Source organism: Nonlabens sp. (assembly GCF_965657255.1).
Taxonomy (GTDB): domain Bacteria; phylum Bacteroidota; class Bacteroidia; order Flavobacteriales; family Flavobacteriaceae; genus Nonlabens.
On record NZ_CBFHNM010000003.1, the window covers coordinates 230,685 to 288,355 of the forward strand.

The 57,671-nt window shown below is 35.3% G+C and carries 55 protein-coding genes (2 of these 55 cut by a window edge); 32 read left to right on the forward strand and 23 right to left on the reverse strand.

The genetic code is table 11. The features are described 5' to 3' along the window. Positions 1–171, reverse strand: partial view of a LysM peptidoglycan-binding domain-containing protein gene (locus ACTF54_RS05325; protein ID WP_438968889.1) — the beginning only. It extends 1,206 nt beyond the left edge of the window; the window shows 171 of its 1,377 coding nt (coding positions 1–171); the start codon lies at positions 169–171; its stop codon lies beyond the left edge, outside the window. Then, a complete protein-coding gene (locus ACTF54_RS05330; RefSeq protein ID WP_438968890.1) occupies positions 168–1,781 on the reverse strand; it encodes a hypothetical protein in 1,614 nt (537 codons plus the stop codon). The genes ACTF54_RS05325 and ACTF54_RS05330 overlap by 4 nt, the downstream gene beginning before the upstream one ends. Positions 1,782–2,783: 1,002 nt before the next feature. On the opposite strand from ACTF54_RS05330, the gene ACTF54_RS05335 reads away from it, so the two are divergent. The 16 genes from ACTF54_RS05335 to ACTF54_RS05410 all read left to right on the forward strand — a co-directional run bounded on the left by ACTF54_RS05335 (position 2,784) and on the right by ACTF54_RS05410 (position 22,995). After that, positions 2,784–5,819, forward strand: coding sequence for a SusC/RagA family TonB-linked outer membrane protein (locus tag ACTF54_RS05335; RefSeq protein WP_347203447.1), 3,036 nt, complete (start codon positions 2,784–2,786; stop codon positions 5,817–5,819). Positions 5,820–5,831: 12 nt separating this feature from the next. Continuing rightward, positions 5,832–7,289, forward strand: coding sequence for a RagB/SusD family nutrient uptake outer membrane protein (locus tag ACTF54_RS05340; RefSeq protein ID WP_347196060.1), 1,458 nt, complete (start codon positions 5,832–5,834; stop codon positions 7,287–7,289). A gap of 12 nt (positions 7,290–7,301) precedes the next feature. Next, positions 7,302–8,858: a hypothetical protein gene (locus tag ACTF54_RS05345; RefSeq protein WP_347196061.1), complete on the forward strand. Its 1,557-nt coding sequence runs from the start codon at positions 7,302–7,304 to the stop codon at positions 8,856–8,858. Between the two features lie 10 nt (positions 8,859–8,868). Further along, a complete protein-coding gene (locus ACTF54_RS05350) occupies positions 8,869–9,852 on the forward strand; it encodes a PKD domain-containing protein (RefSeq protein WP_347196062.1) in 984 nt (327 codons plus the stop codon). Between the two features lie 265 nt (positions 9,853–10,117). Then, positions 10,118–10,780 carry a succinate dehydrogenase cytochrome b subunit gene (locus ACTF54_RS05355; RefSeq protein ID WP_347196063.1) on the forward strand — a complete coding sequence of 221 codons (663 nt, stop codon included), beginning with the start codon at positions 10,118–10,120 and terminating at the stop codon, positions 10,778–10,780. Positions 10,781–10,792: 12 nt separating this feature from the next. Continuing rightward, positions 10,793–12,796, forward strand: a complete 2,004-nt coding sequence (locus ACTF54_RS05360; RefSeq protein ID WP_347202252.1) for a fumarate reductase/succinate dehydrogenase flavoprotein subunit — start codon at positions 10,793–10,795, stop codon at positions 12,794–12,796. Between the two features lie 55 nt (positions 12,797–12,851). After that, positions 12,852–13,598, forward strand: a complete 747-nt coding sequence (locus ACTF54_RS05365) for a succinate dehydrogenase/fumarate reductase iron-sulfur subunit (protein WP_438968891.1) — start codon at positions 12,852–12,854, stop codon at positions 13,596–13,598. A 116-nt stretch (positions 13,599–13,714) separates the two neighbouring features. Next, complete coding sequence (locus ACTF54_RS05370) at positions 13,715–14,851, forward strand: methionine aminotransferase (RefSeq protein WP_438968892.1); 1,137 nt, start codon at positions 13,715–13,717, stop codon at positions 14,849–14,851. Positions 14,852–14,903: 52 nt separating this feature from the next. Continuing rightward, positions 14,904–15,392, forward strand: coding sequence for a hypothetical protein (locus tag ACTF54_RS05375; RefSeq protein WP_347196067.1), 489 nt, complete (start codon positions 14,904–14,906; stop codon positions 15,390–15,392). Positions 15,393–15,479: 87 nt separating this feature from the next. Further along, positions 15,480–16,286, forward strand: a complete 807-nt coding sequence (locus ACTF54_RS05380) for a hypothetical protein (protein WP_438968893.1) — start codon at positions 15,480–15,482, stop codon at positions 16,284–16,286. 218 nt (positions 16,287–16,504) lie between these two features. Beyond that, positions 16,505–17,971 (forward strand): lipopolysaccharide biosynthesis protein, encoded by a 1,467-nt coding sequence (locus ACTF54_RS05385; RefSeq protein ID WP_438968894.1) that lies wholly within the window; start codon positions 16,505–16,507, stop codon positions 17,969–17,971. Continuing rightward, the gene (gene dut / locus ACTF54_RS05390; protein ID WP_438968895.1) at positions 17,968–18,402 is read left to right on the forward strand and encodes a dUTP diphosphatase; all 435 of its coding nucleotides are present in this window, start codon (positions 17,968–17,970) and stop codon (positions 18,400–18,402) included. Before ACTF54_RS05385 ends, dut begins: the two co-directional genes overlap by 4 nt. Positions 18,403–18,621: 219 nt before the next feature. Next, positions 18,622–19,638 (forward strand): sugar phosphate nucleotidyltransferase, encoded by a 1,017-nt coding sequence (locus ACTF54_RS05395; RefSeq protein ID WP_438968896.1) that lies wholly within the window; start codon positions 18,622–18,624, stop codon positions 19,636–19,638. A gap of 19 nt (positions 19,639–19,657) precedes the next feature. Continuing rightward, complete coding sequence (locus ACTF54_RS05400; protein ID WP_347197014.1) at positions 19,658–21,031, forward strand: tetratricopeptide repeat protein; 1,374 nt, start codon at positions 19,658–19,660, stop codon at positions 21,029–21,031. Then, on the forward strand, positions 21,031–21,786 hold the full coding sequence (locus ACTF54_RS05405; RefSeq protein ID WP_347197013.1) for a DUF4292 domain-containing protein: 756 nt from the start codon (positions 21,031–21,033) through the stop codon (positions 21,784–21,786). The genes ACTF54_RS05400 and ACTF54_RS05405 overlap by 1 nt, the downstream gene beginning before the upstream one ends. Further along, positions 21,787–22,995, forward strand: a complete 1,209-nt coding sequence (locus ACTF54_RS05410; protein WP_347197012.1) for a murein hydrolase activator EnvC family protein — start codon at positions 21,787–21,789, stop codon at positions 22,993–22,995. A 66-nt stretch (positions 22,996–23,061) separates the two neighbouring features. Here the strand turns inward: ACTF54_RS05410 and ACTF54_RS05415 are convergent, their stop codons facing one another. The 3 genes from ACTF54_RS05415 to ACTF54_RS05425 all read right to left on the reverse strand — a co-directional run bounded on the left by ACTF54_RS05415 (position 23,062) and on the right by ACTF54_RS05425 (position 26,146). Then, complete coding sequence (locus ACTF54_RS05415) at positions 23,062–23,571, reverse strand: acyl-CoA thioesterase (protein ID WP_347197011.1); 510 nt, start codon at positions 23,569–23,571, stop codon at positions 23,062–23,064. A 473-nt stretch (positions 23,572–24,044) separates the two neighbouring features. After that, on the reverse strand, positions 24,045–25,586 hold the full coding sequence (locus ACTF54_RS05420) for a ribonuclease E/G (RefSeq protein ID WP_347197010.1): 1,542 nt from the start codon (positions 25,584–25,586) through the stop codon (positions 24,045–24,047). A 269-nt stretch (positions 25,587–25,855) separates the two neighbouring features. Then, positions 25,856–26,146: an HU family DNA-binding protein gene (locus ACTF54_RS05425; RefSeq protein ID WP_104514313.1), complete on the reverse strand. Its 291-nt coding sequence runs from the start codon at positions 26,144–26,146 to the stop codon at positions 25,856–25,858. A gap of 122 nt (positions 26,147–26,268) precedes the next feature. Here ACTF54_RS05425 and mutY point away from each other — a divergent pair, with 122 nt between their 5' ends. The 6 genes from mutY (at position 26,269) to ACTF54_RS05455 (ending at position 31,464) form a co-directional block, all read left to right on the forward strand. Next, a complete protein-coding gene (gene mutY, locus ACTF54_RS05430) occupies positions 26,269–27,312 on the forward strand; it encodes an A/G-specific adenine glycosylase (protein WP_438968897.1) in 1,044 nt (347 codons plus the stop codon). Between the two features lie 114 nt (positions 27,313–27,426). Further along, complete coding sequence (locus ACTF54_RS05435) at positions 27,427–27,927, forward strand: single-stranded DNA-binding protein (protein WP_347197008.1); 501 nt, start codon at positions 27,427–27,429, stop codon at positions 27,925–27,927. Between the two features lie 25 nt (positions 27,928–27,952). Beyond that, positions 27,953–29,281, forward strand: a complete 1,329-nt coding sequence (locus ACTF54_RS05440; RefSeq protein WP_438968898.1) for a gliding motility-associated protein GldE — start codon at positions 27,953–27,955, stop codon at positions 29,279–29,281. Beyond that, positions 29,266–29,835, forward strand: a complete 570-nt coding sequence (gene gldD, locus ACTF54_RS05445) for a gliding motility lipoprotein GldD (RefSeq protein ID WP_347197006.1) — start codon at positions 29,266–29,268, stop codon at positions 29,833–29,835. Before ACTF54_RS05440 ends, gldD begins: the two co-directional genes overlap by 16 nt. A 74-nt stretch (positions 29,836–29,909) precedes the next feature. Beyond that, positions 29,910–30,449, forward strand: coding sequence for a hypothetical protein (locus ACTF54_RS05450; RefSeq protein ID WP_438968899.1), 540 nt, complete (start codon positions 29,910–29,912; stop codon positions 30,447–30,449). Positions 30,450–30,564: 115 nt separating this feature from the next. After that, complete coding sequence (locus ACTF54_RS05455) at positions 30,565–31,464, forward strand: DMT family transporter (RefSeq protein WP_438968900.1); 900 nt, start codon at positions 30,565–30,567, stop codon at positions 31,462–31,464. Here the strand turns inward: ACTF54_RS05455 and ACTF54_RS05460 are convergent. Further along, the gene (locus tag ACTF54_RS05460; protein WP_347196434.1) at positions 31,461–31,817 is read right to left on the reverse strand and encodes a hypothetical protein; all 357 of its coding nucleotides are present in this window, start codon (positions 31,815–31,817) and stop codon (positions 31,461–31,463) included. The genes ACTF54_RS05455 and ACTF54_RS05460 overlap by 4 nt on opposite strands. A gap of 302 nt (positions 31,818–32,119) precedes the next feature. Between ACTF54_RS05460 and rsmI the strand changes: the two genes are divergently transcribed. After that, the gene (rsmI, locus tag ACTF54_RS05465; protein ID WP_438968901.1) at positions 32,120–32,788 is read left to right on the forward strand and encodes a 16S rRNA (cytidine(1402)-2'-O)-methyltransferase; all 669 of its coding nucleotides are present in this window, start codon (positions 32,120–32,122) and stop codon (positions 32,786–32,788) included. A 118-nt stretch (positions 32,789–32,906) separates the two neighbouring features. On the opposite strand, the gene ACTF54_RS05470 is transcribed toward rsmI, so the two are convergent. From ACTF54_RS05470 to ACTF54_RS05510, 9 genes are all read right to left on the reverse strand, one after another. After that, positions 32,907–33,668 carry an exodeoxyribonuclease III gene (locus ACTF54_RS05470; protein ID WP_347196432.1) on the reverse strand — a complete coding sequence of 254 codons (762 nt, stop codon included), beginning with the start codon at positions 33,666–33,668 and terminating at the stop codon, positions 32,907–32,909. A 220-nt stretch (positions 33,669–33,888) separates the two neighbouring features. Then, positions 33,889–34,974, reverse strand: coding sequence for an isoaspartyl peptidase/L-asparaginase family protein (locus ACTF54_RS05475; protein ID WP_438968902.1), 1,086 nt, complete (start codon positions 34,972–34,974; stop codon positions 33,889–33,891). A 75-nt stretch (positions 34,975–35,049) separates the two neighbouring features. Continuing rightward, positions 35,050–35,448, reverse strand: a complete 399-nt coding sequence (gene arfB / locus ACTF54_RS05480) for an alternative ribosome rescue aminoacyl-tRNA hydrolase ArfB (protein WP_438968903.1) — start codon at positions 35,446–35,448, stop codon at positions 35,050–35,052. After that, positions 35,448–37,001 (reverse strand): DUF4301 family protein, encoded by a 1,554-nt coding sequence (locus ACTF54_RS05485; RefSeq protein ID WP_438968904.1) that lies wholly within the window; start codon positions 36,999–37,001, stop codon positions 35,448–35,450. Before ACTF54_RS05485 ends, arfB begins: the two co-directional genes overlap by 1 nt. Beyond that, a complete protein-coding gene (locus ACTF54_RS05490; protein ID WP_347197337.1) occupies positions 37,002–37,559 on the reverse strand; it encodes an ATP-binding protein in 558 nt (185 codons plus the stop codon). Beyond that, a complete protein-coding gene (gene pnuC, locus ACTF54_RS05495; protein ID WP_438968905.1) occupies positions 37,520–38,149 on the reverse strand; it encodes a nicotinamide riboside transporter PnuC in 630 nt (209 codons plus the stop codon). The genes ACTF54_RS05490 and pnuC overlap by 40 nt, the downstream gene beginning before the upstream one ends. Beyond that, the gene (locus ACTF54_RS05500) at positions 38,149–38,409 is read right to left on the reverse strand and encodes a hypothetical protein (protein WP_347197335.1); all 261 of its coding nucleotides are present in this window, start codon (positions 38,407–38,409) and stop codon (positions 38,149–38,151) included. Before ACTF54_RS05500 ends, pnuC begins: the two co-directional genes overlap by 1 nt. Before the next feature lie 26 nt (positions 38,410–38,435). Further along, complete coding sequence (locus ACTF54_RS05505) at positions 38,436–39,167, reverse strand: geranylgeranylglyceryl/heptaprenylglyceryl phosphate synthase (RefSeq protein WP_438968906.1); 732 nt, start codon at positions 39,165–39,167, stop codon at positions 38,436–38,438. Further along, positions 39,160–39,795, reverse strand: coding sequence for a 4'-phosphopantetheinyl transferase family protein (locus tag ACTF54_RS05510; protein ID WP_347197333.1), 636 nt, complete (start codon positions 39,793–39,795; stop codon positions 39,160–39,162). The genes ACTF54_RS05505 and ACTF54_RS05510 overlap by 8 nt, the downstream gene beginning before the upstream one ends. 112 nt (positions 39,796–39,907) lie before the next feature. On the opposite strand from ACTF54_RS05510, the gene ahcY reads away from it, so the two are divergent. The 5 genes from ahcY (at position 39,908) to ACTF54_RS05535 (ending at position 45,313) form a co-directional block, all read left to right on the forward strand. Beyond that, positions 39,908–41,224 (forward strand): adenosylhomocysteinase, encoded by a 1,317-nt coding sequence (ahcY, locus tag ACTF54_RS05515; RefSeq protein ID WP_347197332.1) that lies wholly within the window; start codon positions 39,908–39,910, stop codon positions 41,222–41,224. 110 nt (positions 41,225–41,334) lie between these two features. Continuing rightward, entirely contained in the window at positions 41,335–41,553 is a 219-nt protein-coding gene (locus ACTF54_RS05520; protein ID WP_347197331.1) for a hypothetical protein, read from the forward strand. A gap of 176 nt (positions 41,554–41,729) precedes the next feature. Continuing rightward, entirely contained in the window at positions 41,730–42,812 is a 1,083-nt protein-coding gene (locus ACTF54_RS05525) for a hypothetical protein (protein ID WP_347197330.1), read from the forward strand. 12 nt (positions 42,813–42,824) lie between these two features. Beyond that, a complete protein-coding gene (locus ACTF54_RS05530) occupies positions 42,825–44,867 on the forward strand; it encodes an FG-GAP-like repeat-containing protein (protein ID WP_347197329.1) in 2,043 nt (680 codons plus the stop codon). A gap of 89 nt (positions 44,868–44,956) precedes the next feature. Further along, positions 44,957–45,313 carry a hypothetical protein gene (locus ACTF54_RS05535; protein WP_347197328.1) on the forward strand — a complete coding sequence of 119 codons (357 nt, stop codon included), beginning with the start codon at positions 44,957–44,959 and terminating at the stop codon, positions 45,311–45,313. A 333-nt stretch (positions 45,314–45,646) separates the two neighbouring features. Here ACTF54_RS05535 and rpmA read toward each other — a convergent pair whose 3' ends face one another. The 3 genes from rpmA to ACTF54_RS05550 form a co-directional block, all read right to left on the reverse strand. Continuing rightward, positions 45,647–45,910 (reverse strand): 50S ribosomal protein L27, encoded by a 264-nt coding sequence (rpmA, locus tag ACTF54_RS05540; protein ID WP_347197327.1) that lies wholly within the window; start codon positions 45,908–45,910, stop codon positions 45,647–45,649. 22 nt (positions 45,911–45,932) lie between these two features. Continuing rightward, on the reverse strand, positions 45,933–46,436 hold the full coding sequence (gene rplU / locus ACTF54_RS05545; RefSeq protein ID WP_347197326.1) for a 50S ribosomal protein L21: 504 nt from the start codon (positions 46,434–46,436) through the stop codon (positions 45,933–45,935). Positions 46,437–46,532: 96 nt separating this feature from the next. Beyond that, positions 46,533–47,003, reverse strand: coding sequence for a DUF4199 domain-containing protein (locus tag ACTF54_RS05550; RefSeq protein ID WP_347197325.1), 471 nt, complete (start codon positions 47,001–47,003; stop codon positions 46,533–46,535). A 174-nt stretch (positions 47,004–47,177) separates the two neighbouring features. Between ACTF54_RS05550 and ACTF54_RS05555 the strand changes: the two genes are divergently transcribed. Together ACTF54_RS05555 and ACTF54_RS05560 are read left to right on the forward strand one after the other, a co-directional pair. Beyond that, positions 47,178–48,899 carry an insulinase family protein gene (locus ACTF54_RS05555; protein ID WP_347197324.1) on the forward strand — a complete coding sequence of 574 codons (1,722 nt, stop codon included), beginning with the start codon at positions 47,178–47,180 and terminating at the stop codon, positions 48,897–48,899. A gap of 8 nt (positions 48,900–48,907) precedes the next feature. Further along, on the forward strand, positions 48,908–50,971 hold the full coding sequence (locus ACTF54_RS05560) for a M16 family metallopeptidase (RefSeq protein ID WP_347197323.1): 2,064 nt from the start codon (positions 48,908–48,910) through the stop codon (positions 50,969–50,971). A 115-nt stretch (positions 50,972–51,086) separates the two neighbouring features. On the opposite strand, the gene ACTF54_RS05565 is transcribed toward ACTF54_RS05560, so the two are convergent. From ACTF54_RS05565 to ACTF54_RS05580, 4 genes are all read right to left on the reverse strand, one after another. Further along, positions 51,087–51,602 carry a DinB family protein gene (locus ACTF54_RS05565; RefSeq protein WP_438968907.1) on the reverse strand — a complete coding sequence of 172 codons (516 nt, stop codon included), beginning with the start codon at positions 51,600–51,602 and terminating at the stop codon, positions 51,087–51,089. A 72-nt stretch (positions 51,603–51,674) separates the two neighbouring features. Next, positions 51,675–52,484, reverse strand: a complete 810-nt coding sequence (locus ACTF54_RS05570; protein ID WP_347197321.1) for an undecaprenyl-diphosphate phosphatase — start codon at positions 52,482–52,484, stop codon at positions 51,675–51,677. Continuing rightward, on the reverse strand, positions 52,484–52,777 hold the full coding sequence (locus tag ACTF54_RS05575; protein WP_347197320.1) for a DUF3098 domain-containing protein: 294 nt from the start codon (positions 52,775–52,777) through the stop codon (positions 52,484–52,486). Before ACTF54_RS05575 ends, ACTF54_RS05570 begins: the two co-directional genes overlap by 1 nt. A 91-nt stretch (positions 52,778–52,868) precedes the next feature. Further along, positions 52,869–53,747 carry a cell division protein FtsX gene (locus ACTF54_RS05580; protein ID WP_438968908.1) on the reverse strand — a complete coding sequence of 293 codons (879 nt, stop codon included), beginning with the start codon at positions 53,745–53,747 and terminating at the stop codon, positions 52,869–52,871. Positions 53,748–53,875: 128 nt separating this feature from the next. Between ACTF54_RS05580 and ACTF54_RS05585 the strand changes: the two genes are divergently transcribed. Further along, a complete protein-coding gene (locus ACTF54_RS05585) occupies positions 53,876–56,917 on the forward strand; it encodes a leucine--tRNA ligase (protein ID WP_438968909.1) in 3,042 nt (1,013 codons plus the stop codon). A 35-nt stretch (positions 56,918–56,952) separates the two neighbouring features. Here the strand turns inward: ACTF54_RS05585 and ACTF54_RS05590 are convergent, their stop codons facing one another. Next, entirely contained in the window at positions 56,953–57,084 is a 132-nt protein-coding gene (locus ACTF54_RS05590) for a hypothetical protein (protein WP_438968910.1), read from the reverse strand. A gap of 20 nt (positions 57,085–57,104) precedes the next feature. On the opposite strand from ACTF54_RS05590, the gene cyoE reads away from it, so the two are divergent. Next, a protein-coding gene (cyoE, locus tag ACTF54_RS05595) for a heme o synthase (protein WP_347196811.1) crosses the window boundary here: on the forward strand, positions 57,105–57,671 show its 5' portion. Its footprint extends 327 nt past the window's final position; the window shows 567 of its 894 coding nt (coding positions 1–567); it begins with the start codon at positions 57,105–57,107; the stop codon falls past the right edge of the window.

Here is a 57,671-nt window from a genome sequence, read left to right on the forward strand (position 1 = left end):
ATGTTCTAATTGTTCTACTTTTTTGAAAAAACCATTCAATACTAGTGGATTTTTAATCTCCTGAAAGCTACGATCAATGAGTAATGGGTTAATTTGTAATTCATCTAATTCTTGAGAAAAAAGAGGTGTCACCATGAACCCTATTAGAACTAAAATAACATATTTGATCATGGCAATAATGGTGTTTTTAAACTATCGTTAGCTATATTTAAGCTGTCTGTAATTTGTTTTTGATCTTTAGTTTTCAATTGTTGTTCTTTTAGTGATCTCGCTTTCGCGAAAGCGGAATACTCATTCATCAACTCGCTATAAAGCATACGTCCTATTTTACGAGAGCCTTTTGGGCTGAAATGAGTAAAATCAGTATTAGCAAGTTTTTGATCTGTCCAAATAGGCATGGTATTAACGCCACCCATAAGGTGAAAAAGGCTTAAAAATGCAGACTCAGTTCTCGCTGCATATTGTTGTTGAGAACGCAATAACTTTACAACACTAGTGTCGGTTTTAATCGTGGCCTCTATTTTTGTACCTTTATCTGCCGTTCCTAGAATCAAGAAATCTGCTTCAGGAAAAGCTAGTTGTAAATGTTGTACGACCTTAGTCATTCTACTTCTGTACCAATTGTAATTTTTAGACTTTCTAGTCAGCACATTTGCTCCATATTGTAAAATAATCAAATCATAACTTAGCGTTTCATCAAACTGTTTCATTTGAGAAATGTTGAGCATACTTAAGGGTAATCCAGAATTGCCACGTTTAGAAAAACCATCTACAGCCATTCCCACTGCATCAGAAAAGTCAATACCGTATACAGCAGTATTGGGTGCTTTTGAAAAGTCTAGTTCTATTTTTTTGAGGTTTTTATTAGAAAGCGCTATATGGTTAACATTGCTTTGTCCATCTAAAAAAAATTCTTTTTGAACGGTATCTTTTTCTTCGATTACTTGAAGAATATCAGATTTATTTCCCTTTCTGTAGTATAATACAGGCGAGTTAAGTCTTGTAGAATTCTTAATGCCACTGGCAAGGTATCTTACACGTGCTGTAGAATCTGCTGGAAAGAAAACAGCACCATTAACACCGTAAGGAATACTGTCTGTTTTACCTTGCATATAATTGTTTTCTTCCCAATTCCCTTTACTGTAATGTTTTACAGAATATCTGGAACGGGCACTTTCTGATTCTATAGAGACAAAACCTACTCCACGACCGCCAAAACGGCTTTGCAGCGCACTTCGGAAGTCTTGTACAATTAAATCGCCATCAATCATAGAATCACCATAATATGCAATGCGTACTTTTCCTTTTTTAGATTGTTCTAGATGGTAAAGTTTCTCAAAAAATCGCTGTAAATGTTCTAGGCCTTTATAAGAGTTGTAGTTTAATGGAGAAGGAACTGCGGTATAACCTATGGAGTCTGAGGGATACTCTTTGTTATAATTAAAATCAGAGATTTTAATCATTTTAGAATTAGACCCTATTGTCTTTTTTATATGTGGTAGGATGTCTTCAATTGAGTTTTCCCTTAAAAGGCTATCTTTTTCTTTAACAATAGCTTGTGCTTCAGGTTCCGAGAGCGGCAAATATTCTTCTTCTTCTTCTTCTTTTTCAAAACTATCCATAGCATTGATCATTAGACTATCAACAACTATTTGTTCATTTGTGGTGTTCTCTGTGAAAATTTTTGCAGGTAAAAAAGGCTGAGTAAAATAGAATAGCAATCCGCCTATTGCGATTATAAAAACTGCAGATACAAATGATTGGTATTCCTTAAATTCCATAATTGATTGTCATCGCCTTCAACAAGACCTTCTAATGACTGCAAGTTAATAGAATACTTAAAACTATAGTAAGAAAAGCTATTACATTCTTTGTGTCTAGCAATAAATATTTTCTGTGATTCATTTATACCGCAATTTTGATGTTTATGGTAAGCTTGTGCAGCTTATTTAGTTATTTGTAGGTCGTTTTCATCATGGATTTGGTCTTTAAATTATAAGCCTAAGGTGGCATAAGGTGTGAAGGTTGTAATAATGGATTTGCTTTAGTTTGCTGTAAATAATTTTTAAAATTGAATTTGTTTTAATGCGCTATAATTACAGCATCCTTTTTTCTTAAGCAGCTTGAAAAGCACATTTAATACTAATTTCCATTAATCCCTATAAACTGAGCAGCCTACTGATTATAAACAATCACCAAATCATAACTGTTTAGTTTTTATGTTGATTTGAAAACTGTTTCTGTTAGCACTTTCTTTTAAAACCAATAGTTTTTCATCACATATACTTACCATTATAGGTGACTGCAAGTAATAAGCATGAAAGTCTTATGTTAGAATAGAACTCTCTAAATTATCAAAGAGGCACTATTTTTCTGTGGTTTTACATAAGTGTAATCATCACTTCTTTAAAATGTTTTTTGTATCAAAAGCTTATTAAAATTTATGTAGCACTGTTTCGCTTTCGCGAAAGCGGGAAATATTAAATTTTCTATTTTTTTTTAATTTACACCTTCATTATCGTTTTATTCAACTACTACAAAAACATTATAAAACTATACATTACCTCAACATTTATCCAAGTAACTACAATTGCTTTAGCTTTTTTATTAGTTAATGTACTGATAAACAACAGGTAGTAAATTAAATTAGGTAGTTGAGCATTTGTAATATATTATATCAAGTTGGGATTCTATTGTTGTCTAAATTTGTAAATAATAAATTTAAGTTAAAGTTAACTACAACGATGTAGGGACTTTTTAAACAGAAAATAATCTAGGTTTTCATGAATAAATTTACTCTATTACTATTTTACTTTATAGCTGCATATAGTTTTGCACAACAAAGTATTGTCTCGGGAAAGGTTCTTGAACAGTCAACTGGAGAGGCCTTATTAGGAGCAACGGTCCAAAATAAGACTAAAAATAAAGCTACAACCACTGATTTTGATGGTCTTTTTTCAATAGAAGCCTCTGTAGGTGATGTATTGCGTTTCACTTATGTCGGTGCATTGACTAAGGAAGTTACAGTAAAAAACTTTGATCCCTTAACTATTAAGTTACTTGAAGATGTAGCAACTCTTGAAGAGGTAGTAGTTATAGGTTATGGTACGCAAGCGGTAAGGGAAGTCACGGGCGCTGTGAGTATTGTTGATAGTGAGGTTATTGAGAATTTGAAACCTTCGAGGGTAGAAGAAGCTCTTCAAGGACAAGTAGCTGGTGTAAATGTTACCTCTTCTTCTGGTTCACCAGGTGCAGGACTCAATATTAGAATACGTGGTATTTCAACAAATGGGGATAATCGTCCATTAATTTTGGTGGATGGTAATATAATTGAAGATTTAAGTGTTATTAATCCAGGTGACATAGAAAGTGTTTCTGTTTTAAAGGATGCAACAGCTGGTATTTATGGAGTTAGAGCTGCAAACGGTGTTATTATTATTACAACTAAAGGCGGTCGTAAAAATCAACCGCTTACTGTTGAGTTTAATTCATGGGGTGGTTTTCAACAAACCTCTAGAAAATTACCGACTTTAAATTCTCAACAATATGCTTTGATAAAAAATGAAGCTTTTGCTAATAATGGTGAAGCAATTCCATTCACAGACATCTCTAATTTGAGTAATACAGATTATCAAGATGAGGTTTTTGAAGATGCATTAGTTTTAAACAACGATGCATCTATACGAGGTGGAACGGAAAAGTCAACTTATGCTTTTGGTGTCGCAGTATTATCACAAGATGGAATTGTAGGAAGCGACAAGTCAGATTTTGATAGGTTCACAATGAGAGGAAATTTTGACCACAATTGGACAAAAAATTTAAAAATGGAAACTGGTTTTCTATATTCTTATACAAGTAATAAAAGCATCAATGATGGTGGTTTAGGATCAGTGCTTTTCAATGCCTTGAATATGGCTCCTACGATTCCTGTTAGAAATGCTGCAGGAGAATTTTCACTTGCAGAAGGTTTAGGAAATGAAGTAATCAATCCTGAAGCACAATTAGCTAATACTTTTAACAAAAATAAAGTAGGTAAAATTAGCGGAAATTTTGGTCTTACTTATTCATTTTTGGATCATTTTAAAGCAACCGCTCGTATTCAAGCAAATTATTCTGAGGCCTACGGTAATAATTTTAATCCAAGAGCTTTTTACGGTTTTGGAAAAGTTTTTAACCTTACTGAAAATGTGTATAGTGAGTATGAAAACTTCTTTAGTGATTATACTTACGATGCCTTTGTAACTTATAATAATACGTTTAACGATAAACATAATGTAGAAGCAACATTGGGTATGAGTGCTTTTAGAACTAGAGGTGATTTCAATGATCAAACTGCGTTTGGAAATGTAAGTAACGATTATAATGAAGTAAGTATTTCTGGTGGTCGTAATATAGTTGACGGAGACGAGTTGGTAGGTAGTGCAAGACGTTTTGATCAAAGATTACTGTCTCATTTTTTAAGAGTTCAATATGATTATGACGGGAAATATTTATTCTCTGGAGTTATAAGACGAGATGGTAGTACGATCTTTGGACCAGAAAATAGATTTGGTGTGTTTCCAACTGCTAGTCTTGGTTGGATCGCTTCAGAGGAAAGCTTCTTAAAGGATAATAAAATTTTCGATTTTCTTAAAGTTCGTGCTTCAGCAGGAATAATTGGTAATGATAGAATTCCAGCATTTGGTTTTGTTTCGTTATTGACCGGAGAAGGTCAATATGTTTTTAATGATCAGATAATTAATGGTACTGCAGGTGGCGCTTTAAGTAATCCAGAGATTAAATGGGAAGAGCAGTTTACTGCTAATGTAGGAGTTGACATGCAGTTTTTATCTAATAAATTAAATGTCACATTAGATGTTTTTAATAGAGAAACAAAGGATCTTTTAATAGCACCTGATGTATCTGGAATTTTAGGAGCAGCAGCTCCTGGATCCGGTGCTCCCTTTATTAATGGCGGAGACATAAGAAATAGAGGTGTTGAATTTTCTATAGGTTACTCTGATAAAATTACAAATGATTTAAGCTTTAATGCCAATTTTAATTTTGCTACTTTAGATAATGAAGTTCTTGCGGTTAATAATGATAATGGTTTCATTGAAGCTGGTGGTTTTGGAGTAGGCCAGCCACCTATTACAAGATTTCAAGAAGGATTTACAATAGGGTATTTTTATGGATACCAAACTGACGGTATTTTTCAAAATGCTGCAGAAGTGGCAGCTCATCCTTCCCAACTTGCTTTGGCAGGAGTTGAAGCACAGCCTGGAGATTTTAGATACAAGGATTTGAATGGTGATGGTGTCGTAAATCTAGACGACCGCACAGAATTAGGAGATCCTTTGCCAGATGTTACTATGGGATTCAATCTAAGTTTAAATTATAAAAATTGGGATTTTCAGAGTTACTTCTTTGCTTCTTTAGGAAATGACATGGTTCGTAATTACGAGCGTAACCAGCCATTAACAAATACAACTACTAATATTCTTAATAGATGGACGGGAGAAGGTTCTACAAATTCTTTTCCAAGAGTAACCACTGGTGCAACAGCAAATCAAGTGTTTTCTGATTTCTTTGTTGAAGATGCTTCATTTCTTAGAGCGCAGAATTTACAATTAGGTTATACGTTAAATGAGAAGGCGTTAGATAATGTAAAACTTAGTAAGCTTAGAATTTATGCAGCTGTAAGAAATGCATTTACACTAACAAAGTATCAGGGTTTTGATCCAAGCGCAAGTTCAGGAGATCCTTTAGCAAGTGGTATCGATAATGGATTTTATCCAGTAGCTAGAACTTTTCTAATCGGAATAAACGCAAAATTTTAAAAAATAATCAAGATGAAGATTTATAAATTATATATAGTATTATTCGTCGTTGCAATAGGTTTCAATGCTTGTAGCGAGGATTATTTAGACGTAACTAGTGAAGATACAAACTCAGAGAATTTCTTCAATTCGCAAGAGGATTATGAAAGTGCCCTAGTTGGTGCATATGATTTGTTGCAGTCTACCTATTTAAATGTGATGCTAGGAGATATTGCCTCTGATAACACTCTTGCAGGCGGAGAAAGTGCTACGGATGTAATAGGAATACAGCAAATAGATGATATGCTGCACACACCTGTTAATGAGCAATTATCCGATATTTGGCAAAGAATGTTTGCAGGTGTTAACAGGACAAATTTCATTATGGAGTTTCAAGATAAAACTGATTTTCCTGATAAACCAAGAGTTTTAGGAGAAACACGTTTTTTAAGAGCTTATTATTACTTTGAATTGGTTAAGTTTTTTGGAGATGTACCATTAGTGGTTGATCAAAGGTTTTTGTTCGGTGATCAATTTGAGGTAGATAGAACACCGAAGGCTGATGTTTATGCACAAATTGAGAGGGACTTAATTTTTGCCATAGATAATCTAGAGTATACTACGCCTGATGTCGGTCGTGCTACTAAAGGTAGTGCTCAAGCTTTGCTAGGTAAAGTATACTTGTTTCAGCAAAAATATGGAGATGCTGCTGACGTATTAGATGATTTAATTTTGTCTAATGCATATAGCTTGGTTACGGACTATTCAACCATTTTTGAAAATGATAATGAAAATAATTCTGAATCTGTATTTGAAATTCAATATTCTGATGCCGAAGGCGCAGGCTTTGGTTGTTTGCAGTGTAGTGAAGGAAATGTTGCCGTGGGATTCAATGGTATAAGAAATTATAATGGTCCATTATTTGATTCTGGTTTTAGTTTTAATGTTCCTACTCAAGAAGTGGTAGATTTATTTGAGCCATCTGACCCTAGAAAGGATGTTGCTATACTAGATATAAATGCCTTTGCAGCTTCAAACGGCGCAACATTTAGTGTAGGGTTTGAACACACAGGTTTTTATAATAGAAAATATATTGCAAGACAAGGCGATTTGAATACAGGTGATGCAAATCTTACCAACCCTAATAATTATCGTGCCATAAGATTAGCAGATGTTTATCTAATGGCTGCAGAAGCATACAATAGCGGTAATTTAGGAGATGGGCAGGCAAGGACTTATTTAAACATAGTTAGAACAAGGCTTAATCTGCCAGATGTACAGCTTTCTGGAACCGCACTTAATGATGCGATCTTTTTAGAACGTAGATTAGAATTAGTAGGTGAAGGTCATCATTTCTTTGATTTAGTAAGGACTGGTAGAGCAGCAAATGAAATAGATGGTTTCGTATCTGGTAAGCATGAAGTGTTCCCAATTCCTTTAGAAGAAATATTATTAGCTGGAAATCGCTGGGAACAAAACCCTAATTATTAAAACGAATTTGTAATGAAAAATATTAAATTTTTATTTGTTGCTTTATTAGTAATGAGTTCATTGCTATCTAGTTGTGATAGTGATGATGATAAAGACTTGAGTTTAAGCTTGGAAGCTCCCACAAATTTAGGATTAGTCTTTAATATAACTCAGGACAATTCTGGTCTTGTAACCATTTCACCATCTGGTGAGAATGTAAGTAGTTTTGAGGTCTTTTTTGGAGATGGAAGTGGTGAGTCGGTAACATTACCTTTGGGGCAAAATACACAACGTAATTATTCAGAAGGTACTTTTCCTGTAAGATTAGTAGCGACAAGTCTGGGAGGTAAAACGACGGATTTCGTTAGAGATTTAGAAGTGTCTTTTAGAGCGCCAGAAAATGTCTCCATTATCGTTACAGAAAGCGCTACTTCTAACTTTGGTGTTTCTGTAAGCGCAACTGCAGATTTTGAAACAGCATTCGAAGTAACATTTGGAGAAGACCCTTCAATGAACCCTATAGTATTTATGGAAGGAGATGTAGTAAACTATGACTATTCCAGTACAGGAACTTATACTATTACAATAACTGCTTTAAGTGGTGGAGCAGCTATTACTTCTGTTACCGATGTTGTTATAATAGAGGATCCAGTTACTTTACCACTTGATTTTGAATCTACAACTCTCAATTACAATCTTATCAATTTTGAATCGGCAGTATCAATAATTGCTAATCCTGATGTTAGTCCTAGTAATAATAGTACTAGAGTTGTAAGTATTGAAAAAACTGGGACTCAAACTTTTGGTGGAGTAGTTGTTCCATTAAGTGGGCCGATTGACTTCTCTGGACCTCAAGGTTTAAGAATGAAAACTTGGTCACCTATGCCTGTCGGTACTAAGGTAACAATGAAATTTGAAAATGCTGATGGATCTATCGCTTCTGCAGATTATGAAGCATTCACTACAAAAGTAAGTGAGTGGGAAACTTTATTCTTTGATACTACAGGGTTAGATACTACACAGGCATTTAGTCGTTTTGTTGTCTTCTTCGATTTAGGTGGAGCACCTACAGGTGATATCAATTATTTTGATGATTTAGAGCTTGCAGACGGACCACCCATTCTTTTGCCGCTTGATTTTGAAGATCCTTTGAGACAATATGATATTGGTACAAATAATGGATCTTTTTCGATAATTACTAATCCTGTACCAGATGCATTAAATAGCTCAAGTACTGTCTTACAATTTGATAGAAATGCCACAGGAACAAATAGTTTTGCTTTGGTAGCTATCGTTGTAGATCAACCGGTTTTATTTACAGCTACTACCTCTTTTACCTTAAAGGTTTATTCGCCTAGAGCAGGTTTGCCTGTATGGTTAAAAATTGAAAGAGTAGGTAATGGAGGTTTATTTCAGGAGGTTACAAGTGTAACAACTACGGTAGCAAATGGCTGGGAAGAACTAACATTCAATTCTTTTACTGGGAACGAAACAAATGACCTAAGAAACGTAGTTATATTTTTTGATCCGCTACAGGCTACTACAGGACCAGAGACCATTTATATCGATGACTTAATTCAAACAAATTAAAATAATAAGAATGAAAATTTATTATAAGCTTTTACTAGTCTTGATAATGGTATGTTTTACCCAATCTTGTCAAGATGATGATACTGAATTTGGAGATGTGATTGCGCCAAGTAATCTAGAATTAAACTTTACTATACAAGGCCAAAGTTCTACAGATCCTAACGGTGATGGTACTGGAATAGTTATTTTTAATGCTACTTCAGAAAACGCACTTAATTATACCTATGACTTTGGTGATGGTCGTCAAGGGTCTACCTTTGATGGCACTATTGAACATCGTTTTGTAGAATTAGGAGTGATAAGTTATAATGTCACCGTTACTGCTACCGGTACAGGTGGTGCTGCAACTACTACAACACAAGTGGTAGATGTATTGAGTACTTTTGATGATCCCGAAGCAAAAGATTTTTTAACAGGCGGCTCTTCCAAAACATGGTATTGGTCAGTAACAGAAAATGGACATTGGGGTGTTGGTCCTACTAATTTGATTCCTGGTCAATCTCCAGATGCATATTTTTCACCTGCATTTTTTCCCGTACCAGCTTTTGGCAGATATTGTAACGATCTAACAGAATGTTTCTACGAAGATGAAATGGTTTTTACAAAAGATGGTAATAATGTGATATATGAACTTAAGAATTTTGGAGGAACCTATTTTCATAATTCGTATTTAACACAGTTTGGTGGCCCATCTGCGATTAATGGAAATAATGATGATGAGTGTCTTCCTTTTACTGCTCCAGGTCCAGGAGTAGTAACTTTTACTCCTACACTAGACACAGACGTGCCAGTAGAAGAGTCAAGAAAAACAACCATATTACTTCCTAATGATAGTTTCATAAGTTGGTATGTGGGCAGTAGTGAATATGAAATTATGGAAATAACGGCAAATCGCATGGTGTTACGCACAGTGCAAGGTAATGATCCAGCACTTGCCTGGTATCATGTGCTCACCACCGACCTTCCAGTTAATCCTAATCCGACTTGTATATAAATCTCTCTATTGATTTTATTAGATAAAGCCACTTTACAAAGTGGCTTTTTTTATTCTTGCTTTCGCGGAAGCGGAACAAAACAACAACAATATCTTAACCATTACATTGAAAGGAAATGGAAGAAATTACCACTAATTCAAGGTAAATACTTATAGAAACTATTAAGATTCAATCCAAATAAGCATGTTAACAAAGCCTTTTGACTATTACGATTGAAATTGATACGACTGAAAGTTATCTTTGCGACAAACTAAAAAATTATACATGAGCGCATTAGTAAAATCATCGCTTGCTAGAAAGTGGGTAATGGCACTTTCAGGATTATTTCTGGTAATATTTTTAACACAGCATTTTGTAATTAACATTACATCAGTCATCGCACCAGACACATTTAATGAGTGGTCTCATTTCATGGGATACAATCCTTTAGTGCAATTTGTTGCACAACCTATTTTAATAGGTGGATTAATTGTTCATTTTGTTATGGGAATCGTTCTTGACCTACAAAATAGAAAAGCACGTCCAGTTAAGTACGCACAATTTTCGGGAAATTCTAACTCTTCTTGGGTGTCAAGAAACATGATTATAACGGGACTTGTCGTTTTAGCATTCCTAGGATTGCATATGTATGATTTTTGGGTGCACGAGATGACTGTAAAGTATATTGATGTGCAACCAGAAGATCCGACTAGATATTTACCAGAATTAAAAGAGAAATTTGTAAGTCCAGTGAGAGTAGGAATTTATGTAGTTTCTTTTATTTTACTAGCATTGCATTTATGGCATGGATTTAATAGTTCATTTCAGTCGATGGGTGCAAAAGCTATCAATAAAGGTGATGGGCTTAGAAAAGCAACATACGCATGGTCAGTATTGATTCCAGCAGGGTTTGTTTTTATCGCTCTTTATCATCATTTTACTCACTAATAATATAAAATTATGTCAGTATTAGATTCGAAAGTACCTCAAGGACCACTTGCTGAAAAGTGGGTAACACATAAAAACACTATTAACTTAGTAAATCCAGCTAACAAACGTAACATCGATGTTATCGTTGTAGGAACTGGGCTTGCTGGTGGAAGTGCAGCTGCTACTCTTGCAGAGCTAGGTTATAACGTTAAGACATTTTGTTATAACGATTCCCCACGTCGTGCGCACTCAATTGCAGCACAAGGTGGAATCAATGCTGCCAAAAATTATCAAGGAGATGGAGATTCAAACTTCCGTTTATTCTATGATACTATTAAAGGTGGTGATTATAGATCACGTGAAGCAAATGTTCACAGACTTGCAGAGGTTTCTTCTAATATTATTGACCAGTGTGTTGCACAAGGAGTTCCTTTTGCACGTGAATATGGTGGGTTATTAGATAATCGTTCTTTTGGTGGTGTTCTTGTATCAAGAACCTTTTATGCAGCAGGACAGACAGGACAACAGCTGTTATTAGGAGCATATTCTGCTTTAAATAGACAGATCAACCGCGGTAAAGTGCAGCCATTTAACCGTCACGAGATGTTAGATCTTGTAAAAGTAGATGGAAAAGCTCGTGGTATTATCGCTCGTAACTTAGTTACCGGTGAAATAGAAAGACATGGAGCGCATGCCGTAGTCATTGCATCAGGTGGTTATGGAAATGTATTTTTTCTATCCACTAACGCGATGGGAAGTAACGTAATGGCAGCATGGAGAACACACCGTCGTGGTGCTTACTTTGCAAATCCATGTTACACACAAATTCACCCTACGTGTATTCCAGTATCTGGAGAGCATCAGTCTAAATTGACATTAATGTCAGAGTCATTACGTAATGATGGACGTATATGGGTTCCTAAAAAGCTAGAAGATGCAAAAGCAATACGTGAAGGAAAATTAAGAGGTGTAGACCTTAAAGAAGAAGACAGAGATTATTATCTAGAAAGAAGGTATCCTGCATTTGGTAATCTTGTACCACGTGACGTAGCATCTCGTGCTGCAAAAGAGCGTTGTGACGCTGGTTATGGTGTAAATAAAACAGGTAATGCTGTTTATCTGGACTTTGAAGAATCTTTTTATCGTTATGGTAAGGTAGAAGCCTTGACCAGTGGTAAGAAAGATGCTAGTAAGCAAGAAATGATAGCTTTAGGTAAAAAGGTTATTGAAAAGAAATACGGAAACTTGTTTGACATGTATCAGAACATATCTGATGAGAATCCTTATGAAGTACCTATGAAAATATTTCCAGCAGTTCACTACACGATGGGTGGATTATGGGTAGATTATAACTTACAGACTACAGTACCAGGTTGTTTTGCCGCTGGTGAAGCAAACTTCTCTGATCACGGTGCAAACCGTTTAGGAGCAAGTGCATTGATGCAAGGTCTTGCAGACGGTTATTTCGTCCTTCCATATACAATTGGTGATTATCTTTCAAACGAAATTAGAACGGGAGAGATTTCTACCGAAACTCCAGAATTTGAGCAAGCAGAGAAAGATACTCGTGCACGCATTGAGAAATTGATGAATGGTTCAGGAACTCATTCTGTTGACTATTACCACAAGAAACTTGGTTTAATCATGTGGAACAAATGTGGTATGTCTCGTAACGCAGAGGATTTGCAGTCTGCAATGGACGAAATTAAAGAGTTGCGTGAAGATTTCTGGAAGAACGTAAAAGTTCCGGGAAGCGCTGATACTAAAAACCAAGAATTAGAAAAAGCAGGTCGTGTAGCAGATTTCCTTGAATTAGGAGAGTTGTTTGCAAAAGATGCTTTAACTAGAAATGAGAGTTGTGGTGGTCACTTCCGTGAAGAATACCAGACTCCAGAAGGTGAAGCGCTACGAGATGATGAAAACTTTGCATTTGTAAGTGCATGGGAGTACAATGAAAATCCGCGTGATGCTAAATTGCACAAGGAAGACCTAGTGTTTGAAAATGTGGAATTGAAAACTCGTAGTTATAAATAATTGAATGTTAAATGTTACGCTTTCGCTAAAGCGTAATTAACTAAATATAAAAAGTATGAAACTTACTTTAAAAATATGGAGACAGGCTGGTCCTGAAGCCAAAGGAAAAATGGTTACTTATCCACTAGATGGTGTAGATGGTGATATGTCTTTTCTTGAAATGATGGATATTCTTAATGAAGAGTTAGTCAATAAAGGTGAGGTGCCAGTAGAATTTGATCACGACTGCCGTGAAGGAATCTGTGGATCTTGTAACATGATGATTAATGGGCAGCCTCATGGACCGCAAAAACTGACTACTACATGTCAATTGCACATGAGAAAGTTCAATGATGGCGATACTATTACGATCGAACCATGGAGAGCAGCTGCTTTTCCTGTGATCAAAGATTTGATTGTAGATCGTTCTTCATTTGATAGAATCCAGCAAGCAGGTGCTTATGTATCTGTAAATACTTCTGGTAATACTCAAGATGCTAACTCTATTCCTGTTGAAAAGGAAAAGGCAGATGAAGCATTTCACAGTGCCACGTGTATAGGTTGTGGAGCATGTGTAGCGGCTTGTAAAAACGCAAGTGCTATGTTATTTACCAGTGCCAAAGTATCTCAATATGCTTTATTACCTCAAGGTGAAGTAGAAGCTACAAAGCGTGTTCAAGATATGGTACGTCAGATGGATATTGAAGGATTTGGTAACTGTACCAATACAGGAGCTTGTATGATCGAGTGTCCTAAAGGAATCAAATTAGAGAATATTGCACGTATGAATCGTGAATACTTAAAGGCGGAGACTGTTTCATAGTTTCAATTCTTATTACAATTAAAAAATCCCATTTCAATTTAATTGAAATGGGATTTTTTGTTAAAACTATATTGATAGATAAGCAGTTTCTGTATCCTATTTCTTAATTTACGAACATGACTAGATCAAAACTTCCTAACGTTACAGACTCCATCTTTACAACCATGAGCGTCTTGTCTCAAAAACATGGTGCGCTCAATCTTTCTCAAGGCTTTCCTAATTTTCCAGTAGATCCAGTTTTGAAAGGGTTGATTACAAAGGCCATTCAAGACGATAAAAATCAATACGCACCTATGGCAGGACTTATGTCCTTGCGTGCTGCTATTTCTAACATGACCCAACAGCAACACAAGGCTTTTTATGACCCTGAAAATGAAATTTGCCTTACAGCAGGAGCTACACAAGGAATCTTTACTGCTATACAATCGGTGGTTCATACAGGTGATGAGGTAATTGTTTTTTCTCCAGCTTACGATTGTTATGGACCAGCGATAGAATTGGCTGGTGGAAAAGTGATGGATATTGCCATGAAATTACCAGAATTTATCATTGATTGGCAAGAAGTTAAAGACAAGGTTACTGCTAGAACTAAAATGATTCTGATCAACTCACCCCATAATCCTAGTGGCAATATGTTATCTCATGAAGATATGTTGCAGCTAGAAAAAATAGTAGTAGAACACAACTTACTACTTTTAAGCGATGAGGTTTATGAACATATCGCTTTTGATGGAAGAGAACATTTAAGCGCTGCTAGGTATAATGGATTACGTGAGCGCAGTTTTATAACAGGTAGTTTTGGTAAAACCTTTCATGTCACTGGTTGGAAAATGGGTTTTTGCTTGGCTCCTAAAAAATTAATGGAAGAATTTTATAAAGTGCATCAATATGTAGTGTATTGCGTTAATCATCCAGTACAAGACGCACTCGCAAATTACCTGATACAACCAAAGCGGTACACAGAATTAGGTGCTTTTTATCAACGTAAGCGAGACCTTTTCTTAAATCTTATAAAAGATAGTCAGTTTAAATTTAAAGCGTCTCACGGCTCTTATTTTCAATTATTAGATTATTCGGCTATTACAGATGAAAATGATGTTGATTTTGCTAAAAGGCTTACTACACATCATAAAATCGCTAGCATTCCTATTTCTGTATTTATGAATGGTAAGGATCCTAAAATGTTACGCTTCTGTTTTGCTAAAAAAGAAGAAGAAATTATCGCGGCGGCAAATATTTTGAATAATTTATGATCTAGAATTTTTAAGGTTAGCTATATTTCTGCAACTTAAAGCAAAAATTACTATGAAATATTTTACGCTTTTTCTACTACTGTGTTTAACTTCTTGCGGTTCAAAAAAAGTCACGCAAAGCATGTCTTCCAGCCAGTTTGAAAAAACAGAACAACCTTATTTTGAAGAATGGTCCGGTGGTGCTCCAGGATCTGGAAATGGAGTAACTCTTTACTTTCCTGCATCTATTTTAGAAGGGCATACTCTTGCAGCAGTCTATTTTAGAGGAATGGAAAACAATATCGCAAGATTTATTGCTAACGATAAAACGATGCTCATTTCTCGCTTTACATATCCATCAACTGCGTACAATATGAGTGCAGATTCAAAAGAAGAATTTGGGAATAGAGTTCCTAACTATGATGGAATACCCTTTGAATTAGCAAACGATAAAGCAGTTATTGCTTTTGAAGCAAATGGCAAAATGAAATATGTCAAATTAGAAAACATTACTCAAAAAGAAACCGTGGCATACCCTAGCGCACCGTTGCAAGGTCAGTAAGCGATTTCACTCATTCATATCAAGGGCTCACTCATTGCAACTATGTGTGAGTCCTTTCTTTTTCTAGATTTATCAAAAATATAGATCATGAAAAAGTTATTTATTGTTGCGGTTGTTGTTTTAGGTGCCGCTTTCGCGAAAGCGCAAGGAGCAAAAATCGCTAAAGAATTAAGAAGCTATATCAATGCCGAAAGTTCTGACGAGATTATTGAGGTAAAAGACAAAACAGGGAAAAAACACTACGTAAAAAGTGCTAAAGCTAAAACTGCACACCGCATAGGCGGGACCAGTACGTCCAACAGTACGGTAGTTTTTGATGCATTTAATGCACATCCAGAGTGGCAAGATATGTCCGTTATTGTGGACTGGACCGGAAGTATGTACAGTTATGTAGGTCAAGTGGTGCGCTGGCATCATGTGAATAAAGACAAACAGCTCATTCATAATATGGTTTTGTTTAACGATGGTGATGATAATACAAACCGAAATGGTAACGGCAAAACAATTGGCAAAACAGGTGGTATTTACCATCCAGATCATTCTGATATTGATGCATTCTTGAAAACTGTTGCAACAGCTGTTGATAACGGTAATGGCGGCGATGGACCAGAAAATGATATCGAGGCGATTCTTGCAAGTCAAGAATTATGTAATGGTAAAAAAGACTTTGTTCTTATAGCAGATAGCAGCGGTATAAGAGATATTTCTTTGGCAAGTCAAATCAAAAGACCGGTTCACATCATTATTTGTGATTATGTAAGTGATGATTATATTCAATTAGCAAAAATCACCAAAGGCAGCATCACCTGGCCAGGCGGCTATACAGATTATAGTGGCAGCAATGTATGCAAAAAACGTCATGTGCATAGTCATGATGTAGCTTGTGCTGGGTAAATTCATTTTTAATTCCAATTTTTCGGTAGAAAATGATTTGAAACCAACATGCCAAGTATTCGTCTTGGCATGTTTTGTTGCTATCGACCAACTAAAATACAGATGATAAGTTGACTTCATAGTAAGTATTTCTGCGCAGCGGTCATTTGTCCACTTCAAACAATAAGTAAAAAGCACTCAATTTACGTACCTTTGAATCTTAGAATAAACCAACGCTATTGAGCTCCATAAAAAACCTTTTTAAGAACACGTTTATCTACGGTCTTGCGACGGTGTTGCCGCGTTTATTAACGGTTTTATTGACCAAGTTATTAACGGAATATCTACCTGGTAAAGTAGAGTTTGGTGAGGTTTCTATAATTTTTTCTTACATCATTTTTGCAAATGTGGTCCTTACTTATGGGATGGAAACGGCATTCTTTAGATTTTATAACGATGCGTCAACAAAAGCTAAAACATTAGGAACAGCACTTATATCTTTACTAGTATCAACTTTAATTTTTGGAGTTTTAAGCTATGTATTTATATGTGATATTGAAGCTATTACAGATTTATCTGCTCATTACTGGAAATGGGTGTTTGCTATCATCATCTTTGATACCTTAATGGTTATTCCGTTTGCTTATATGCGAGCGCAAGGAAAGTCTACTAATTATGCCTTGATCAAATTGTTTAATGTGGTCGTTTCTGTAGGAATGACTTTTATCTTTTTTTCTGCTTTACAGTATTTTACAGCGCTAGAAAAAGTACTTCCAGGTGATAGAATACAGTTGTTTTTTATAGCTTTTCTTGCTGCTAGTTTCATTACCTTCTTAATAGTCATCAAACCCTATTTTATGAAATGGGAATTTGATAAAACCCTATGGAAGAAAATGCTTTCTTATGGTTGGCCTATTTTATTAGCTGGTTTTGCATTTGCCATAAATGAAACACTAGATAAAATTTTATTACAAAAACTACTTCCCGTAAGTGAAGAAGAGGCGGAAGGTATTGTAGGTGTTTACACCGCAGGTTACCGACTTGCCGTTGGGATGACCTTATATGCTCAAGCTTTTAGATTAGGTGTAGAACCTTTCTTTTTTAGCCAGGCTGGCGATAAAAATGCGACGCAACAATATGCATTGATTACTAAAGCATTTGTTGCCTTCGGTGCTGTTGCATTGATGGCTTATGTAGTTCTGGTAGATTTAATCAAACCTTATATCGTTAAAGAAGGATTTGAAACTGCGATGGAAGTCGTGCCGTTGATTTTAATTGCTTATTTCTTTTCTGGGATTTATCAAACGCTATCCGTATGGTACAAAATCCAAGATAAAACTAGATACGGCGCTTACATTTCTATCACGGCAGCGATTCTTACGATTGTTGTAAACGTATTGTTGATTCCGCATATAGGTTATATGGCAAGTGCTTATGCGACTTGCGCTGCTTATGGACTCATGATGGTAGTTTCTTATCTTATAGGAAAAAAACACCTTGCCGTTCCTTACGATCTCAAAAATATTCTTTTATATTTAGGAATATCAATCACGTTATCACTAGTATTTTTCTATTACGTTAGAGAAGAATTAGGAGTAGAAAGCCTAGCTACTTATTTAGTAGGAACTGCTATGACTCTATTAGTTTTAGCAGTAGTTAGCTTTCGCGAAAGCGGGATCATCAATAAAATAATAAAAAGAAAATGACTATTAAGATCATAAATAAATCAGCTCACACATTACCTCATTATGAAACAGAGGCTAGTGCAGGAATGGATTTACGAGCACATCTAGAAACCGCAGTTACTTTACAACCGTTAGAAAGAGCGATCATAAAAACTGGATTATTTATAGAACTTCCTATAGGAACGGAAGCCCAAGTAAGGCCTAGAAGTGGTCTAGCTGCAAAAAAAGGCATTACAGTTCTTAACGCACCAGGAACTATTGATGCCGATTACCGTGGCGAGATAGGTGTCATTTTAGTCAATCTTTCTAATGAGGCTTTTACTGTGGAAAGTGGCGAAAGAATTGCCCAACTAGTCATCGCAAAGCACGAGCGAGCAGAATGGCACAAAGTTGAGGAGTTAAGTTCTACAGAACGCGGTGAAGGTGGTTTTGGTAGTACTGGAGTGAAGTAACTGGATTTTGTTATGAAAAAATCCAGTTCAATCTTAAGTTAGAAAGCTAAGATTCATCTTTTGAAGCTGTAATAACACCTTATAAGTTTTTAACTTAGCGATTTGTATTTAAAAGATATAAAGTCAATATAATCATATAACAAAGAGATTTTTTGAGGGAATACTTGGTTTAAATCTCGATAAAATTAATAGACAACCGCGCAAGCGGTTGAGATGCTTATGAAAATAATTGTACCTATGGCAGGTCGTGGTTCACGATTGCGCCCACATTCATTAACAACGCCTAAACCTTTAATTCCTATTGCAAACCAGCCTATCGTACATCGATTGGTAAAGGATATCGCGCGCATACTTTCAGAACCAGTAGAAGAAATTGCTTTTATACTTGGTGATCCAGCATTCTTTGGTGATGAGGTTGTTAAAAGTTTAGAGCAACTAGCTGAAGGTCTTGGTGCAAAAGCTAGTATTTACCGTCAGTTAGATCCTTTAGGAACTGGACATGCGATTATGCGTGCAGAGCCTTCACTTTCTGGACCTGCGGTGGTAGCCTATGCAGATACCTTAATAAGAGCAAGTTTTGAACTCGATCCAGCTTCAGACGCTGTGATCTGGACAAAACAAGTGGACCAGCCAGAAGCTTATGGAGTAGTTAAATTGAATGAAAAAGAAGAAATTGTAGAGCTAGTTGAAAAGCCAAAACAATTTGTTAGCGATCAAGCAGTTATTGGTATATATTATTTTAAGGAAATTGCAGATCTCAAAAAAGAACTTCAATTTGTAATCGATAATGACATTATTAACGGTGGCGAGTACCAGATCAACGATGGTATTAAAAGAATGATGGCGTCAGGAAATGTGTTCAAAACAGGAACTGTAGATGAATGGATGGACTGTGGTAATAAAGTAGTTGCTATTGAAACCAACCAGCGCATCATGAGTTTTATGGAAAAAGATGAAAGCGTAGAGTTAACTACACAACCCACTTTACATGATTCTAAAATCATACAACCTTGCGTTATCGATAGTAGTGTGGTACTTAAAAATAGTACCGTTGGACCTCATGTTTCTATAGGCGCTGGCACAGTAATTGAAAATTGTACGATTACAAATTCTTTGATTCAGAAAGATTCTGTTATTAAAAACGCTATTTTAGAAGAAGCTATGATAGGTAGTCACGTAAAGTACGATGGTAAGTTTACCAGAATTAGCATAGGCGATTATACCATTATGGAATAGTTGTTGAAAAAAGAAACACATGAATAAATCATTAAAAATAGCATCCTTATTGGTCCTCTTTTTGCTAGGTAAAAGTCTTTTTGCTCAGGAAGAAGTCTTTTCTGATGAGGTAAATGTGGATGATTTAGGAGATGTGTCAGACAGTTTCAAGGACAATTTTTTCAATGCACTCTCTGCAAAGGCCATTGGTAATCACGATAAAGCGATTACATTTTTAGAAGCTTGTGAGAAGCTAGAGCCAGAAAATGGAGCAGTGCAATATGAATTGGGTAAGAATTATTTGATGAGTGACGCTTTCGCGAAAGCGGAACAAAAAATAAAACGTGCCATAGAAATAGCTGGAGAATCAGAATGGCTATTAGAAACATTGTACGATGTTCATAATAAGCAAAATGAGTACGAAAAATCATTAGCTGTACTTCAAAAGCTGGCTGTAATAAATGAGAATTATGAAGAGTTACTTCCTTATCAGTTTTATAGAGTAGGCAAAAATGAAGAAGCTCTAGCCATTATTCAAAAGCTAGATCAACGATTAGGTGATGATCAACGACGCAGCCAGATAAAAAGACAAATAGAGGCTAGGTTAGGTGCGATAGAAGCAAGGGATGAAAGTATTGAAGATCTAGAACTAGCTATTAAGAGCAATCCTAAAAACGAAAAGTCTTATATCAATTTAATTTACCTATACAGTAAGAAAAACAATACGGATAAGGTTCAAGAAATAGCAGAGTTGTTAGATAAGAATTTACCAGATAGCGATAAAGCACAACTAGCTCTTTATAAAATTTATTTAGAAAACGGTAAAACTCGCAAAGGAATAAAAAGCATGCAAAAAGTCTTTGAATCCAATCAGTTTGATACCGAGACTAAGATCAATGTACTCAACGATTTTATCCAGTCAGAAGCCACAGATGTGGAAGACGAAGAAATTCAAGACGCGATAGATAATTTTGCTGAAGAAATACAAGATGTAAAAGCATTCCATGCATTAGGCGATTATTATTTGAAAAAGAAAGACGTTTCTAGCGCGATTTCATTTTACGAAAAAGGCTTAGAAATAGACGATAAGAACTATGAGTTGATTAAAAAAGTAGCGCTTTTAAGCATTGATACAAAGGATTTTAAAAAAACAGTAGAGATCACAGAAAAAGCACTCGAGGTTTTTCCAGCACAGGCATTGCTTTATTTGTTGAGAGGTGTAGCACATAACAACCTAAATGAACCTGATAAAGCCATAGATCAGTTAGAAACTGGTTTGAGCTTTTTACTTGATCAGCCTAACTTAGAGAGTGATATTTATCAGCAACTAGCGATAAGCTATGATCAAAAAGGAGACGCAACTAAAGCCGCAAAAATGCGTTCTAATGTAAAAATGCTATTTAAAAAATCTTAATGAAATATTTGAAATACCTTTTTATTGTTGCTTTGTTAATCATCGCAGGATGCGGTAGTACACAGCGTGCTGCAAATAATGCAACTGCTAAGGCAAAAAAATCTAAAGTGGTGAGTGCTCATGAAGCCGCACGTATCGATTTTAAAACCATGAGCGCTAGACTTTCTATGAGTTATGATAATTCTGCTACTACTAGATCGTTTACTGTGAATTTGCGTATGGAAAAGGGCAAGCAAATATGGATGAGTGCTAGCATACTAGGTTTTACAGGTGCAAAAGTATATATCACTCCGCAGCGCGTTCAGTTCTATGAAAAGCTACAAAAAAGATCTTTTGATGGTGATTTTAGTTTGATAAGTGACTTTTTAGGAGAAGAAATAAGCTTTGAACAACTGGAAGATTTATTGTTAGGTCAGGCAGTAGATCCATTAGGTAATAAAGATTTTTCTATTGTAGAAAATGAATATATGTTCCAACAGGAAGCTCTTGTGAATAAATTATTTAGCTTGCGTCCTACTGATTTTAAGGTTTCAGAACAGTCTATTTCAAAGCCTTCAGAAAATAGTTTTTTAAAAGTTATTTATCCAGAATATCAGATCGTACAAGATAAAATTATTCCTAAAGAGATTAAAATTGACGCCACACAACGCAATCGCGTTTCAAAGATAGAGATGGAATTTAAAAATGTAGAGTTTGACAAAGAGTTAAGCTTCCCTTTTAGTATGCCTTCTGGTTACAGCCCATTTAAATTATAGATGAAAAAGTACAGTTACCTTTTGATATTGTTTTTGTTGTGTTTCGCTTTCGCGAAAGCGCAATCAAATAAAGCCTCTCTAGAACAGCGCAAAGCCCAATTACAGAAAGAGATCAATCAATTTGATAGATTACTTAAAAACGTGCAAAAAGAAGAGAAAACAATGGTTTTGCTCGTAGAAACTATTGATAAAAAGATTGCGAGCACGCAGGAAATCATAAATATTACTAATAGGCAGGCAAATAATCTTACTAGAAACATAAAGACAAATACTGCAAAGATTAAAAAGCTTAAAACTGAAATCAAAGGTTTAAAAGCAGACTATGCAGAGATGATTGTTAAATCATACAAATCTAAAAATGCTCAAAGTCGTTTGATGTTTTTACTAAGTTCTGAAGATTTTTTACAGGCCTATAAAAGAGTTCAATATTTACAGTCTTATGCTAATTATCGTAAAAAGCAAGCAGACGAGATCACTTTGAAATCAATAGATTTGGAAGAAAAGAATATAGAATTAGAAAGCGAAAAAAAGGAAAAAACCAAAGTTCTCGCGCTTAACAAAAAGCAACGAGAAGCACTTAAGGTTGATAAAGTAGAGCAAGAGAATCTACTGGCAGTCGTCCGAGCAAATGAAAAAGAGTACGCAGCAGATATTAAAGAGAAAGCCAAAGAACGTAATAAAATAGATAGAGAACTTAAAGCATTAATTGCAGCAGATATTAGAGCAGCTAACAAGGGAAAAACTGGTGCTGTTGCTAATAAATTTTTCCTGACACCAGAAGCCAAGTTACTTGCTGACAATTTTAAAAGCAATAAAGGTAAGTTGCCGTGGCCGGTAGAAGAAGGCTTTGTTTCTATGGGCTATGGAGTACAAGCTCATCCTATATTTAGAACTCTTACTGTAGATTCTAACGGTCTACGTTTGCAGAGTAGAGCAGGAGCTAAAGTGCGTGCTATTTTTGAAGGTGAAGTGATACGCATTACAAAAAGTAAATATGGAATTTTAGCTGTTTATATCCGTCATGGTAACTACACCTCTATTTATAATAATCTAAGAACAGTTACGGTAGAAAAAGGCGATAAGGTAAATACTAAAGATATTATCGGTGAGATTTTTACATCTAACTCTGGAGAGACAGAATTAAAGTTTGTCTTGATGGAAGATACAGAAACCGTAGATCCTGCAAAGTGGATAGCTAGGAAGCGATGAGCATCGGTTGAAAATGATTAGATCAAATTTCCATTTTCGTTACTATTAAAAAATCACAAAAATTTGTTACTCAAAAAGCGCTTTTAATTCAGTAGCGTCTTTTGCTTTCATTTTTCCCGCAAGAACTAAACTTAACTGTTTACGCCTTAACGCTGCGTCATATCGTCCTTTTTCTATTTCAGTTTCAGGTTGAATAGGGGCAATTTCAATAGGTCTGCCAGTTTCATCGACAGCTACAAAAGAGTAAATAGCTTCATTTGCCTTAGTACGTTGACCACTTTCACGATCTTCCACCCAAACGTCCATATAAACTTCCATAGAAGTCTTAAAAGCTCTTGTAACTTGCGCTTCTATAGTAACAACACTACCTAATGGTACCATTCTATTAAAAGCCACATGGTTAACAGAAGCTGTCACTACAATACGTCTAGAATGACGTCTAGCAGCAATGCTAGCTGCACGATCCATACGTGCCAGCAACTCACCACCAAATAAGTTATTCAGCGGATTCGTTTCACTAGGTAAAACCATATCGGTTACGGTAGTAAAAGATTGTGAAGGTGTTTTAGCTTCCATAGCACTTAAATTTTTTGCAAAGGTACTCGCTATGGTTGATTAGGTTGATCTTTTTTAGAAAAGATTGGTATTATAAATCTTCAATTTATCTTTTTTTGATAGTTTCTCTTCTTTATGAAAGATGTGTGATTATGAAAAGCTTTCAGGTTAAAAGATTAGGTTTCATCTTTAAAAATGACTTACTCTAAAGTTCTTTAGTGTCCTTTGTTTTTAAAAGGAAGTTTCTAGAATAAATCAGTTTTAATTTAATAAAGAAGGAAATTCTTTAAAGTCATTGACCGTTATAAATGACAAACCTCAACCAATATTAAAATGCGATATGCGTATGTTTAATGTTGCTTTAAATTTGAATAGATACTGTGATTTTATAAAATAACTAACCCTGTTATTATATCGCTTTCGCGAAAGCGAAAATTTTAAAAACACACCACAAAAAAACGCCTACAGATCAAAGCCTGTAGGCGTTTTAAATTTTAAGTAAGATCGTTACCATCTTTATCTTTGAAATTATATTCTAGATAAGTATAGGCATCTCTAGGTACTACTTTGATCCATTTTTTGTGGTTCATGAACCATTTAGATCGTATAGAAGGATAACCTTTTGTAATAAAAGCAGCTATAAATGGATGCGCATGAAGCGTTACCTTTTTTACACCAGCTTTAAGGTGTCGTTCTAAATTTTCAGTAATTTCTTGTATGACAAGTATAGGAGCTTGTATTTCTTCTCCATTGCCATCAGGATTTTCCTCACGAGTTTTGATGTTTACCTCTTGCCTTACACGCTGTCTAGTAATTTGTATCAAACCAAATTTACTAGGTGGAAGTATCTTATGTTTTGCACGGTCATCTGCCATTTCATCACGCATGTGCTCATAGAGTTTCTTGCGATTCTCTGCTTTGCGCATATCGATAAAATCTACCACTATAATACCACCCATGTCTCTAAGCCTAAGCTGGCGTGCAATTTCTGTTGCTGATATCATGTTGGTTTCTAGAGCAGTATCTTCTTGACTATCTGCTTTATTAGATCTATTCCCAGAGTTTACATCTATAACATGCATGGCTTCAGTGTGTTCTATTACAAGGTAAGCACCTTTGCTCATAGAAACTGTGCGGCCAAATGATGTTTTGATCTGTCGTTCAATACCGTATTTTTCAAAAATTGATGTCTTTGGATTGTGGTATTTTACTATAGACTCTTTATGTGGGGCAATAGTTTTTAAATAGTTTTTAATTTCATCATAAACTCCTTGATCATCGACCACTATAGAAGTATAAGTATCATTAAAAACATCTCTCATAAGGGAATTGGTACGACTTACTTCAGTCATGACCTTGGTTGGAAAACTTGCCTTGTGTATTTTCCTACACATGGTTTCCCACTTTTCTACAAGATTTTGTAAATCTTGGTCCAGCTCTGCTACGAGTTTACCTTTTGCGACTGTACGTACAATAACGCCAAATCCTTCAGGTTTAATGCTTTTTACAAGTCTTTTAAGTCGGCTTTTTTCCTCTCTATCTTCTATCTTTTGAGATATAGAAATACGATCAGAAAAAGGAACAAGAACAACATATCTACCTGGTAAAGAAAGCTCTGCACTAAGGCGAGGTCCTTTAGTAGATATAGGTTCTTTAACTACTTGAACAAGTATAGGTTGATTAGGTGCTATGGCATCTTCAATAGCCCCATGTTTTTCTATATCTTTTTCAAATTTGATGTCTTTGAGCGCAAAATTTTTGCGTCTACCGCTCAAAATTTGTTTAGTAAATTTAAGTTGAGTGAGGTATTTAATACCTAGATCGTGATAGTGTAAAAAACCATCTTTTTCATAGCCTACGTCTACAAAAGTAGCGTTAAGACCAGAAAGAACCTTACGTGACTTTGCAATGAATATGTCACTTACTGCAAATTTACTTTCTTCTTCATCTTTATGTAAATCGGTTAGCCTACCATTTTTAGTAAGGGCATAGTCGATTTTTGTAGCACTGGAACGGATAATAATTTCTTTATCCATAATTCCTGTAATGTTTATAACCTTACTTTTTCTAACGATTAGAAATAGTAAAGTAGGTTTATAAGTTTTTTGTACAAGGTTATATTAAAACTTGTACTGCGCGCGAGTTGTCATTTGCAACCCTATTTCAATGAGCATTTAAAATAGAAAAAGTAGTCCTAGACTACTTTTTCTTCTTGTGACGATTAGCGCGACGACGTTTCTTACGTTTGTGCGTTGCAACCTTATGTCTTTTTCTCTTTTTACCGCTTGGCATATCTCTTATGGTTTTACTTTACTTTTACGTTTGATTTTACTCCGTCTACAAATACTTTAGCTGGTTTAAAAGCTGGTATATTGTGAGCAGGAATTTTAATAGTTGTATTCTTAGAAATGTTACGTCCAGTCTTTTCAGCTCTAGTTTTTACTATAAAGCTTCCGAAACCACGTAAATATACGTTTTCTCCAGTTTCAAGTGAGTCCTTCACCTCATTCATGAAAGATTCAACGGTTGCCTGTACATCAGTCTTCTCCATTCCCAGTTTATCTGAAATCTTAGATACGATATCTGCTTTAGTCATTTTTAATTTAATTAGGGTTTATTAAATAGGGCGCAAATATACCCTAAAAATGTAAATATGAAATCTCTAATCAATTAAAATTTAAGAAGATATATATTGCAGGTAGCATTTTAACACATTTTATGAACTTTTCTCAGCAACTTATTGATTGGTACGTAGTTAACAAAAGGCAGCTTCCATGGCGGGATACGCATAACCCATACTTTATATGGCTTAGTGAGGTGATTTTACAGCAAACACGCGTTAAACAAGGGCTGCCATACTATGAAAGTTTTGTTAAAACCTTCCCGACGGTAGAAGATCTTGCTGCAGCACCACAAGATCAAGTACTTAAATTATGGCAAGGATTAGGTTATTACTCAAGAGCTAGGAATCTACAAACTGCTGCCATGCAGATTGTCGATAATAATTCAAAATTTCCTGATAATTATAAAGATTTACTCGATTTAAAAGGAGTAGGCGACTATACTGCTGCGGCGATTGCAAGTTTTGCATATAATGAGGCTGTTCCAGTTGTGGATGGTAATGTTTATCGTGTATTGTCACGTATTTATGGTATAGCCACGCCTATAAATGTGCCGGTAGGTATTAAAGAGTTTAAAAAACTGGCTAGTCAATTGCTTAATAGACAAGATCCAGCGACACACAATCAGGCGATTATGGAATTTGGCGCGTTGCAATGCACTCCTAAAAATCCAGATTGCACTACTTGCCCATTTCAAAAGGATTGTGTTGCTTTTAATGAAAACAGGATTCCTGAGTTGCCACAAAAACTCAAAAAAACTAAGGTGAAAAGCCTATTTCATCATTATTTAGTGGTTCAAACTCCATCTAATAAAACGATACTTCGGCAACGTGATAACAGTAGTATTTGGGCAGGACTATTTGAGTTCCCTTACATTAATGCAAATGGTGCTATGTTGTCTAGTGAAGTTACAGAACATGAAGTTTTCAAGGAATTAGTTGGAGGATCTCGCTTTCGCGAAAGCGTTTACAATCAAGAGCCTATTATCCATAAATTATCACATAGAAAAATTCATGCTTATTTCTGGATCGTAGAAGTGGAACAAGAAATGGAAGAAGCTATAACCTTATCGACGGCTATTGAGAAACCAGTGCACGTGCTCATGGAGCGATTTATGCAGGAGTACTGGCAAATTAAATAAAACTAATTTTAATTTATCAATTCTAACAGTCTAGCATCGTGAGTGTTTTTCTTATCTTTGTAGACTTTTGAAACGTACAAACAAGACAACTAATAAACGCAATACAAACTAATTATGGCAGGAACGGTCAACAAAGTGATTCTTATAGGTCACACAGGAGATGAAGTAAAAATGAAGTATTTTGAAGGTGGTAATTGTATAGGGAGATTTCCTCTTGCAACCAATGAAGAATATGTAAATCGCAGCACGGGCGAACGTGTTTCTAATACAGAATGGCACAACTGTGTAGTGAGAAATAAAGCAGCAGAAGTTTGTGAAAAATACCTTAAAAAAGGAGATAAAGTTTACATTGAAGGACGTATCAAGAATAGACAGTGGACAGGTGATGATGGACAGCCACGATATACAACAGAAATTCAAGTGCAAGAGTTTACATTTTTAACTCCTAAAAATGAAGCCGCAGCATCTGGCAAACCGCAACAAAATACACCTGCTCAACCACAGCAAAATCAACAAAGACAACAAAGTCAGTCTAAACCGCAAGCTGCAAATTCATATAGTCAACCACAACCTACAAATACTGGTGAAAGTGAAGATGATGATTTACCATTTTAACTTAAAAAGAATTAATTTACACTAATTGGATCCTGACCCATCACTTTTATCAAATAACACGATGATTTCCAGTGGAGATCAATTGATCTATCTAATCGTTTTTATTCTCTTACTTATAGGAAGCGCACTTATAAGCGGTGCTGAAGTCGCATTTTTTAGTCTCTCCAGTACCGAGTTAGATGATGAAAATGAAGATTTTCCTAGACGCAGCATTGTCAATAAATTGCTAGACAGGCCCAAAAAGCTGCTTGCAACTATCCTGATTACTAATAACGCTATTAATATCACTTCTGTACTTATTTTTGGAATTTTGAGCGATACGTGGTTTGATAATATATCAGACTGGACTCTTGCTGGTTTTCAAGTGAATATTAGATTTATTGTAGAAGTAGTTGTAGTTACTTTTTTAATACTACTTTTTGGAGAGATTTTCCCAAAAGTATATGCTAACCGCAATCCAAAAGGCTTTGCTAGTTTTATGGCTATTCCCTTAAATGTTCTAGACAAAGTGTTTAGTTTTTTAAGTTTGCCCATGCGTTATGTTACTATCCAAATACAAGACCGTTTAGGTAGTAAGAAGTCAAATATTACTGTATCTCAACTATCTCAAGCATTAGAGTTAACAGATGAGAATGATACCACTGATGAAGAGCAACAATTGCTTCAAGGTATTGTTAGCTTTGGTAACACACATACAAAAAATGTGATGCGCAACCGTACAGATGTTTTTGCACTAGATGAGACACTTGCTTTTAAAGAAATTATACCACAAGTAATAGAACATGGATACTCTAGAATACCTTGTTACAAAGAAAGTATAGATCAAATTACAGGTGTTTTATATGTAAAAGACCTACTGCCTTATATAGACCGTAAAAATTATGAGTGGACTAAGCTGCTAAGAGAAGTTTATTTTGTTCCCGAGAATAAAAAATTAGATGATCTTCTTCAGGAGTTTCAAGAAAAGAAAAAACATATAGCTATTGTAGTAGATGAGTATGGAGGAACGAGTGGTTTGATCTCTCTAGAAGATATTATTGAAGAAATCGTAGGAGATATAAGTGATGAGTTTGATGAGCAAGATCTAGTTTACTCAAAGCTGGATGATAAAAATTATATCTTTGAAGGTAAAACACAATTAAAAGATTTTTATAGAGTTTTAGACCTCGAGGAGGAAGATATTAATACTTTTGATAATGCAAAGGGTGAATCTGAAACGCTAGCAGGATTTTTATTAGAACAGACAGGTTATTTTCCACGTAAACTAGATAAAATACCCTTTCATAATATCACATTTTTGGTAGAGGTGATGGATAAGAAACGCATTAAACAAATCAAATGTACACTAGCTTAAAAACTTTATTTGTTTTAATCATAGTTATGGTTATTTCTAGCTGTAACGATAAAGAAACTTTACCTAAACCTAATGGGCAGCTAGCCTTAGATTTTCCTAAAGGAGAATACATAAGTTTGAGCAATGTTAATTGTCCTTTTTCTTTTGAGGTAAATGAATATGCACGAGTACTGGCAAAAAGTGATTGCTCTATGAAAATAGAATACACTGGCATGGATGCTACAGTATATCTTAATTATAGACCAGTACAACAGAATTTAAGACAACTACTTATCGACGGTCAAAAGTTATCCTACGAGCATAATCAAAAAGCAGATATCATTGCTGACTTTCCTTTTGTAAATAAGTTAAACAACACCTACGGAATGATGTATGAGATTGAAGGAGATGCGGCTTCAAATGCTCAATTTTATGTTACTGATAGTGTAAAACATTTTATAACAGCCTCTCTTTATTTCAACACACAACCTAATTACGATTCTATTTTACCAGCTGTTGATTATGTAAAAGGTGATATGGTAAAATTGATGGAAACCTTAGAGTGGAAAGAATAAAAGAATACCCTATAATGGGTATTCTTTTGTCTGGTTTTTTAATGTATTCTTGTGTTAACTAAACAATCATAACCATGAAAATATTAAAATCAATCTTACTTTTAGCCTTTGTGGCTTGCTCCTTAATCTCTTGTAAAGACGACGATGACAGTGGCAGTGTGCCCGGCAGCGGTACAGGATCGTTTAACTATGATGGTAGTACATTTATTCTTGATAAAGGTTCTCTAATTGACTTTGGTGGCACTGGAAACTCTTTCAACTTTGATATCACTTTAGTTTCATCAGGTTTTAGTTTTGATGAGTTTGGTGATATTAATGGTTCTGGAGAATCAGTTTATTTTGAATTATGGACCGATCAAGAGTCAGGACTTAAAAACGGAACTTACGATTACAACAACTCTTCTCAGACAGACTTTACTTTTTCTATAGGAGAAGTTGGCGTAGGATGCAATGATAACGGAACGTGTACTTTTCAAGATAGTGCAGATTCAGGAACGGTTACTATTAATAGAAGCGGTAATAATTATGACATCTCGTTTAATATTACAACAAGTACTGGAGAAGTAATTACTGCTAGCTATGACGGTTCTTTAAGATCTTTTTCAGGTCTATAAAAAGACACTCATTTTACAATTACCGATCTGAAATCTTATTTTAGATCGGTTTTTTTTATGTTTTTATGTAACCTATTAGATTTCAAAAAGTGCCACCTTTGCGCTTTAAAGCATTATGGATAATTCGAGATTAAAATACGTTTACCTTATCATGTTAAGTCTCATTTGGGGCTCATCTTTTATTTTAATAAAGAAAGCTTTAGGAGGCGAAAATGGAGAATTAGTATTACAGCCACTACAATTAGGTGCTGTACGTACCATGATTTCGGGAATTATTCTAATTGCCATAGGATGGAAGTCTTTTGCAGCTACCGATAGAAAAGACTGGCCATGGTTAGCAGTTTCTGGTTTATTGGGTACTTTTTTTCCAGCGTTTCTTTTTGCTTATGCACAGACTGAGATTGATAGTGCGATAAGTGCGATTCTTAATTCTACAGTACCACTGATATCTTTAATTATAGGTGCTGTCATTTTTGGCATTTCTTTTTCTCGCAACCAGTTTATAGGTGTTATAGTTGGACTGGCTGGTGCGATAGGATTAGTCATCGCAGGAATGGAAAATAATCCAGATCAAAATTATTTATTTGCAGGACTTATTTTAATAGCATGCGTCTGTTATGCCAGTAATGTAAATATTATAAAGAAGTATTTACAAAATATAAAGCCTCTTGCGATTGCTACTGGTAATTTTATTTTTATCGTTCCTCTAGCCATAATAGTATTCTTTTCTTCAGACGGTCATTCTATAGAATTCACTGACAGTAGAGTGCAAGAAAGCTTTTTGTATATAATTGTTCTGTGTTTATTTGGAACAGTTGCTGCAAAAATTATGTTTAATAAATTGGTGCAAATGACCTCGCCAGTATTTGCAACTTCAGTGACTTATTTAATGCCAGTAATAGGTCTAACTTGGGGCGTGTTAGATGGTGAATCTTTTAATTTATGGCAAACTATCGCAACAGGAGTCATTATTTTTGCAGTTGTTTTAGTGACTCGAGAAAAGAAGAAAGTTTAATCAATCACTTCACTTGTAACCATATAGTTTACGATAGCCTCTTTCATTAGCAAAGATTGCTCTCCAGCTTTCAGGGCTGGCAAGTTTTCTTTTACAGTATAATGTGGCCATTTATCATCATCATAATGTGAGAATTCATAATAACCATAAGGTTCTAAAACCCTACATATGGCAATATGCATAAGCTGTAACTTTTCATCTTTTTGAAATTTACGATGCAACTGTCCTAGTTCTTGAACTCCTATTATAAAAAGTATCGCATCCAGGTCCATTTCATCACCATCTGCAAATCGCGATTGAAAAAAGGCTACTGTTTTCACCCATCTATCCTTTAATTGCTCGTCTTTCGTCATGCTACAAAGATACCGCTAGAATATGGTAGTTGGGTCCCAATAGATGTAATTTTTCCGCTTTCGCGAAAGCGATAAAACAATCTATATCGATAAATAAACGATTCGGTAATTCATAAATGTACTCTTTATAGGGTATTGATTCTATTTTATTGAGCTTCTAAATCTCTATCACAAATCAGTGATAAATTAGGGGTTTTCAGTGATTTTAATCCGTGTAGCTAAAGTTTGATGTTTTTTTTGTTTTGTATAGAAGTCGTTTCTTCAGATGTAACTTATCTATCTTTGTAGTTTAAATCAATTCCATGAAACTGTATCTTGTTCCTACACCTATCGGTAATCTTAAAGATATGACCTATCGAGCTGTAGAGGTATTGAATAGTGTTGATATCATTCTTGCAGAAGATACTAGAACGAGTGGTAAATTACTGCAGCATTACGGCATTGGTACACAAATGCTATCCTATCATATGCATAATGAGCACAAAATAAGCGATGGCATTGTAAAAAGGATAGAAGCTGGAGAAACTATGGCATTGATAACAGATGCTGGTTCACCAGGAATAAGCGATCCAGGTTTTTTACTAACTCGCAAGTTGATTGAGAATGGTCTGGAAGTAGAATCACTGCCTGGCGCAACGGCTTTTGTGCCTGCCCTTACAGTTTCTGGAATGCCTTGCGATAAATTTATTTTTGAAGGCTTTCTTCCTGTAAAAAAAGGCCGCCAAAAACGATTAGAATTTCTAAAAGAAGAAACAAGAACTATAGTCTTTTATGAATCGCCTCACAAATTATTAAAAACTCTAGCCGACTTTAAAACGCACTATGGTCAGCAGCGACAAGTTTCCATCTCTCGTGAGATAACTAAACTGTACGAAGAGCATTTTAGAGGAACTGTTACCGAAGCCATCGTTCATTTTGAACACAAAAAACCTAAAGGTGAGTTTGTTGTGGTTTTAGGAGGTGTTTCTTAATTGTTTTTTTGGAATTATCACCCCAGAAAATTTGTCGTGATAGTTTTTTAAACTTTGGATAAACTATATTCAAAGTTATCTGGGATCGGTTTATTTTATCTCGGTGCTTTTAAAATTCTTAATCAATTTCCACCATAACAGGACAGTGATCACTATGTACAGCTTCACTTAAAATCACAGATCTTTTTACTCTGTCTTTAATTGTATCATTAACCATGTGGTAATCTAATCTCCATCCTTTATTTCTGGCTCTAGAGCCACCGCGGTAACTCCACCAAGAATATTGATCTGGTTGATCATTAAACATTCTAAAAGCGTCTACAAATCCACTTTCTATAAAACGGTCCATCCACTCGCGTTCTTCTGGTAAAAAACCTGAAGTATTTTTTAATCGAACTGGATCGTGAATATCTATTGCTTTATGACATATGTTATAATCACCACAAACAATTAAATTGGGGTGGTCTTTGCGTAATTCTTTAGAATACTCTAGAAATTGCTCCATGTATTCAAATTTGAAGCTCAAACGCGCATCATTTGTTCCACTAGGTAAATACATAGACATAACAGATACATCACCAAAGTCTGCTCTTATATTTCTACCTTCAAAGTCCATAGATTCAATACCAGTTCCGTATTCTACATGATCTGGTTGTATTTTAGAAATGATCGCTGTTCCAGAGTAACCCTTTTTTTGAGCACTATAATAATACTGGTATTCATATCCTGCTGCTGTAAAGGCTTCCGTATCTACTTGGTTTTCTTGAGCTTTTATCTCTTGAAGGCAAAGAACATCTGGATTTGCAGCAGTAAGCCATTTTATAAAATCTTTCTTCATCGCTGCTCTAATACCGTTTACGTTATAGGATATGATTTTCATTACTTTTCTTATTTTTTCTTTTCTAAAACTGCTGGCAGACTGAAATGTGCCGCTATGAATTATTTTGTCGCCTCACGGCGTTCTTTTTATTTTACTAAATCAATATTGTTTTTTCTTGCGAGAAACTAATGGGGTTTCGATTTTTCTTAACTCTTAACTCTTAACTCTTAACTCTTAACTCTTAACTCTTAACTCTTAACTCTTAACTCTTAACTCTTAACTACTCCTTATACATACCAACAGTTAGTTTTCCTTGATCGTCCATCATGGCGCGATACATTCCTGCCGTATTAAATTCCATTGAAATATTTCCTAAATGGTCTAGTGCCACGATTCCGCCTGTTCCTCCTAGATTTACTAGTTTTTCTTGAATTACTTCTTCTGTTGCTTCTTCTAGAGTTCTACCTCCATATTCCATTAAAGCACTTATATCATATGCAACTTGAGTTCTTATAAAATACTCGCCATGACCTGTACTAGAAACGCCACAAGTCTTGTTATTTGCATACGTACCACTTCCTATGATAGGAGAATCACCTATACGACCGTACTTTTTATTGGTCATTCCGCCAGTGCTTGTTCCTGCTGCAATATTTCCATTTTTATCAAGAGCCACACAACCTACCGTTCCATATTTAGAATCTTTTAAAAACGGATCTTGTAATTCAAGAATTGCAGCTGTTTTCTGGTCGTTTGCCTTTTCTCTTTCAAGAACTCTTTGTAAGGATTGGTATCTGTTTTCTGTAAAAAAGTATTTATTATCCACTATTTCTATATTGCCATCTTGTAAAGATTTTGCAAATGCATCAGCACCTTCACCGCTTAACAAAACATGTTCTGAATCAGTCATAACCTTTCTGGCTAGTGAAATAGGATTTTTTACGGTAGTCACACCAGCAACAGCGCCAGCGTTTAAAGTTTTTCCATCCATAAAACTTGCATCTAAAGAGTTGATACCATCATGAGTAAAAACAGCACCTTTACCAGAATTAAAAAGAGGCGAATCTTCCATGATTCTTATACTAGCTTCTACTGCGTCCATAGCATCGCCGCCATTTGCAAGAACTTCATGTCCTGCTCTTATAGCTTCAGTTAGTTTTTCATTGTATTGACCTTCTAATTCTGCAGTCATGTTTTCCTTTTTGATGGTTCCCGCACCACCGTGAATGACAATTGCAAACTGATTAGTAACTTCTTCTGCCTGTTCTGTAAGATCAGAATTAACGGCTTCAGTAGTTTCTGTTGATGACTTTTGATTACATGAAATTAGAAAGATGGATAAAATTAGGAAGATTAGGTTTTTCATGTCATTGTTTTTTTAATTCTCGAAATATAATTTTTTACCGATAGTTATTAATTTAAAGTATACTAGTTGAGTAGATTAGTACTTAAAATTACGATTTTGCTTCTTCTCACTGTGTTTTTTCTTGTCGTTAATTCTTTTGCGTTTTAAGGCTTTGGGAATTGTTCTTTTTTTACGAACCTTTGGTTTTACTGCAGCTTGTGATAAGGTATTTACTAACTTTTTAAACACAAGTTCTTTATTTTTAGCTTGACTTCTGGATTCTTGACAACCTATGATCAGTATACCATCATTAGTGAGCTGGTTCTTTAATTTTGAGATGACTCGTTCTTGTTCCGCTTCCGCGAAAGCGATACTATTTACAACATCAAAATACAATTGCACTTTTGTAGCTACTTTATTGACATTCTGACCACCAGGACCGCTACTTGCAACTGCTTTGTATTGAACTTCTTTATGTAATACATCTATGTTCATCAATCGATTTGATGTGCCGATTTTAGTAAATCATTGACCGTTTTAACTGGATTGAAAGTGACTAATGGGACTTCTACAAAAATAGTATTCCATCGCGCCATACCACCATTCCATAATCCAGGAAGTTCTTGTGCTTTTATTTTGATTCCGTTACGTGATTTGTAGGTGATAAAACCAGTGTCAGCATCACAAAAATTCATTAGATCAAACTTTTTACCATGGTGGTCGCGTACACTGCAAATGAGGTCTACTGGGTTAAAGTGCGTCGCTTTTGCGGCAATACTTTGCTGTTTCTTATTGTTAGAATCTATTTGAACACTTTCAACAATTTGTAATGACAACTCACCTTTCTCATTCTCCACCCAAAAAGGTCCACCACCTGGTTCACCTTCATTTTTTACCATTCCACAAACTCTTAGAGGTCTATTTAACTGGTCAAAAAGATATTCTAATTGATACTCATAAGCATACTTTTTATAATCATGCGGCAAAACGTTGTCTAAGTGTTGAGTAAGAAATTTTTCTATGGTTATTTTTAATTCTAGATCAACATTTTTCTGTTCAAGTAGCTGTAAATATTTAAACATCTCTTCTCTAACTTGTAGCAAATAACCAGCAAGTAGTTTTTTGTAAGAACAAACATGCTGTTCATAAGCAGATGTAGTTACGTTATCTATATTTTTTATAAAAATTAAATCTGCATCAAGTTGATCAAGGTTATTTAATAAAGCTCCATGACCGGCAGGCCTGAAGAATAAATCACCATTTTCAAGCACCACGGCTTTGTTTTCATTATTAACTGCTATGGTATCTGTTGACGAGGATTGAAAAGAGAAGCTTATATCAAATTTTGTATTTGTCTTTTTCTCTACTATTTGTCTTATGTGTTCAAACTCCTTGGTAAAATGATCTTTGAAGGCTGGCGCAATCGTAAAATGTAATTGAGCCACCTGACCACTTTTTGCATATATAGATGCTTCAAAAAGATGTTCTTCAAAAGCAGTTGCTGTGTGCTTTTTATACTCATGAAAGGGAACTAAACCTTTAGGCATAGATCCAAAGTTAAAACCGCTATCAAGTAGCATTTCTTCAATGAATAAGATCTTTTTTGCTTGAACTGGTTTTGAAACCCAATCTTTATGTTTTTGCTTTAGTGATTTTATCACAGTTTTATAGAAAGGGAATTTTTCCATTCCTATAAAAAAGGTGAACAGTTCTGGAGCTTTATTGATATTTATATAGCCGTTTAAAGAGTCTTCCTGAGGATCAAAATTATTTAAAAATTCATGTAGAAATTTAAACATGCGAGTGGCAGCGCCACTTGCAGGCACTAATTTTATCACATCTAATTTTGAGACTTCTTGCTCGTAAAGCGCAATTAACTTTTTATCATCAAGATCTTTAAACGATAATATACCATCATTGATAACTGCTGGTCTATCTAGTTTTATTAAAGGAAAGCCGCTCTTAAACCTGTCTAATTGTTGTAATAACTTTTCTTCAGAAATCCCTTTAGTTTCCAATTGCTTTTTTTGTTGGTCGGTAAGATTCATTTAGTTACTTATCTTTTGGATAGCTTTCAAAGCATTTTCAAAACGTTTTTCTCCTAATCCGCTAATAATAGTATAAGGTTTGTTAAATTCTTTCAATCCTTTTTCAAACATTTGAAACATCTCGTTTCTGTCTTCTGGTTTGTCTCTTAAATCGTCAGGAGTCCATGGAGTATCGACATGGAGAAGTAAATATAAGTCATATTTACTTTGTCGGGCTTCTTCTTCTAGTTCTAAAGGCGCCTTATTGAAATAAACAATAGAATAGATAAAAGTTTCTAAAGCGTCTGTGTCGCAAAACAGGTGTTTATTTGCTTTTTCAACGGCTTCATTTTCTGCTATTCTTTGTCCTATGGCAATAGACATTAGGTCATGATATTCACAAACTTTGCCGGTAGCGTCAAATTTATCTTGTAAATAATCCCTAGCATACTCGTCCACTTTTACCGTATTAAAATGAGTAGCAAGCTGTTGTGCAAGTGTGCTTTTACCAGTACTTTCTGGCCCAAAAAGGACTATTTTTAAACCGTTAAGGGCTCTTTGTTGAGGTATTTTTTCCATTGTTGGTAACCTAACCAGGCGATAATTGAGAGAAATATAAAAAGCAAGGCAGTTAATCCATAACCCTTATAAAAATATAAAGGTACAGAAATCACATTAGCAACCAGTAAAACCAACCAGTATTCAATTTTACGCAAGGCCATTAAATACATGCCAACAAAGGCAATACTTGTTGTGAGAATATCGATGTAACTCACCCAATTTTCAAAGCGGTCATATTTCCAATAAATAAAGTAAACAAAAACTCCTGAGATTAAAAACAAACCAGTTGATCTCATCCATTCCCTTTTCACTGTTTGGGATATAGGAGTAACAATAGTGTTTTGATCCTTTCTAGTCCAGATATACCATCCATAAATACTCATTATAAAATAGTAGATGTTAATGATCATATCACCTACTAGATTCCATTCATTCAACAAATAAACAAAGATTCCTGTACTAATTATTCCATAAGGAAATACAAGAATATTATTCTTTTTTGAGTACAACACACTAATGACACTTGCGATTATTGCTATGGCTTCAAAAACAATATGCACCACACTATAATCACTGTATTGTCCAAAAAGGAAATCAAAAACTTCCATTAAAAGAACGGTTGATAATCGTGACGGTCTGTTTTTACCACTTTCATGTAGAAAAGAACAGCTTTTGTATCTTCCATACTTCGTTCCATTTCTTGAGTAAGAAAAGACATCATAGGAGCAAACTCTCCATAGACTTGAGTTGCTAGCGGATTTTCTAATACTTCAAATTCTGACTCGCGTAGTCTTTTAATGAAATCAATGATGTGTTGCTCATAATCGTCTTGAAGTGGAGACATGGTCAATTCAATGGATGCTTTCATTATATTTCTTTTTTTAAAATACAAAGCTAGCCTTTCCAGTTGATATTTTCTTCAATAGCAGTTCCTATAACGACCATATTTGCACCAGCTTTGAAGGTTTCTTCTATCTGACGTATGGTTCTTAATCCACCACCAACGATTAATGGAATATTTATTTGATTACTTACGTCGCGCACAATTTCTTTAGAAACTGCATGTTTTGCGCCGCTTCCGGCTTCTAGATAAATCAACTGATTACCCATAAGTTGGGCTGCATAAGCGTGATTTACGATGTTTGAAATATCTTTTTGAGTAAGCGGTTGTGTTTTTGAAACACGTTGCACGGCAGTCTCTTTGCCGCCATCGATTAGTAGGTAGCCAGTTGGAATAATTTCTAAGCTTGTTTTTCTTAATTGTTGGGCTGCATGAACTTGTTGTTCAACTAAATATTCAGGATTACGGCCTGACAAGAGGTTGATAAATAATAAACCGTCAGCATTTTCTGATAATTGAGTATGAGATCCAGGAAATATAACGATCGGTATCTCTGTATTTTCTTTTAAGGTTTGAATCCATAAATCAAAGTCTGTCTTTTCCATGGTGCTGCCACCGGTAAAAAAATAGAATTGCTCAACATGCAGTTTTTCTTTTAAGATGGTGATGGTGGTAAAAACCGCTTTCGCGAAAGCGGAAACAGTTCCCACCTTCATTTTTTCTGGATCGATAAGTATAGCAAGGCTGCGATTTGTATTTGTAATACTTTTAAGAATATCAACCATTCCTAGATGGAATTACGTACGCCATCATGAAGTTCTCTACTTCTTCAAAATACACATCAAACTTCAGATTATCTTCTTCATAAATAATCCTGGCGATGGTCTGATCGCTTTTCATGGTAAAAGATTCTACAAGACAGTGTGCTTTAAAACCTAGCCCTTTTTTGCCATATAATTTATACATAGACTCTTTTGCACCCCATACTACCGTAAGCTCTTTCACTGGATTATCAAGTGTTGCAAGAAACTCTTGTTCATAGCCTATAAATTTTGGGGCTATGCGTTTAATTTTATCGCGCTGTTTTTCAATATCGATTCCTGTAGGAACGTCACTTATAATGATCGCGGTAAATTCAAAGCTATGGGTAATAGAAATGTGTTTGTTATCCGTTAGATAAGGTTTACCGTGTTCTGAATAGTATAAATCTAAATCTGTATAACCGGCATGAAGAAGTAAATGTCTAATACTTAAAAACCCACGTCGGTGCAGTTCTGAGCTCATGGTAAAAAGTCGGTCTATTGAGTTTTGGGAAAGTTCTATATCGGTTCTTAAAAACGCTTCAGACTCAGTTATTTTCCAGACGAATACCTGTGTATTATTACGGTTGTTAATGGATTTAAAAAGAGGCATAAAAATCGGTTGATTTTTTGTAGATTTGCAGCCGCAATTTAATAAATAAAAAGGTATTTAAATTGTTGATTTCTAATACAATCAACGACTATCATACCAAAACTATATGTCTATGAGCACAAAAACAGTTCCTTACGTACCGTATAAAGTTAAAGATATGTCCCTTGCAGAGTATGGACGTCTTGAAATACAACTTGCTGAGGCAGAAATGCCAGGTCTAATGTCATTGAGAGAAGAATACAAAAATGAGCAACCGCTTAAAGGTGCGCGTATTGCAGGATGTCTTCACATGACTATACAAACTGCGGTTCTTATAGAAACTCTTGTTGCATTAGGAGCAGACGTTACTTGGTCTTCTTGTAATATTTTTTCTACACAAGATCACGCTGCTGCTGCAATTGCTGCTGCTGGTATTCCTGTTTATGCCTGGAAAGGTATGAATGAAGAAGAGTTTAACTGGTGTATCGAGCAAACCCTTTTCTTTGGAGAAGATCGCAAGCCTTTAAATATGATTCTTGATGATGGTGGCGATTTAACAAATATGGTTTTTGACGAGTTCCCAGAACTTGCAGCAGGAATTAACGGTTTGTCTGAAGAAACGACTACTGGAGTACACAGATTATACGAGCGTATGAAGAATGGTACTTTAGTGATGCCAGCTATCAACGTAAACGATTCTGTAACAAAATCTAAATTTGATAACAAATACGGTTGTCGTGAAAGTGCAGTAGATGCTGTACGTCGTGCCACTGATACCATGCTTGCAGGAAAGCGTGTAGTTGTTTGTGGATATGGAGATGTAGGAAAAGGTACCGCAGCTTCTTTTAAAGGTGCTGGATCTATCGTTACAGTAACAGAGATTGATCCTATTTGCGCATTACAAGCAGTAATGGATGGTTTTGAAGTGAAGAAGTTAGAAAACGTAGTAGGTAACGCAGATATTGTAATTACTACTACTGGTAACAAAGATATTATTCGTGGCGAGCATTTTGAAGCTATGCGTGATAAAGTAATTGTATGTAATATTGGTCACTTTGATAATGAAATTGATGTTGCCTACCTAAATACAAATCACGGTAATACAAAAACTGAGATCAAGCCACAGGTTGATAAGTATACTATTAATGGCAAGGATATCATCCTTCTTGCTGAAGGTCGTCTAGTAAATCTAGGTTGTGCGACTGGTCACCCAAGTTTTGTAATGAGTAACTCTTTTACCAATCAGACACTTGCGCAAATCGAACTTTGGAACAATAGGGATGCTTATGAGAACGAAGTATACATGTTACCTAAGCACCTGGATGAAAAAGTAGCAGCCCTGCACTTAGAAAGAATGGGTGCTGAACTTACTGAGTTAAAAAGTGATCAAGCAGAATATATAGGTGTTAAAGTAGAAGGACCTTTCAAGCCAGAATACTACCGATATTAAAAATACCTGCCATTTGTTAGGATATACAAAAAAATAGATTAACTTTTGGCATCGTAATTGATTTTAAATGATTACGCTTTCGCGAAAGCGAGATTAAATTAAAGAAAAAAATGGATATAATAAAAGACGCAAATGAATGGTTAGGCGCATCGATGAGTAATATGTCGACTAGCGATAGAGTACATTCATCTAGAAAAGCTAAAGAGCTTATTCTAGGCCTTAATGAGGTTTACAAAGAAACAAAAGATGAGGAGTTAATGGATCTTATGAAATTGCTTACGGCTAAAAAACAAAAGATCGAGAAACGTCTAAAAGGAATAAGAACCTAGTTTCTTAGTTCAATACTATAGAAATCCCGATAAAGTGTGTTTTACATTTTATCGGGATTTTTTATATGGCATTGTAAATAAAAACTAGCTAAATGAACACCTTTAAAATTTCTTCTATTTTGATGAATATAAACTATGTTATTTTTTATTATCTTACCGATCTTTAAATCAGCCCAATGCGTTCAATAAAATCCTTAATTCTTTTAGCAATTTTTGCCTTATCACTTTATTCATGTGATAAAGATGAGTATATTCCTATTGAAGATGTTATTTCACCTGTTCTTGTAGATATAGAAAATGTTCCATATCAAAAATTAAGCGACTATAATTTTTTTAAATCACCTATGAATTTATTAGAGCCAGAAATAGGTGTTCTAGAATATTCTTTGATCAATGAGCTTTTTACAGATTATTCCATAAAAAAACGTTTTGTATGGATGCCTAATGAAGTTAAAGCAGTTTATCAGACAGATGATAAATTACTTACCTTCCCAAAAGGTACTGTTTTAATTAAAAACTTTTATTATGAAAATGTGCTGCCGGATAGAACGAGGCGTATTATAGAAACTAGATTATTGTTCAAAAAAGCATCTGGTTGGGAGTTTGCTGATTATGTATGGAATGATTCTCAAACAGAAGCATTATTAGATCTTAACGGTAGTTTTACTGAAATTACGTTTGAAAAGGAAGGAGTACAGCGTACTATAAATTATCGTATTCCCAATTTGTTAGAATGTAGAGTTTGCCATAAAAGTGATGATACTTCTATGCCTATTGGTCCAAAACCTCAAAACATGAACATGGTGAAGACTTATCAAGACGGTACTGATGTAAATCAACTTGTTAAATGGCAAGAGGTCGGTTATTTAGAGGAAACAAATGCAACCATATCAGCTTTACCAAACTGGAAAAACCCTAGTATTTCACTTAAAGATCGCGTGAGAGGTTATATGGAGATTAATTGTGCTCATTGTCACATGGATGGTGGTCATTGTTCTTACCGTGATATCAGATTTGACTATACAAGTTCTTTTACAGATGAAAGTCTCGGGATCTGTGAGGAGCCTGATGAAAATATAGGAAATGGACTAACGCACATAGTGCGACCGGGCATCCCAGGTAGGTCAGCCATTTATTATAGGTTTGATACAAACAACGAATCAGAAAGAATGCCTTTATTGGGTAGAACGGTTCAAGATGAAGAAGGTCTGGAATTAATAGAAGACTGGATCAATTCTTTAAATGTGAACTGCAATTAAATTAACTTAATTATGAACAAACTATACTTTATTTATTTCTTTATTTTTTCAGGTAGCTACTTTGCTAACGCTCAGGACGCAAATAGCTGTTTAAACGCAATACCGGTGACCAATTCTACTTATTCTGTTGGTACAATAGATGGTAATCAAACTAATACGATATGTACCACAAGCACGACAAATACTGCTAACAATGCTGAGTGGTATGTGTATACAGCTGCTGCTGATTTTACTGTAAATATAACTTCAGACTTGCCTCAAAACTCTGGTACAGACACTCGACTGCATGTGTATTCGGGAACTTGTGGTGCTCTAATTTGTGTTGCAGGAAATGATGATGTTACATCAAATAATTTTGCATCTTCCACATCATTTGCGGCAACGGCTGGAGAAGTTTATTATTTGGCTTGGGACAATCGTTGGAGCAGCTCAGGCTTTGACTTTCAAATTAGTGTAAGCGCTGCTACAGCTCCTTCAGCCTTTGCTTTTAGTATAGCCAGCCTGACCAAATTAGGAGTTAATAGAGCTACAGTAGACATGAATGGAGATGGTCTCGATGACACTGTTAGTATAAGTAGCGATAATATTTCAATTAATTATCAAACCTCTACAGGATTCGATAATGTAAATATTCCAACAACTAATGCTGTAAATACACCGACTTGGAGCCTCGCTGCCGCTGATTATGATGGTAATGGATACACAGACCTTCTTTATGGAGGAGGAAGTGGAGTTACTTTTATGAAAGCAAATGATACGGGCACTAGTTTTACTCAAATATCTGGAAATGAGTATGTTTTCTCTCAAAGATCAAATTTTATAGATATCAATAATGACGGTCATCTAGATGCGTTTGTATGCCATGATGTAGCGCCAAATGTATATTACATCAATGACGGCAATGGAAACTTAAACTTCTATCAAGGTGCTGATCCTAATGGTGTTCCTAGTGGTTTAGGTCTAGTTGCTAACGGTGGTAATTATGGAACTATATGGATAGATTATGATAACGATAGAGATATGGATCTTTTCATAGCAAAGTGTCGCGGAGGTAGTTCAAGTGCTAAGATTAACGAATTACATCGCAACAATGGTGACGGAACGTTTACTAATGTTGCTGCTCTTCCTGGGGTGAATTTAGCTGATCCAATTCAAACCTGGTCTACAGCTTGGGGAGATTATGATAATGACGGTGATATGGATGTTTTCATAGGGGCTAGTAGTCTTTCCGACGGAGGACATAAAATGATGCAAAATAATGGAAACGGAACTTTCACTGATGTTACCTCTAGTATGGGACCGGATGTGAACTCCCTTGGAACTGATATTGAAAATGTTGCGGCAGATTTTGATAACGATGGATTTATTGACATCTTAACAGATGGAAATATTATGGGTAATAATGGTGATGGAACTTTTACTAGATTCACCGACAATATTCCATCAAACGGTGCTGTAGGCGATTTAAATAATGACGGTTATCTGGACGTTCTAAATTCTGCGAACCTTCATCTGAATAATGGAGGAACCAATAAATATTTAAAAATAAAATTGATTGGTACGCGAAGTAATAGTAATGGAATAGGCGCTAGAATAGAGGTGAACAGTGCAAATATTGGAACGCAGATAAGAGAGATAAGAAGCGGTGAAGGCTTTAGGTTTATGGGTTCATTAAATGCTCATTTTGGATTAGGGACAGATGTTGTAGCAGATATTAATGTCTTTTGGCCTTCGGGAGCTATATCAACGATAAATGCACAAAGTGTGAATGAAATGGTTGTAATCACAGAGCCCAATAATACAGCTAGTCTAGAGAGCTCTGCAACAAGTGAATTGGTAATTTATCCTAATCCGGCAAATAGTAAGCTTTATGTAGAATTGCCAGAAATAAATGGTAATATGGTGTATTCTGTTTTTGATACAAATGGAAGACGCGTTTTGAACGCATCATTAACTTCAAATGAAATATTGATTCAAAATTTGTCAAAAGGCTTCTATTTTTTGCGTATTGTAGACGGTAATCAGATTAAAGTTAAAAAGTTTTTGAAAGAATAGTTTTTTAGGTTTTTAATATACTTTAAAAGTTGTTTTCGAAATTAGAATAAAGAAGCTTTACCTTCGTTATTTTTAAATATTTCAAACACATGAGACTGTTTCTAATTATACTACTTTTTGCTGCTGTTTTAACTTCTTGCAGTACAGATTTTTCCAAAAAAGATATTTCTACCCAAAGTCTAAGTGGCTTTATTCAAGGTGGTAGTGCAACTGGTGTTTATGGGAAAGCAGGATTGAAAATTACAGTAGACTCTATCACAATGAAGGACTGGCCTATTTCTAGATTAGTCAATAGTTTAAACACGCTGCGAGATACTACGATTATAGATCAAACAGGATGGTCAGACGTATATTCTATTCAAATTGCAAACATAGGTGAGCTGGATGAAGGAGCTTTTTGTGATTCATTAATTGTAGAATTAACGAGAGCCGGATTAGCCAGGTAATCAAAAATAGGATAGTATTAATAAAACTTTCTTATCTTTTGAAAACCATTGGACTTTATTTATAGGACGCTTTAACCTAAAATTGAGTTTGTGTTTTTCTGGTTTTCCTTAAAGTTGAAAATTAGAAGAGATATATATAATGTAAGTTTTGAATAAAACTTTATCAGATTTAAGTGGTGGATCAATAGGATCTTCAACTTTATTAAAAAACGTTTGATCTTTTTATAGAACAGGATCTACTTCAGTTGGGTATAATATCAATTACCATCAATAAAAAATCCCAAACCGATTGAGTCGATTTGGGATTTTTTGTAAATGTAATAGTTGTTGTTCTTAAGCCTCAGCTACAGGAACGATAGATACATATGATCTATTATTTCTCTTTTTAGTAAACTTAACTAGTCCGTCTACTCTTGCGTGTAATGTGAAGTCCTTACCAGCATATACGTTTTCACCTGGATGGTGAGTCATACCTCGCTGACGGATTAGGATGTTACCAGCTATTGCAGCCTGACCACCGAAAATCTTAACACCTAAGCGTTTTGATTCTGATTCTCTTCCGTTTTTCGAACTACCTACTCCTTTCTTATGAGCCATCTTGTTCTAATTTTTTAGGTTATTATTTACTTAGTAACTCAATAAGTTCAGCTTTTTTCAATGCTGAATATCCTTCAAGTCCTCTTTCTTTTGCTAGTTCTTTTAACTCAGCAACTGTATGCTTTGATAAATCAGTATTAGCAGTAGTTGCTTGTACTTCTTTTTCTTCTTTTTTAGGAGCAGCAACTTTCTTAGATTCATTTTTCTTTCCACCTGATGCAGAAATACTAGAAATTTGAATTTGAGTCAAATACTGACGATGACCGTTTTTCTTACGGTATCCTTTTCTACGTTTTTTCTTAAAAACGATTACTTTGTCACCTTTAAGGTGTCCCAGAACTTTTGCTTCAGCAAATGCTCCTTCTATAGCTGGGGCGCCGAGTGTGATGTTGTCACCATTTCCTAAAAGGAGAACTTTGTCAATATTAATTGACGCACCTTCATCCTCTTGTAAACGATGTACAAACAACTTTTGATCTTTCTCGATCTTGAATTGTTGCCCTGCTATCTCTACGATTGCGTACATAATTGTTGATTAAATGTGATTAATTTTGGGCTGCAAATATAGTTTTATTCCGTTAACTACCAAAGTTATCAACAAATTATGCAATAAAAAATAGTTTTATTGATTCATTGGCTTCTGCCTGGTTCTCACCTCTTTTGTATTCCATGATTTTTTGTATAATGGTAATATAAGTAAAGGTGTTACCATTGAGGTTGCTAAACCTGACAGTAATATGAAAAGCAATAAAGAAAATCTAACACCTTCACCAGCAGTATTTATTTGACTTTTTAACTCCTCAGCAAGTTCAGGTTCAACTTCAAATAAGTATATAGCCATAAATATGGTAAAAATTAGTGTAGCAACAAAACCTGATTTCACTCCTGCTACAAAACCTTCCATATACTTAAAACCTGTTTCATTTTTATAAACATCTCTTATTACAAAAAATATCCCTACACCTACAATAACTGCATTAAAAAAACTTAAATAGCTTTGCTCTCCATATCCCAGTGTATTTATTATCAAAAAGTAAATAATGAGTGCTATTCCCATTAATAAAGAGTATTTTAAAGTGTGTGTCGTTTTCATAATAAAATTGTGATTTATTTAAAGTTCGCAAAAACAGATCATTAATCTTGCTATTTTCATTTTACTTTAACTTTCAAATTGCTTGTTAGGCTTATTTTTGTGATGTCTTTAAATTTTATGTAACGTTTTATATAGAAAAGACACTCATTATATTAGAAACATAAAAACTATCAAATGAAAAAAATTGTTTTAAGTCTTGCTGTTGTTTTTGCAATGGCAACAGGTCTTGCTCAAGAGGTAAAGTATACCGAGTATGATCTTGATAATGGACTTCACGTTATTTTACATCAGGAGAACAGTGCTCCAGTTGTGACGACTGGTGTGATGTATCAAGTAGGAGCCAAAGATGAGGAGCCAGGAAGAACTGGATTTGCTCATTTCTTTGAACATTTACTTTTTGAAGGAACTGAAAATATTGAAAGAGGAAAGTGGTTTGATATTGTTTCTGCAAATGGTGGAAGTAATAATGCAAACACAACGCAGGACCGTACTTACTACTACGAAACTTTCCCATCTAATAATTTAGAAATGGGATTATGGATGGAAAGTGAGCGTATGCTGCATCCTAAAATTGAACAAATAGGAGTAGATACTCAAAATGAAGTTGTTAAAGAAGAAAAGCGTCAGCGTATCGATAACGCACCTTATGGGGCAATTATTTATAGAACTGGAATTGACAAACATTTATTTAAGAAACATCCATATGGTCAAAGTGTGATCGGTTCTATGGAAGATTTAAATAATGCAAAGCTTTCTGAATTTATCGAATTTAACGATAAGTATTATAACCCTAACAATGCTACTCTCGTAGTAGCTGGGGATATTGATATTGATGAGACAAAGAGAATGATTGAAGATTATTTTGGTCCAATTAAAAACAAAGCTCCTAGAAATGAAAGAAAGGTGATTGTTGAAGACCCTATCACAGAAACAAGATTTGCAACAGAATATGATGCGAATATTCAAATACCGGTAAAAATTTTCTCTTACATCACACCAAAGTCTACAGATCGTGATGCATATGTTATCGATTATATATCTGCTGTATTAACAGGCGGAGCAAGTTCTAGAATGCAAAAGAGAATGGTTGATGAAGAGCAAATCGCAGTTCAGGTACTAGCTTTTGGTCAATCTAATCAGGATTACGGAACCTATACAATGGGTGCTCTTTCAAAAGGTGATGTAGCGTTAAGTAAATTAGCTGAGGTTATGGATGAGGAAATTGTAAAGCTTCAAACAGAATTGATTTCAGAAAGAGAATATCAAAAACTTCAAAATAATTTTGAAGCTCAATATGTAAGCTCAAATTCTCGTGTAGAAGGAATAGCGGCTTCTTTAGCTCGTTATAACATGTTATTAGGTGATACAAGTTTGATCAATAAAGAGCTTGATATTTATAGAGGTATCACACGTGAAGACATCAGAAGAGTAGCAAATGCTTACTTGAAACCTAATCAAAGATTAGAGTTAGACTATTTAGCTGGATCAGCTCCTACAGAAGAAGAAATGAAGGAAGCTATGGAAGAAGTGAAAGTAGTAGATAACAAATTACAAATCAATAAGATTTACTTTGATAATGATAAAGCTACTATAACTGATAGCGCTAGCAAAGAACTAGATCGTATTGTTAATATGATGATGAAAAACACATCTATAGAAGTTCTAGCTGAGACTTATACAGATACAAAAGGTAGTGATTCTTACAATAAAACATTATCTCAAAAGCGTGCAGATGCGGTTAGAAGTTATATACTAGCAAAAGGAATTGCGGCAGATAGAATCAAAGCGGTAGGTCGTGGAGAAGCAAATCCAATAGTAGATTGTGAATCAAAAAAATGTTCTGAAGAAGAATACGAGCAATCTAGAAGAACCGAATTTACCATTACTAAAAAATAATTACCAAAATGAAAAAGCAACTCATATTTTTAATGGCCTTATTCCTTACAGGAGCAACAGCCATTGCGCAAATAGATAGATCGGTGATGCCTACTTCTGGTCCTACTCCAGAGATTAATTTAGGTAAGCCTTACACGTTTGAATTAAAAAATGGCCTTCAAGTACTGGTAGTTACAGATAAAAAACTTCCTACATTGAATATGAGCCTGGATCTGAACAATCCACCTGTTTTTGAAGGTGGTAAAGCAGGTGTGCAGTCTTTGACAGGTGCAATGATGGGAAAAGGATCTACAGAAACTTCTAAAGAAGAATTTAATGAAAAGGTAGATTTCCTAGGTGCTTTTATCAGTGTTAGCACTGGTGGCGGTTTTGCATCTTCCTTATCAAAGTATAAAGAAGAAGTTTTCGCTCTTTTTGCAGAAGCAGCGTTCAAGCCTAATTTTACTCAGAAAGAGTTAGAATTTGAAAGGTCTCAGGCAATTGAAGGGTTAAAATCTGGAGAAAATAGCGCAGCGGCGATTGCTGGTAAAGTACGTGGCGCGTTAGTTTATGGTAAAGATCATCCAGCTGGTGAGTTTGCTACTGAAGAAACGATGAATAGTGTAACTCTTGATGACGTTAAAAAATTCTATGCAGATTATTTTCGCCCATCAAACGGTTACTTGATTATTACTGGAGATATTGAAAAGAAAGAGGCTAAAAAATTAGTAAAGAAATATTTTGGTGATTGGAAAGAAGGAATGGCTCCTAAACCAGTTCTTCCAGAATTATCAGATGTTAGCGAGACTCAAATTAACTTGATCGATGTTCCTAACGCTGTTCAAACAGAACTAGCTGTGTTGAGCCTTTCTGATTTGAAAATGAACGATCCAGATTACTATGCAGTAATTGTAGCAAACTATATTTTCGGTGGAGGTTTTGGTTCTTATTTAAACATGAATCTACGTGAGGCAAATGGATATACGTATGGAGCGAGATCAAATATAGGTGCTGGTAGAAACTATAAATCAACTTTTAGCGCAACTACAAAGGTGCGTAATGAAGTGACCGATAGTGCTCTAGTAGAAACATTCAAAGAAATCAATAGAATTAGAAATGAATACGTAGAAGATGAAATGCTTGCAACTGCAAAAGCTAAATATTTAGGTAATTTCATCATGCAATCAGAAGATAAATCTGTGGTTGCAGATCGTGCTATTAGTATTAAGAAAAATGAGCTAGATAAAGATTTCTACAAAGATTTTATTACAAATATCAATAAGGTAACAAAGGAAGACGTAAAGCGTGTGGCTAATAAATATTTAAGCCCTGACAATTTGCGTATTGTATTAGTAGGTAAGGCAGGTGATATTCTTGAACCTCTTGAAAAAATGAAATTAAACGGTAAAACAGTGCCGATTAAGTTCTATGACAAAGATGCAAATGAGACAGAGCGTCCATCTACTATAGAAATTCCTGCAGGTCTAACGGCTCAAACAGTACTAGATAATTATATCACCGCAATAGGTGGTAAAGAAGCGGTAAGTGCATTAAATTCCACATCACTTTTTGCAGTTTATACAACTCCTCAAGGAGATCTCATACTAGATATGAAAGGTACTAAAGATAATAAAATGGCTAAAACTTTAAAAATGGCTGGAAATACCCTTATGCGTCAGGTAGTTGCAAACGGTAAAGGAAAAGTAAGCGGTATGGGCGGTAGCCAAGAGTTGACAGGTGACGATTTAACGTCGGCTGAGTTAGAGGCTACATTCTTCCCAGAACTTTACATTTCACAAAAAGCAATGCTTGAAGGTGCTGAAATGATGGGTGAAAGCCAGGTTTATGTGATCAAGTGGTCAGATAATAAAAAAGCATTTTATGACGTGAATACTGGATTAAAAATAGCTGAAGAAACAACTCAAGAAGCTCAAGGTCAAAAAGTAGCTGTTATGGTTAAGTATTCAGACTATAAAGAGACTAGTGGAGTAATGTTTCCTATGACTATCACTCAACAAATGATGGGTCAAAATCTTGGTTTCAAAGTTAAAAAAGTTGAGGTTAATACTGTAAAAGATTCAGATTTTGAGTAATAGGAATTGATGGATTTATGTTTCGCTTTCGCGAAAGCGTAATAAATACAAACTTTATATAACTAAAAACGGCTTCTAGAAATAGAAGCCGTTTTTTATGCAATAAACTCCATCGTTACCAACCGCTATAGGAAGGCGGCTCAACATCTTTTAAATTTAAATAAACAAGCAATTGCCCACGGTGATGTGTCACGTGATCTTGCATTAAATTTAAAATTTGAAGTTTAGTTTTAGGTCCGGTGAAAAATGCTACTGTTTCCTTTAATTCCTCTTCTGATGTTGCGCTTATTGTAACATATGCTTTGTCAAAGCTGCTGCGTAACAATTCTATCGTGTCCTTTTTGTTAAAGGTAAAATAATCAGTATTGTTTTTATCTTTCTCGTTTTTGATAAAATAAGATGAATTAAGCCAGTTCATATTACTTTGAATATGAAGTAGTTGTTCTTTAAAAGATTTTTGCCTTGATGTAGGTTTGTAATCATAATATTCTTCTGGCATTGCTTCTGCAACTGCGATCATATAATCGCGAGAGTTATTCCATTTCTCTAGAAAAGCACCTTTAACTGTTGCTTGTTGCGCCGTTGTTAATGCACTTATTAGTAAAAATGATACATATAGTATCCTTTGCATAATCTGTTTTTTAGATCATCAAAAGTAACTAGAAAATTTAGCGTGAAGTAAAATGTAATTATGTAAGGCTGTCTATGAATACATTACACCAGCAACAATGGCTATAACTCCTACCGCAAAACAGTAGTAAGAAAAGTAATGAAGCTTTGCCTTACGCACTAAGGATATCATCCATGTACAAGCTAATAAGCCAATAATAAACGCCGATAGAAAACCTGCAATAAGTGGTGTGGTAGAAACAGTGTCTATCACGACATCACCTTTAATAATATCAAGTCCATCTTTTGCGATCTTACCAAAAATCAACGGCACGACCATTAAAAATGAAAATCGTGCGGCTTTTGCTCTGTCATTTCCCAATAGAACAGATGTAGAAATAGTAGCACCACTTCTAGAAACACCTGGTAGCATTGCAATGGCTTGAGAAAGACCTATAATGATAGCATCTTTCCAGGTCACGTCTTTTCCTGTTTTCTTTGCTCTACCTGCTAGAAATAATAATAAACCAGTAATGATAAGCATAAAACCTACAAGTATGATCTGTCCTTCAAAAAGAGCTTCTAATTGCTTTTGAAAAAGCAACCCTACAATAACTGCCGGTATCATAGATAACACAATTTTTGAAGCAAATTGAGTTTCTTGATTCCATTGAAAAGAAAATATACCCTTTAAAAGTTCAATAATATCTTTTCTAAAAACGATAATTGTGCTTAAAGCAGTTGCAAAATGAACAATAACCGTAAAAAGTAGATTTTCTTCTTTATTGCCTATATCTGTTCCTAGTACTGCTTTTCCTAGTTCGATGTGTCCACTAGAAGAAACCGGCAAAAATTCAGTTAGTCCTTGAATTGCACCTAGAATAAGTGCATCTAATGTTTCCATTATTTTTTATCTGGATTTAGCAATATCGCATACATTTCGATTCCAAAACCAGCTAACACCAGCATAGGTGCTAATCGTATTCTTCTCCATGAAAAAATAGCCTCATTAAATACCGCAGGATCATCACTACCGCCGCCAGCCATAAGTGTAAACCCTAAAGCAATAACTACTAGACCTATAACCATCCAGACATAGTTTTTCTTTTTAAAGATAAATTCAAACTTAGGTTTGATGTTTTCAAAATGCTCCTTGTTTCCCTGTTCTGCAACTTTCCTGTTCTTACTTTCTCCCATGACTTAACTTTCTTTTATTCTAATCCTTCGATCTAGGGAAGGAGTTTTTATTATTTTGAATTTCGAGTTCAATTTCGAGTTCAATTTCACTTTAATAATACAATTGATCTGTCTTCAAGTTCAAATAACGAGTTGTTGCAAAAAATGTACTGATCAAACTTATCAAAATCCCAAATACTAAAACACCGACGAATAAGATTCCTAACATCTCATAATTCTTGAGAATTTCTAATTCTGGCACAAAACCATCAGCATAATATACCACAACGGCTAGCAATCCTAGGGCCAAAACTGCTGCTATCAATCCTAACTTAATACTGGTCATAATAAATGGTTTACGTATAAAACCTTTTGTCGCGCCTACCATTTGCATGGTTTTGATAGTAAATCTTTTTGCATAAACGCTTAGGCGTATAGAACTGTTGATCAATAAAAATGCAATCAAAACAAATATTCCTGAAACGATCAACATCCAGAAAGAGATACGCTTTACATTTTCATTCAATAAAGAAACCAGCGGTTTATCATAACTTACTTCTTGCACAAAATCTTTTGCAGCTAGATCATCAGCAATTTCTTGAATCTCTGTTGCAGTTACAAATTTGGCATTCAATCGCACATCTATAGAATTAGGAATAGGATTAAAGCCATCTAATTGCGCTATAAAATCTTCTCCTAGATCTTCTTTCATGGTTTGTGCGCCTTCTTCACTACTTATAAAAACAGCACTTTTAGTATAGTCTACCATTTGAAGGGTTTTCTCTAGCTGGCGCATTTCCACATCCTTTGCAGTATCTTTAAAATAAATGGACATAGGAACAAGCTCACGAGCATAATCGGCTAGCTTCTGACTATTCAGTAAGAAAAAACCTTGAAGGCCTAGCATGAATAACACTAAAAACAAGCTGATCACCACCCAGAAATAGGAGCTGAATAAACGGCGTTTTTGATAATTGGATTGTGATGACATAAATTTAACCGCTACTAGATTTAAGATACAAAAATAACAAAGTAAATCTTCTACTAATGATTACAACGTGAATAGTTTAATCATTGTTGTAAACACCCTATTTTTGTGCCTTATTACAAGAACAAACTATGTTACTCTACGATCACAAAGAAATAGAAGCAAAATGGCAAAAACATTGGGCAGAAAATAAAACCTTTAACGCGGTAAATAATTCGGACAAGCCTAAGTTTTATGCACTCGACATGTTCCCTTATCCTAGTGGTGCTGGGCTACACGTTGGGCATCCGTTAGGTTATATCGCCAGTGATATTGTCTCTCGCTATAAGCGTCACAAGGGTTTTAATGTCTTGCATCCTATGGGTTATGATAGTTTTGGACTACCTGCAGAGCAATATGCTATACAAACTGGGCAACATCCTGCAGAGACTACTAAAACAAATATTGAAGGAGGAACGGATAAGTCTGGAAATGAAATTGCCGGATACCGCAATCAGATGGACCGTATCGGTTTTAGTTTTGATTGGGATCGCGAGGTGCGTACTTCCTCGCCAGATTATTATAAATACACGCAGGAAATTTTTATCATGCTTTTTGAAAGTTGGTATGATAAAGATGCAGATAAAGCACAACCTATAAGTTTGTTGGAATCTCGCTTTCGCGAAAGCGGAACTACCACTATCAACGCTGCCACAGAAGATGATTTGAGACAATTCACAGCGGCACAGTGGAATGCGTTTACAGACAAAGAGCAACAAGAAATATTATTAGATTACAGATTGACATTTCTTGCTGATACTGAAGTGAACTGGTGTCCGGCTTTGGGAACGGTTCTAGCAAATGATGAGATCGTAAACGGCGTTTCAGAACGTGGTGGTCATCCAGTAGTGCGCAAAAAAATGCGCCAATGGATGATGAGAATCAGTGCGTTTGCAGAGCGCTTATTGAACGATTTAGACGGTCTAGACTGGTCAGAATCCATCAAAGAAATCCAGCGCAACTGGATCGGGAAATCTGTTGGTGCGATGGTTTCTTTTCAACTAGATGAGCATAAAATAGATGTCTTTACAACGAGACCAGATACGATTTTTGGAGTAACATTTATGACTCTAGCTCCAGAGCACGAGTTAGTAGATGTGATTACTACACCTGCGCAAAAAGAAGCTGTTGAAGCCTATAAAAAAGCAACTGCAGCAAGATCTGAAAGAGAACGCATGGCAGATGTAAAGACTATTTCTGGCGTGTTTACTGGAGCTTATGCTACGCATCCTTTAAGTGGTGAGCAAGTCCCGGTTTGGATAGGTGATTATGTTTTGGCTGGTTATGGAACAGGAGCCGTCATGGCCGTACCATGTGGTGATGAGCGCGATCATGCGTTTGCTAACTTTTTTGCCGGTCAGGAAGGAATGCCTGCTATCAAAAACATTTTTGATGGTGTAGATATTAGTGAAGAAGCTTATGCTGCAAAGGATAAAACACCGCTTTGCAACAGTGATTTCTTAAACGGAATGAGCTATAAACAAGCCATGTACGCAGCCATCCAAAAACTAGAAGAAATAGGTGCTGGAAAAGGAAAAACCAATTATAGATTACGTGACGCGGTATTTTCTAGACAGCGTTATTGGGGCGAACCGTTTCCTGTATATTATAAAGACGGCTTGCCACAAATGATAGACCGCAAATACTTGCCTATCGAGTTGCCAGAAGTAGACGAATACCTACCTACAGAAGATGGCGCGCCACCATTAGGTCGTGCGACAACGTGGAGCTGGTGCACTCAAGAAAACAAAGTCGTTTCTAACGAGGATGATCGTGATTGTGTGTATCCGCTAGAATTGAACACCATGCCAGGATGGGCAGGAAGCTCTTGGTATATGTTCAGATACATGGATGCTAACAATGAAAACGAAATGTTTTCAAAAGAAGCACAAGAATACTGGAATAACGTAGATCTATATATAGGTGGTAGCGAGCACGCGACCGGTCACTTATTGTACAGTAGATTTTGGGTAAAATTATTACACGATCTAGGTAAAGTCACGGTAGAAGAACCTTTTCAGAAGATGATCAATCAAGGGATGATTTTGGGGGAAAGTGCTTTTGTGCATATGATAAAACCAAAACTTATCAGTTTAAAGGATAGAGTGAAGATCGATTTGAATCCGCCTATTATAGTGATTGATGAAAAAGTAGCTAAAGGATTATTAGACTCTAATAAGTTAAGTGACTTACATCAGGATGTAATCAACTATTTTGAAGAGGAATATAAAATGTCATTAAAGTTTAATAAAGACTATGATAAATACGACTTGTGCTTTGAGATATTAAAATCTGGTAATATTCCGATAGCAAATGTAGTTAATGCTGAGATTAAAACTGAGTTTCTAAAAGAGTATCATACGACTAAAAATTTTGAGTATTTCTATGATTCTTCTGGTTTAAATAAGATTGATGAGTTGAAATCAATTCCACTTTTCTTTGAGCCTGAAAAAATGTCCAAGTCTAAATACAATGTCGTGAATCCAGATGACATTTGTGATCAGTATGGAGCAGATACTTTGCGTTTGTACGAGATGTTTTTAGGTCCGCTAGAGCAAGCAAAGCCATGGAATACGGCAGGTATTACTGGTGTTTATGGTTTTATGAAAAAGCTGTGGAAACTGTATCATAACGATGCTGGTTTTTCTGTAAGTGATGAGAAAGCGTCTCCTGATAGCATGAAAACCTTGCACAAGACTATTAAGAAGGTACAAGATGATATCGAGAACTTCTCATTCAATACCAGTGTAAGTAGTTTTATGATTGCGGTTAATGAGTTAACGCAACAAAAATGTAATAGTCGTGAGGTTTTAGAACCGCTTGCAATTCTAATATCACCATACGCACCACACATCGCTGAGGAATTGTGGTCACTTTTAGGTCATAATGAATCAATAAGTGAGGCGTCTTTCCCAGTATTTGACGAGAAACACTTAGTGGAAAGTAGCAAGACGTATCCTATATCATTCAATGGAAAGATGAAATTCACATTAGATTTACCAGTAGACGTTTCAAAAGACGAGTTAGAGAAAATGGTATTAGAAAACGAGAAGGTACAGCAGCAATTGGAAGGAAAACAAATTCGTAAAACGATCATTGTACCTGGAAAGATTGTGAATTTTGTGGTAGGATAAAAGATCTGACATCAGATAAATTAAAAAGAGAGCTTTTATAGCTCTCTTTTTTTGTTTGTGATCTCGCTTTCGCGAAAGCGGAACGGTTCCATTGCTCCATAATCATAAAATAGTCTGAAAGCTACATAAAACCTTTGCGGCAAAGCAGCTGTGAGGTATCTTTGCAAACCTTTAAAAAACAGCTTTTTTGAGTGAAACGACTGCCATAGAAAAATCTCCTAGTGTAATTAAAAATTACATCGAGATTACTAAACCGAGACTTTCCATAGTTGTCGTGTTTTCTTCTATTGCTGGATATTTTCTGGCTGCTAACACCTATGATCCTTGGACCATTCTTTTACTTGTGGTAGGTGGTTATTTTTTAGTAGGTTCTTCAAATGTTTTCAATCAAATTATAGAGAAAGATCTGGATGCGTTAATGAAACGTACTCAAAATAGACCTTTGCCTACAGGTAGAGTTTCTGTTCAAAGTGCCTGGATTTATGGGCTACTTATGGCATTGAGTGGTGTTTATATGCTGTATTTGATCAATTTTGCCACTGCCTTTTTTGGGGCGCTAAGTATTATTTTATATGCAGCAGTTTACACACCATTAAAGACTAGAACACCTTTATGTGTGTTTGTAGGTGCTTTTCCTGGTGCTATTCCTTATATGTTAGGTTGGGTTGCGGCTAGTGGGGATTTTGGTATCGAGCCAGGTACTTTATTTATGCTGCAGTTTTTTTGGCAATTTCCTCACTTTTGGGCGATAGGA

What these genes read in the sequence shown, in the direction of transcription:
- ACTF54_RS05335 (WP_347203447.1), top strand. Translation starts at nt 2,784, where the DNA reads ATGAATAAATTTACTCTATTACTATTTTACTTTATAGCTGCATATAGT.
- ACTF54_RS05420 (WP_347197010.1), bottom strand. Translation starts at nt 25,586, where the DNA reads ATGGATAAAGAAATTATTATCCGTTCCAGTGCTACAAAAATCGACTAT.
- ACTF54_RS05475 (WP_438968902.1), bottom strand. Translation starts at nt 34,974, where the DNA reads ATGAAAAACCTAATCTTCCTAATTTTATCCATCTTTCTAATTTCATGT.
- rpmA (WP_347197327.1), bottom strand. Translation starts at nt 45,910, where the DNA reads ATGGCTCATAAGAAAGGAGTAGGTAGTTCGAAAAACGGAAGAGAATCA.
- rplU (WP_347197326.1), bottom strand. Translation starts at nt 46,436, where the DNA reads ATGTACGCAATCGTAGAGATAGCAGGGCAACAATTCAAGATCGAGAAA.
- ACTF54_RS05510 (WP_347197333.1), bottom strand. Translation starts at nt 39,795, where the DNA reads ATGCCTCTTTTTAAATCCATTAACAACCGTAATAATACACAGGTATTC.
- ACTF54_RS05360 (WP_347202252.1), top strand. Translation starts at nt 10,793, where the DNA reads ATGTCAGTATTAGATTCGAAAGTACCTCAAGGACCACTTGCTGAAAAG.
- ACTF54_RS05575 (WP_347197320.1), bottom strand. Translation starts at nt 52,777, where the DNA reads ATGGGAGAAAGTAAGAACAGGAAAGTTGCAGAACAGGGAAACAAGGAG.
- ACTF54_RS05375 (WP_347196067.1), top strand. Translation starts at nt 14,904, where the DNA reads ATGAAATATTTTACGCTTTTTCTACTACTGTGTTTAACTTCTTGCGGT.
- ACTF54_RS05395 (WP_438968896.1), top strand. Translation starts at nt 18,622, where the DNA reads ATGAAAATAATTGTACCTATGGCAGGTCGTGGTTCACGATTGCGCCCA.
- gldD (WP_347197006.1), top strand. Translation starts at nt 29,266, where the DNA reads ATGTACACTAGCTTAAAAACTTTATTTGTTTTAATCATAGTTATGGTT.
- ACTF54_RS05505 (WP_438968906.1), bottom strand. Translation starts at nt 39,167, where the DNA reads ATGGTTGATATTCTTAAAAGTATTACAAATACAAATCGCAGCCTTGCT.
- ACTF54_RS05485 (WP_438968904.1), bottom strand. Translation starts at nt 37,001, where the DNA reads ATGAATCTTACCGACCAACAAAAAAAGCAATTGGAAACTAAAGGGATT.
- ACTF54_RS05555 (WP_347197324.1), top strand. Translation starts at nt 47,178, where the DNA reads ATGAAAAAAATTGTTTTAAGTCTTGCTGTTGTTTTTGCAATGGCAACA.
- ACTF54_RS05460 (WP_347196434.1), bottom strand. Translation starts at nt 31,817, where the DNA reads ATGACGAAAGACGAGCAATTAAAGGATAGATGGGTGAAAACAGTAGCC.
- ACTF54_RS05415 (WP_347197011.1), bottom strand. Translation starts at nt 23,571, where the DNA reads ATGGAAGCTAAAACACCTTCACAATCTTTTACTACCGTAACCGATATG.
- ACTF54_RS05435 (WP_347197008.1), top strand. Translation starts at nt 27,427, where the DNA reads ATGGCAGGAACGGTCAACAAAGTGATTCTTATAGGTCACACAGGAGAT.
- ACTF54_RS05560 (WP_347197323.1), top strand. Translation starts at nt 48,908, where the DNA reads ATGAAAAAGCAACTCATATTTTTAATGGCCTTATTCCTTACAGGAGCA.
- ACTF54_RS05450 (WP_438968899.1), top strand. Translation starts at nt 29,910, where the DNA reads ATGAAAATATTAAAATCAATCTTACTTTTAGCCTTTGTGGCTTGCTCC.
- ACTF54_RS05355 (WP_347196063.1), top strand. Translation starts at nt 10,118, where the DNA reads ATGAGCGCATTAGTAAAATCATCGCTTGCTAGAAAGTGGGTAATGGCA.
- ACTF54_RS05380 (WP_438968893.1), top strand. Translation starts at nt 15,480, where the DNA reads ATGAAAAAGTTATTTATTGTTGCGGTTGTTGTTTTAGGTGCCGCTTTC.
- ACTF54_RS05370 (WP_438968892.1), top strand. Translation starts at nt 13,715, where the DNA reads ATGACTAGATCAAAACTTCCTAACGTTACAGACTCCATCTTTACAACC.
- ACTF54_RS05570 (WP_347197321.1), bottom strand. Translation starts at nt 52,484, where the DNA reads ATGGAAACATTAGATGCACTTATTCTAGGTGCAATTCAAGGACTAACT.
- ACTF54_RS05425 (WP_104514313.1), bottom strand. Translation starts at nt 26,146, where the DNA reads ATGACTAAAGCAGATATCGTATCTAAGATTTCAGATAAACTGGGAATG.
- ACTF54_RS05500 (WP_347197335.1), bottom strand. Translation starts at nt 38,409, where the DNA reads ATGAAAGCATCCATTGAATTGACCATGTCTCCACTTCAAGACGATTAT.
- ACTF54_RS05470 (WP_347196432.1), bottom strand. Translation starts at nt 33,668, where the DNA reads ATGAAAATCATATCCTATAACGTAAACGGTATTAGAGCAGCGATGAAG.
- ACTF54_RS05580 (WP_438968908.1), bottom strand. Translation starts at nt 53,747, where the DNA reads ATGTCATCACAATCCAATTATCAAAAACGCCGTTTATTCAGCTCCTAT.
- ACTF54_RS05410 (WP_347197012.1), top strand. Translation starts at nt 21,787, where the DNA reads ATGAAAAAGTACAGTTACCTTTTGATATTGTTTTTGTTGTGTTTCGCT.
- ACTF54_RS05520 (WP_347197331.1), top strand. Translation starts at nt 41,335, where the DNA reads ATGGATATAATAAAAGACGCAAATGAATGGTTAGGCGCATCGATGAGT.
- ACTF54_RS05455 (WP_438968900.1), top strand. Translation starts at nt 30,565, where the DNA reads ATGGATAATTCGAGATTAAAATACGTTTACCTTATCATGTTAAGTCTC.
- ACTF54_RS05565 (WP_438968907.1), bottom strand. Translation starts at nt 51,602, where the DNA reads ATGCAAAGGATACTATATGTATCATTTTTACTAATAAGTGCATTAACA.
- ACTF54_RS05530 (WP_347197329.1), top strand. Translation starts at nt 42,825, where the DNA reads ATGAACAAACTATACTTTATTTATTTCTTTATTTTTTCAGGTAGCTAC.
- ACTF54_RS05405 (WP_347197013.1), top strand. Translation starts at nt 21,031, where the DNA reads ATGAAATATTTGAAATACCTTTTTATTGTTGCTTTGTTAATCATCGCA.
- ACTF54_RS05535 (WP_347197328.1), top strand. Translation starts at nt 44,957, where the DNA reads ATGAGACTGTTTCTAATTATACTACTTTTTGCTGCTGTTTTAACTTCT.
- rsmI (WP_438968901.1), top strand. Translation starts at nt 32,120, where the DNA reads ATGAAACTGTATCTTGTTCCTACACCTATCGGTAATCTTAAAGATATG.
- ACTF54_RS05340 (WP_347196060.1), top strand. Translation starts at nt 5,832, where the DNA reads ATGAAGATTTATAAATTATATATAGTATTATTCGTCGTTGCAATAGGT.
- ACTF54_RS05585 (WP_438968909.1), top strand. Translation starts at nt 53,876, where the DNA reads ATGTTACTCTACGATCACAAAGAAATAGAAGCAAAATGGCAAAAACAT.
- ACTF54_RS05345 (WP_347196061.1), top strand. Translation starts at nt 7,302, where the DNA reads ATGAAAAATATTAAATTTTTATTTGTTGCTTTATTAGTAATGAGTTCA.
- pnuC (WP_438968905.1), bottom strand. Translation starts at nt 38,149, where the DNA reads ATGGAAGTTTTTGATTTCCTTTTTGGACAATACAGTGATTATAGTGTG.
- ACTF54_RS05490 (WP_347197337.1), bottom strand. Translation starts at nt 37,559, where the DNA reads ATGGAAAAAATACCTCAACAAAGAGCCCTTAACGGTTTAAAAATAGTC.
- ahcY (WP_347197332.1), top strand. Translation starts at nt 39,908, where the DNA reads ATGAGCACAAAAACAGTTCCTTACGTACCGTATAAAGTTAAAGATATG.
- dut (WP_438968895.1), top strand. Translation starts at nt 17,968, where the DNA reads ATGACTATTAAGATCATAAATAAATCAGCTCACACATTACCTCATTAT.
- ACTF54_RS05350 (WP_347196062.1), top strand. Translation starts at nt 8,869, where the DNA reads ATGAAAATTTATTATAAGCTTTTACTAGTCTTGATAATGGTATGTTTT.
- mutY (WP_438968897.1), top strand. Translation starts at nt 26,269, where the DNA reads ATGAACTTTTCTCAGCAACTTATTGATTGGTACGTAGTTAACAAAAGG.
- ACTF54_RS05550 (WP_347197325.1), bottom strand. Translation starts at nt 47,003, where the DNA reads ATGAAAACGACACACACTTTAAAATACTCTTTATTAATGGGAATAGCA.
- ACTF54_RS05400 (WP_347197014.1), top strand. Translation starts at nt 19,658, where the DNA reads ATGAATAAATCATTAAAAATAGCATCCTTATTGGTCCTCTTTTTGCTA.
- ACTF54_RS05525 (WP_347197330.1), top strand. Translation starts at nt 41,730, where the DNA reads ATGCGTTCAATAAAATCCTTAATTCTTTTAGCAATTTTTGCCTTATCA.
- ACTF54_RS05365 (WP_438968891.1), top strand. Translation starts at nt 12,852, where the DNA reads ATGAAACTTACTTTAAAAATATGGAGACAGGCTGGTCCTGAAGCCAAA.
- ACTF54_RS05330 (WP_438968890.1), bottom strand. Translation starts at nt 1,781, where the DNA reads ATGGAATTTAAGGAATACCAATCATTTGTATCTGCAGTTTTTATAATC.
- arfB (WP_438968903.1), bottom strand. Translation starts at nt 35,448, where the DNA reads ATGAACATAGATGTATTACATAAAGAAGTTCAATACAAAGCAGTTGCA.